Below are 57,671 nucleotides of genomic sequence, written 5' to 3'. Positions count from 1 at the left end.
ACCAGGCCGCCGATCAAGGCATGCGAGGAAGACGATGGAATGCCGTAGTACCAGGTCAGGATGTTCCAGCAGATTGCCCCGACCAGCGCGCCGAAGACGACGTAATGGTCGACCACATTGGGATCGATGGTGCCCTTGCCGACGGTAGCGGCGACATGCAGCTGGAATACCGCAATCGCGATGAAGTTGAACAGCGCAGCCATGGCCACCGCCTGCTGCGGCTTGAGGACGCCGGTGGAAACCACGGTAGCGATCGCATTGGCGGCATCATGGAAGCCGTTCATGAAGTCGAACACCAGCGCCAGTGCAATGAGGAAGACGAGAACGTAAATACTGATTTGAAGAGTGTGCATGAGTAGCCAGAGTGGTTTTTTAGGATTACATCGATGCGGCAGCGGCGTTCGGCCGCTGCCGCCCTACTCTGCATCAGGCATTTTCGACGATGATGCCTTCGATGATGTTGGCCACATCTTCACAGCGGTCGGTGACTGTTTCCAGGAGTTCGTAGATTGCCTTGAGCTTGATCAGCGTGCGTACATCAGGCTCGTCGCGGAACAGCTTCGACATGGCGGCGCGCATCACGTGATCGGCATCCGATTCCAGGCGGTCGATCTCGACGCAGATAGCCAGGATCTCGCGCGAGTTGTCCATATTGTGCAGCAGGCCTACGGCGGCCTTGACCTTCTCGGCGCAGCCCAGGCACAGCTCGGCCAGGCGCTTGGCTTCAGGCGTGATGGCCTTGATGTCGTACAGCGAGATGGTCTGCGCCGCATCTTCCAGCAAATCGAGAATGTCGTCCATGCGGGTGATCAGCTGGTGGATGTCGTCGCGGTCGATAGGCGTAATGAAGGTCTTGTGCAGCATGTCGATGGCATGATGCGTGACCTGGTCGGCCTGCTTTTCAATGCCTTCGATCGCGTGCACGCGGATTTCCAGATCGTCGAAATTAGTCATCAACGCCACCATTTCTTTGGCGCCCTTGACGCATAGCTCCGCATGCTGATTAAAGAGCTCAAAGAATTTGCCCTCGGTGGGCATCAATCGTCCAAACATGTTTTATTCTCTCTGTTGAGGGTTAAGCTAAATCTGAAACTACAACTACGCTTACATTTAAACCAAGGATATTAATTTAAAGCAAACAATGTCACGAAACTGAAATATATCAGGCTCGCTCGACCAGCGCTTAGCAGGTTTTTGTAAATTTTTCGTTAATGCAACAAAATCAGCAACGGCAATCAATCGCCGCCGTAAGGCGCGTCCAGATTGCCGACATAGTTGTCGAATTTCGTGTATTGCCCGAGGAAGCTGAGGCGCACGCTGCCGATCGGGCCGTTACGTTGCTTGCCGATAATGATTTCCGCGGTGCCCTTTTCCTGCGAATCGGGGTTGTACACCTCGTCGCGGTAAATGAACAAGATAACGTCGGCATCCTGCTCGATAGCGCCGGATTCGCGCAAGTCGGACATGACCGGACGTTTGTTGGGGCGTTGTTCCAGCGAACGGTTCAGCTGCGACAGCGCGATCACCGGGCACTGCAGCTCTTTGGCCAGGCCCTTCAGGTTACGCGAGATTTCAGAAATTTCGGTGGCGCGGTTTTCACCGGCGTTATTGGCCGACATCAGCTGCAAATAGTCGATGATGATCAGTCCCAGCGTGCCGCACTGGCGCGACAGGCGGCGCGCGCGGGCGCGCAGTTCGATCGAGCTGAGCGCCGGCGTTTCGTCGATGAATAGCTGGGCGTCATTCATCTTCTGGATCGCATGGGTCAGGCGTGGCCAGTCCTCGTCATTGAGGCGGCCGGTACGCAAACGGTGCTGGTCGAGCTTGCCGACCGAACCCAGCATACGCATGGCGAGCTGGGTGCCGCCCATTTCCATTGAAAAGATCGCCACCGGCAAGCCGCTGTCGATCGCCACGTTCTCGCCGATGTTGACCGAGAACGCGGTCTTACCCATGGACGGCCGTCCCGCCACGATCACCAGGTCGCCCTTTTGCAGGCCGGAAGTCATCTTGTCGAGATCGATGAAGCCGGTCGAAACACCGGTGATATCGCTCTGATTGTCGCGATTGTAGAGCTCGTCGATACGCTCCACCACCTGCGTCAGCAGCGGCTGGATTTCCTGGAAGCCCTGGGCGCCGCGCGCGCCTTCTTCGGCGATCGCGAAAATCTTCGATTCCGCCTCGTCCAGCATCTGCTTGACTTCCTTGCCCTGCGGGCTGAAAGCCTGGCCGGAAATTTCATCGGCCACGGTAATCAGTTTGCGCAAAACGCCGCGATCGCGCACGATCTCGGCGTAGCGCCGGATATTGGCCGCCGATGGCGTGTTTTGCGCCAGCGCATTCAGGTAGCTCAGGCCGCCGACTTCTTCCGCCTTGCCGGTGCCGCTCAGCGATTCAAAGACCGTGATCACGTCAGCCGGCTTGCTGCCGTTGATCAGCTTGACCATATGCTGGAAGATGATCCGGTGATCGTAGCGGTAGAAATCGTCGGCATTGACGAAGTCCGCGATCTTGTCCCACGCCGCATTATCCAGCAGCAATCCGCCTAAAACGGACTGTTCTGCTTCGATCGAATGGGGTGGTACGCGGAGGGAATCTAACTGCGGATCGGACGGTGCTTTAGAAGGTGCTTTCATGGCGCGAATTATACCTGCTTCTTATAAGCGTCTTGCTGCACTGCCAGAAAAAGGACGTAAAAAAAGCCGGGAAAAACCGGCTTTTTTTACTGCAATGATTTTTTTGCCAACAACGTATTAAACGTGTTCGCCGATCACTGCGATGACGATGTCAACAACGACGTCAGTGTGCAGAGCAACTGCAACAGGATGTTCGCCAGTCGTCTTCAGCGGGCCGTTCGGCAGGCGAACTTGTGCTTTTTCAACTGCGAAACCTTGCTTGGTCAGCGCTTCAGCGATGTCGAAGTTGGTCACGGAACCGAACAGACGGCCGTCAACGCCCGATTTTTGCGAGATCTGAACAGTCAGGCCGCTCAGTTTTTCGCCCTGGCCTTGAGCCACAGCCAGCTTGGCTGCTGCCGCTGTTTCCAGGTCAGCGCGCTTCGCTTCGAATTCAGCGATAGCAGTTGTGGTAGCACGACGTGCCATACGTTGCGGGATCAGGAAGTTACGCGCGTAACCGTCCTTGACGCGAACAACTTCGCCCAGATTGCCGAGATTAACGACTTTTTCCAACAGAATAACTTGCATATTTTTCTCCTATTTCAAGTCGTCAATTAAGCGTTGTGCAGATCGGTGTATGGCAGCAGCGCCAGGAAACGTGCGCGCTTGATCGCAGTGTCCACTTGACGTTGATAGATTGCCTTGGTGCCGGTCAGACGTGCTGGCATGATCTTGCCGTTTTCCTGAACAAAATCCTTGAGCGTGTCGACATCCTTGTAATCAACGCTGGCAACGTGTGCAGCGGTGAAACGGCAGAATTTCTTGCGCTTGAACAGCGGGTTTTGTTGTTGACGCTTGTTTTTCAGTTTGCTTTTATCGAACTTTTTACCGAATGCCATTTTTGGCTCCTGTATCTAAAATAATTAATCTGCAATTTCCGCTATGTTCTCTAGGAACCATCTGCTTCCATTGCAGCGAAATCCGTGATGTGAAATACCAGACTCCTGCCGTTGCGACTCTTGCGCGCCATAAAACCGGTAAACCAGAAGGTGCCTCCCAATGGCGCCTGACTGAATCTTCCTGAAATCTCGCCGACGGCTAGCGCGGCGATTTCAAATTCGATCAAACGCTTTATTCCTGCTTCAATCGGCTCCGAACGGTGCTGCAGGTTTGCAGATACGATCGGAATGCCTGCCGGTGTATAACGTATGACTTCACGTTCGGCAATTTCGGCAACCAGCTGAAACACGTTATTGGCTTGGCTCACTCCTGATGGACTCGATGGCTATAAGAATGCTGGCGGGGAAGATAAATCAGGCTGCCGGCGCTTCAGTGCGATGGCTCTTGGCAGCATCTTCCTTCTGCACAGCCTTCATCATTGGCGAAGGACCTGTTTCGGCCTTCTTCAGCTTGACGGTCAGATGACGCAATACCGCATCATTGAACTTGAAGCCGGTTTCGATTTCAGCCAGAGTTTCGCTGTCGCACTCGATGTTCAGGCAGACGTAATGCGCTTTTGCCAGTTTCTGGATCAGGTATGCCAGTTGACGGCGGCCCCAGTCTTCCACGCGATGTACAGTGCCGCCACGTGTAGTGACGATACCTTTGTAGCGTTCGATCATTGCAGGCACTTGCTCGCTTTGATCTGGATGGACGATAAATACGATTTCATAATGACGCATGTAAGCTCCTTTTGGACTGATTGAAGAATCGCCCACCTCGGCGTCAAGACGAGTGTGGGAAGAGGAAAACCAGCAATAGTACGCGCAATTGCAACAAAACTCAATGCTTTCAGGCGCCTGCGGCCACCTAAGCATAAGTAAGTGGCTAAATCGCATCAATTTATCTTGCATTTGCACAAATACTGTACAAAAATACAGACTGTTGATATACACAGCACAAATGCAGCGCAACGCGCTTATGCCCTTCTTGTCGCTTTGTGCTTCTATCTGAATTGGATAGCCTCGGCTGTCAAACCTTGCCTTCAAACACTTATGATTAAACTGACCGCCCGCCAACAGCAAATCCTCGACCTGATCAGGGACGCCATCGAAAACACCGGCTTCCCGCCGACGCGCGCGGAAATCGCGACCGAACTCGGCTTCCGTTCGGCGAATGCGGCAGAAGAACATTTGCAGGCGCTGGCGCGCAAGGGCGCCATCGTGATCGCCCCCGGCACCTCGCGCGGCATCCGCCTGACGGAAACCACGCTGCGCAGCCAGGGCACGCAACTGGCGCTGCCCCACCCGGCCCTGATGCAGCTCAGCCTGCCGCTGGTCGGCCGCGTCGCCGCCGGCTCGCCTATCCTGGCGCAGGAGCACATCCAGGCCAGCTACAACGTCGACCCTGCCCTGTTCAGCGCCAAGCCGGACTATCTGCTGAAGGTTCGCGGCATGTCGATGCGCGACGCCGGCATCCTGGATGGCGACTTGCTGGCGGTAAAGAAAGCCGACAGCGCAAGAAATGGCCAGATCGTCGTGGCCCGGCTCGGCGACGATGTCACCGTCAAGCGCTATCAGAAAACCGGCTCGGTAATCCAGCTGCTTCCCGAAAACCCGGATTTTGAACCTATTGTTGTCAACGCCCAGGAAGACTTCGCCCTGGAAGGCCTTGCGGTCGGCCTGCTGCGTAGCTGGAACTAAGGAGCAACAAAAAAACACGGCCGGACCTGCCGCAGCGGCAGGCCCCAGTCCGGCGTCAGGAGCGGTCGAGCCGGCGCCGCTTGGTCAGTATCTGACTGGCGATGCCGCGTAGGATATTGACCTCTTCGGTTTCCAGCTGAGCCCGTGAAAACAGCCGTTTCAGGCGCGGCATCAATTTTTTCGGGCTGGCGGGATCGAGGAATTCAATTTCGATCAAAGCCTGCTCCAGATGCGCAAACATGCCGTCGATGTCGGTCAGGCTGGCGGCATTGCCCTGGAAACCGATCTCGCCGGCCCCTGCGGGTGACAAATCCTCGCCGGCGGCAACCCGGCATTCATAGGCCAGCACTTGCACCGCTTGCGCCAGATTCAGCGACGAGTATTCTGGATTGGCAGGAATATTCAGCAAGACATTGCACTTCTCCACTACTTCGTTGGGCAAGCCGTAACGCTCGCTGCCAAACAATACCGCGGCATTGAGGCTGACATCGCCTGCAAGCTGCGCCGCCAACGCGCGCGGCGCAGTCAAGGGCGGCGAGAATTCGCGCAAGCGGGCGCTCAGGGCGGCGGCGAAATTGCACCCCTCCAAGGCCTGCTCAACGCTGTCGACGATTCGCGCCGAAGCCAGGATATCCTGTGCGCCGCTGGCGAACGCCACGGCTTCTTCGCGCTGCAGGACGTCAGGAAAACGCGGATTGACCAGGACCAGCTCGGAAAACCCCATGGTTTTGATCGCGCGGGCGGCAGCGCCGACATTGCCGGGACTGCTGGTTTCGACCAGCACGAAGCGCAGCCGCTGAAAAAGAGACGTATCGATTTTCGCCGAATTCATTTGTGCCCTCCACTCAAGCGACGAGCGCTATCAAACGAAAGAAAATCTGTGTTCATCTGGCCTTTCGGGTAAAAGTAAGCGTTCAATTAAGCAATCTAGGTTTAAAATAGCGCCATAACGCAGATTTCTGCGACTAAAAGCTGCTTATTTATCAAAATAAGTATCGGATAGGCGCCGGAAAGTCCGCATCGTTCATTATTATCAATCAATAGGCGGTTCTGTTCCCGGTTGGCACAGTGCCGCCATTTTAACGGAACCCGATCATGCATCCAATGCTCAATACGGCCATCAAGGCCGCACGTCGCGGCGCCGCGGTTATCTCGCGCGCCTCTTTCGACCTCGATTTGCTGAAAGTCACCAAAAAGCAGCACAACGATTTCGTCACCGAAGTCGACCAGGCTGCCGAAGCCGCGATTATTGACGTATTGAAGAATGCCTACCCCGACCACGCCATCCTGGCCGAAGAATCGGGTGCTTCCGCCAACTTGCACGACGACAACGAAAACGTGTGGATCATCGATCCGCTCGACGGCACCACCAACTTCATCCACGGCTTCCCGCAGTATTGCGTCTCTATCGCCTTGCAGCATCGCGGCCAGATCACCCAGGCCGTGGTCTACGATCCAACCCGCAACGACCTGTTCACCGCCACCAAAGGCTCCGGCGCCTACCTGAACGACAAGCGGATCCGCGTCGGCAAGCGCGACAAGATCGCTGACGCCCTGATCGGCACCGGCTTTCCGTTCCGCGTAACCGACGGCCCGGTCATGGACGAGTACATCAAGATGTTCCGCGTGATGACCCAAAGCTGTGCCGGCCTGCGCCGTCCCGGCTCCGCTGCACTCGACCTGGCCTATCTGGCGGCCGGCCGCCTGGACGGCTTCTTTGAAAAAGGCCTGAAACCTTGGGATATCGCTGCCGGCTCCCTGCTGATCAGCGAATCGGGCGGCATCATCGGCGACTTCAGCGGCGAGTCCGATTACCTGTACAAGGGCGACGTGCTGGCCGGCAGCCCTAAGGTGTTCGCACAAATGGTCAGCCTGCTGTCGCCATACGCAACAAAATAAGAACTTGCCGATGACAGCAAGCAACGCCGGTTCTTGCTGTCATTCTGGAAACTGGTACTTTTGTCAGTTCAACTGCGCGGCCGACAGATTACAATGCATGCGCAACAACCTCATTGGACACTCTTAACGACCATCTCTCAACCCGCAGGAGAGCAACATGGCAGTCAAAGCTATCCCCGACGGCTACACCAGCGTCACCCCCTATCTCGCCATCGACGGCGCAGCCGCAGCACTCGAATTCTATAAAAAAGCATTCAATGCAGTAGAAATACTGCGCATGGAAGGCCCCGACAAAAAAATCGGCCACGCGGAAATACAGATCGGCAACGCGCGCATCATGCTGGCGGATGAATGTCCGGAAATGCTGATCCGCAGCCCCAAGTCGCTAGGCGCAGCGGGCATGAGCATCATGCTTTACGTCGACAATGTCGATGTCACCTATCCCCAGGCAATTGCTGCCGGCGGGATAGAAATCAGGGCGCTGCAAGATCAGTTCTATGGCGACCGCTCCGCTACCCTCAGGGACCCGTTCGGCCACGTCTGGACCGTCAGCACCCATATCGCTGACTACTCCGAAGAAGAGTTGCGTGAACGTGCCGCTGCCGCAATGAAGTAAGCTCCTGCCGACTGCCAGGCGCGCCCGGCCTTGCTCTGCAAGCGGCGCGCCGGCGGTCATTTTGCTCCGCCGCCCGCTGAATACAGCGGAAACGCTTGCCTGTAGCGCGCCGTTGTTATACTCTGCGGCGACACAGCAAATTCTCCAGTCAAATACTGCTGTCAAGGATGTTATCGGACCCGGGAGCGTATTCCTCGGTCAGGGTGGCTCCAATCTCCTCTAATCCCGTTTGCCTGCGACTGGCGCCTCACAAAAGGCGACAGGCCGATATTATTCTATTGAGTTGTCATGTCTTTTTCTGAACTCGGCTTGTCCGAAGCCATCGTTCGTGCCGTAACCGAACACGGATACACTACCCCTACCCCGATCCAGACGCAGGCGATTCCTGCCGTGCTGGCAGGAGGCGATTTGCTGGCAGGCGCCCAGACCGGCACCGGCAAGACCGCCGGCTTCACCTTGCCTGTACTGCACCGCCTGTCGACCTCGGCCACCAATCCGACCGGCAGCCAGCGCCCGATCCGCGCGCTGGTGCTGACGCCGACCCGCGAGCTGGCAGCCCAGGTCGAGGAAAGCGTGCGCCTGTACGGCAAATACCTGAAGCTGACCTCGGCCGTGATTTTCGGCGGCGTCGGCATCAATCCGCAAATCAAGCTGCTCAAGCACGGCGTCGATATCCTGGTGTGTACCCCGGGCCGCCTGCTGGACCACATGCAGCAAGGCACCGTCAACCTGAACCACGTTGAAATCCTGATCCTCGACGAAGCCGACCGCATGCTGGACATGGGCTTCATCCGCGACATCAAGAAGATTCTCGCGGTACTGCCGAAGAAGCGCCAGAACCTGCTGTTCTCCGCCACCTTCTCCGACGAAATCAAGATCCTCGCCGACAATCTGCTGAATTCACCGGCCATGATCGAAGTGGCGCGCCGCAATTCGACCGTGGAAGTGATCCAGCAAAAGATCCATCCGGTGGACCGCGACCGCAAGCACCCGTTGCTGGCGCATCTGATCAAGACCCATCAATGGTCGCAGGTGCTGGTGTTTACCCGCACCAAGCACGGCGCCAACAAACTGGTCGAGCAGCTGGAAAAAGACGGCATCAGCGGCATGGCGATCCACGGCAACAAGAGCCAGTCTGCGCGCACCCGCGCGCTGGCAGAGTTCAAGGACGGCAGCCTGCAAGTGCTGGTAGCGACCGACATCGCCGCCCGCGGCATCGATATCGACCAGTTGCCGCACGTGGTCAATTACGACCTGCCTAACGTGCCGGAAGACTACGTGCACCGGATCGGCCGTACCGGCCGTGCCGGCGCTACCGGCGAAGCTGTGTCGCTGGTATGCGTGGACGAACACCAGATGTTGAAAGACATCGAGAAGCTGATCAAGCGCGAACTGCCGAAAGAAGTGATTGCAGGCTTCGAGCCGGATCCTAACGCCCGCGCCCAGCCTATCCAGCTGCGTAGCGGCGGCGGTGGCGGCCAACGTGCCGGTGGCGGTGGTGGACGCGGCCGTTCGCCCGGTGGCGCGCCAGGCGGCGCCAAGCCCGCCCAGGGACCATCGCGTGGCCACGGCGGCGGCAACGGTTCGCAGGCACGCCCGGCGGCGCCACGTCGCTCCGGCGGACGCGGCCGTTAAACCGGGTTAAATCCAGGCAAGCCGGCGGCGCCAGATTCGGCGCCGCCGGAAACACCCAACAAGATGACATGTGACAATCGGGCCCGACCAGCAGTTGCGGCCGGATCAAACCTGCTTCCGGCCAAGCCGGCCATGCAGCGTTACGCTGCCCTGTCTTGAGCGCCATCCGCCACGGATCTGGCACTGTCATAACATCCCCCATTAGTTCAAGCAATTAAACAACCCCTCGTGGATAGTGGTTGTCGTCGCCGGCAGCGTCGCCTGCATCGGCCTTGCAACCGACAACGCACTGTAGAACGTCGCTATCGGGGTTTGCGGCGCCAGCGGCGTACGGCAGGCCCAAGTCCGCGCATCTATCGTCACCTTGCCGGTAGCGTCATCGATCTCCGCATTGCTGCCAGCGAAAGTCCAGATGCATTCGCCGATGAGGCTGTCGGCCTGCCGTACCGAACAGCGGTAGCGCAGAGCCTGCAGGTTGCTGAATTCGCCTTCGCAGAAGGTGTCGCCGCAGACGTCGTCGAAATCCCTCACCAGGCGCTGCTCAAGGCCATGGAATGCATCCCAGCCCTGTTCCGGGCCAGGATAATTGACCGCATCGACATATTCGGACGTTGCCATGGCAGGTGAAGCGCCAAGACTCAGGGCGAAAACGATCACGGGCAAGGCCGCAGGAAAAAAACTGTCGCGCAGGGCGTTCTTATAATCATTCCCGGCACGGCGCAAGGCTTCCGATTTTGTGGCTGTGAACGGATTGGTTAAAGCATGCATGCAATTCTCCTCGATGACAGATGACCATTAAGGCGCCGGGGCGGATATGCGGCGCCGGATATTTGGCAACAGAGAGATGCCAATAACACAATCATAATGTCGGCCAGAAGCGAACCGCTCTAAGCGTGCGCCTAACTTGCTTGAAGATTTACCTGCGTGCGCGTTGACGCGTGGCGCATCGCATCACCTTTCGCTGCTGCATGTGGCAGCCAGCTGATGCGATTTCTTTTTCAGGAGTTTTAATGTCGCTGTTGTCTGCAAACGATCCAGCGCCGTGCCGCGCACGCTCGAACCTGCACGCCAAGAAGGACGGCGCGCAGGACTGGGCCAGCACAGGTCGCGCGATGCCCACGATTGGACTCGAACCAATTTAAGGCGCCGCCTTAATTAGTCTTAAAAAGTGACGGTGGCGACTACAGTATCAGTGTAAGTGGCGGCAATTGCGGCAATCTGGCCTGCCGGAACGCTGGCGTAAATGGTGATTGCCGTGGGGGTGCCGTTTGCAGTGACGGCGGCCGGCGAGGTTCCCGCAGTATTCCCCCAGGTCACGGTATAACCGCTGTCTGAAAATAAGCCGTAATTGATATATATCGGCGTACCTCCGCCGCTGGAGAGTCGCCTCAACGGCACGGCATTAGTGGATCCGGTATTGGCATTAGCGCCTTGTCCAAGCGTAATTACAGGGTTGTCGCCCGTGGTGCAGGTAGTGGTGACGCTGGCGGTGGCGGTCTGGTTGGCCGTGGCATTGGCAACGATCGGGTCATAGCTCGTTGTGAAGCCAAGGGTGGAAATGCTGCAGTTATTGGCAACGGTGACCGTGTTGGTCATGGTAGCGGTGCCAGTACCTGCTGAAGCACCGCTACAGACAATTGCCGATGCGATGATGAAAATACCGTTCCGCACGAATTTTTTCATGGCAAATCTCCCGATTGACACTTTGCTGAGTCCTATCCATTCGCTCTATAAATTATAGGCATGCATGTCGTTTTTCACGGCGACGCCTTGTTGCAGGTACCGCTTGATGGCTTATTGGAAATACACAGCCGTCCGATGCGGCTAGCCATTAGATCCAATACTTATGGGATGGTGAAAATCCCCTGGATGCCAAGGCCACTTACTGCAGGCTGACCGGATCCTGTGACCAGAACAGATAAGCCTTTCACAGCAGATTTATTGGTCTCGCTCCTGACGTTCAGGTTGGACACAATAAATTTCATGTTAAATGTCCCACTGAGACTTTTCAGGCCGGCAAGTACCGCCCCTGACTGTCCACCGAGTTGACTGAGTATGTGCTTCAGTACCGTACCCGTATTGACTGTCAAATTATTGTTGGCGATCTGGAAGAACTGGCTGGCGGAAATTTTGGTAAGTGTAAAATTGGCGCCAGCACTGCTGCCCGTTTTAATAAAAACATACATGCTGGCGCCTGCCGGCACCGAAATAGACAATTGACGATTGCCGTCCAGCGACAGGTCCGCTTGATCCACAAGCAATTGCAGCACCAGCCCGCTGCTGCCAGTGTCAGCCATCTCTGCACCTAGACTCACTCGCGTCGTCACGACGCCGCCGGCATTCTTGGGAATCGGATTGCCCACCACCGTATATGCCAAGCTGAGCGTGTCGGCAGACGTCGGTTTGCCAGGCAGCGTTACACCGCTCAAGAACTGATCCAAGGTGTAGAGATTGCCGTTGATTGCGATGCTGTCTTTTTGAATCGCAAGGTAGTTGGAAGGCTGCGACCAGTCACCGATGCCAACTACCGGGACGGGGATGCCGGCACGCTGCGCTTGCACGGCAATAGCCGACAACACCGCGGCACTTGCCGCCGCATTGTTGTCGCCCAGCTGTGACAGCGCGCGCCCCAGCGCCGTTAAATCCACTCTGCCGGCGACAGCGCTACCCAACAAGCTCGCGACCCCATATGCCGCGTTTGCAATCGTAGGGTTGGATTGAAGCGACTGCGTTTGGCTCAGCAAATTGGCGTCGCTGGCCGTAGTCAATGCCGCTGCCTGGCCGGCGACGGCGCTTGAAATCAGTACCGCCACGCTGCTCGCACTAAAGCCCCCTAAGCCGGCCTTGGCTGCCGCCAGCGATGCGTCATTGGTAGCCGCAATATTTTTTACCGACTGCTGCACCATGCCAGACACCAGCGAAGCATCGACGCTGTTGTCGCTGCCAACCAACGCCGCGGCAGGATTTGCCGTCAGCGTTGTCACGACGGCCTTGGCCACTTGCGAGTAAATTGCCTGGATAGTCGCAGGACTGGAGTCTTGCGCCAGAGCCCCAAGCGTATTAGTGATTTGCTGGACAATTTGCTGCATTGCCAAAGTCTTTTTATGAAGATCGGCATTGGTCGTCGGATCAATCTTACTGACGTCAGTACCAGGCGGCAGGTTCAAGGCGGTGGCAATCTGGGACGCGGTCATGCCGGAATTCGCCATCAGGGTAGTCAGCGGCGTAGCTACCACGCTGCCGGCCGGCGCCTTCAGAGTCCCGGCGAATGGCAAGCCGGTGTCGATGCTGGTGCCGCCGCTCACCACTATCGTGCTCGCGCATGCGGGTGCAAACGCAAAATTTCCTTGGCCGTCAGTAGGGACAACTGCTTCACCTGCGTCGGCTACGACATTGTTATTGGCATCGCAGAGAACCGATGCCCCGCTCAAATAACCGTCTACCGCCTTCCCAGCCGCTGTCGTGGTTGCTATAGGTGTTACTGGCGCCGATCCGTCGCTGCCACCCCCGCAAGCTGTAAAAATCAAAGTAACGACAACCAACAGTGACGTCATTTTTTTTTCAAGCATTTGAGAGCTCCCGTTAAGTTGATTGCCGATCCCGGTGAAGAACAATTGCATATCAATTGAAGCGGTCTTCGCCCCCGTACGAAAAGCGTCACTTCCCAATGATTTTCCAGGCACCAGGGAAGCCATTGCTAGAATTATTCTGGCGCATAACCTGAAGTCACATTCACTGCGCTCTGTGAGGCGGCACAGCTTATTTCCTTAGGGGTATCTGTATGAGAAGTCCAGCTGCCGGTAATGTACGCATACGTCGCTGTCAGATAAACCGCGCCGTCTACCTCGAATTTGATGGTTGCGTTGCTGCTGAGGCTAATGGTCAAGCTCTTGCGAGTTTGCCCCATCTTGTAGGCTTCTCTGATAATTCCTTCCGAGTAGATAGTCCATTCCTGAGCTCTCTTAGTGTCGTTATAAAGATAAAGTGTTTTATTGCGAGCCATTTTGAAATGCCTTCATTCAAAGTCGAAAATTCCTGACACGCCGTAAATGACTAACTCCTTGAGGCGACAACTGAATTGATGTGACATATCCGATGCGGTTATTTGAGGCTATCCCCAAATCTCCGTTTCGACACCTGTCAATATTGACACCTGAAAAATCAATCGCGCAACAAGCAGCGCGCTATCAAGACATGAGCCTGTCAAACGGCAGTAGAGGATCGCGCTGCAATCCAGGCCAATGTTGGCGGCCGTTGATTTCCGCAATACTGATAAGTGAAATTCTTATGCGTTGTAGATACCGACTGGATCAGCTGGACAGGCTCAACTTTGCAGGCAACCGGGTATCTTGGGCATACTGCATGCGCAGCAGCGACACGGCAAATGGCGGGATACCAGGTGCCAGCCGCCGGCATATCGCTGGGAAGCTCGGGCAATGGCGTGGAGGTGTTTTTTAAGGACTATGCAGCGAGGATTAATGGCAAGCAAGCGCTGCAGAACTGGACAAGACCGAGGCTCAAATTCAGGGAAATATCCCTGAACCATCCCCAGCAAGCATGAAACAAGTATAAGTTATTGATTTACAACAACAAACTGGTCCGGCCGGAGGGAATCGAACCCCCAACATTTCGGGTAGAAGCCGAATGCTCTATCCAGTTGAGCTACGGCCGGATTTATACGCTTTGATGCCTGATTCCGATCGTCAGATCGATTCATTGCAGTGCTTGATTTTATCAAGCGGAAACGAAAAAAGGGGCTGTCCGACGACAGCCCCTTTTTTACTTATCGGTCGGAGTACAAGGGTTCGAACCTTGGCTCCCCTGGTCCCAAACCAGGCAATAAAATCGGAACGTCTTATAAATCAAAGGCTTGGCTATTGCCAGTTGCAGGATTATAGCAGAGCCGTGCAGAGAAGAAAATAGGAGACTCGCGCAAAATATCCCACAAATTTATCCATCTAAAGCCCCATCTTTTACTCATCAACCGGAATCTCCTTCGCCCTTGACGCACCACTTGAAGTCCGCAAGAAACGTAAAGTCTCTTGTTAGTAAGGATACCGGCTCAAGTCCGGCCTCGGGCACCAATTACCAACCAGCTTTCAGCGATGAAGGCCTTCTCCATTATTTTCGCGATTCGGGATTTTTTCCGCAAAAATCCTCGCTTACATCGGTTGCCCGTACGTCCAAGGATAGGCCCGTCAGATAACGGTGACCACAATCAATATATCTGCCGGGCAGAAAACTCAAGATCTCGGATGGTCGACACGGTAAATTACTTCATTGGTAAGGGCCTGTTCGAGAGTCGAGGAGCTCTGCCCGTTGAAGACTATCTTGTTCCATGACAAAACGAATGAACTGTTCCGCCGGCATGGGCTTCCCAAAGTAATAACCTTGCATCAAATCACATGAATTGCCTCTCAAGAAATCAAGTTGAGATTCATTTTCCACTCCCTCGGCAACCACTTCGAGACGCAAGCTATGCGCCAGCGCAATAATGCTTTTAACGATGGCGGCGTCGTCCAGATCATGAGGGACGTCGCGCACGAAAGACTGATCTATCTTGATGATATCGACAGGAAAACGTTTGAGGTAAGCAAGTGAGGAATAACCGGTACCGAAATCGTCGATAGTCAGGCGCACTCCGAGAGTATGCAGCCGATGTAATGCCTGCAAATTATCTTCGGCGTTTTCCATGAGAGTGCTCTCAGTGATCTCCAGCTCCAGCAGCTGCGGCGGCAAACCGGTTTCTACCAGGACCTGCTCCACAGCCGCAGTGAAATCGGATCTTAGTTGCCTTACGGAAAAATTCACAGCCATCCTCATTGCCGGCATGCCTGCTTTGATCCAGCTCTGTAATTGAAAACACGCGGTACGCATGACCCAGGCGCCAATGATGTTGATCAGCTCGGTTTCTTCTGCAAGCGGGATGAACTCCTTGGGCGCCAGCATGCCTCGAGTCGGATGGCGCCAACGTACCAGCGCTTCCATGCCAACGATGCGACCTGTGTCGAATTGGACTTGCGGCTGATAAAACACATCCAATTCCTTCCGATGCAATGCTTCGCGCAGGTCGCTTTCCAAGCGCATACGTTCCGATATTGAATGTTCCATGGAAGGTTCGAAAAACATGAAACCGGAACTTGCTTTCTTGGCGCGGTACATTGCGGTATCCGCATGCTGCAGCAAGGTTCCCACATCGGCGCCATCCTGAGGATAGAGGGAAATACCGATACTGGCGCTGACGACGATACCGTGGCCTGCGATCAGAAAAGGCTTGGATAAGGATTGGCAAATTTTCTGGGCTACGATAGTGGCTGTATTCGATGTCGTCACATCCGCCAGCACGACGGTGAATTCATCCCCGCCCAAGCGGGCCACGCAGTCGACGACGCGCACGCTGCGCTGGATTCGACGTGCCACGGCTATCAGCAATTGATCCCCGACATCGTGGCCAAGAGTGTCGTTCACGTACTTGAAGCGATCCAAATCAAGGAACAGCACCGCCGCGCCATTTCCGCTTTGCCGTGCCTGCTCGATGCAGCGCTTTAACTGATCGAAAAACATGGCCCGGTTCGGCAGGCCTGTCAACGAATCGTTGAAGGCCAGGTTGCGCACCCGCATCTCCGCACGATTGGCTTCGACAATCCGGCGCACCCGTTGCGGCAGGACCGCGAAGTGGATAGGCTTGGGGATATAGTCGCTGGCTCCGGCTGCGAACGCACGCTCCACCGACAGGTTGTCTTCCAGGCCGGTGATGATCAGCACGGGGATATGCTGGCGGCCGGGCAGCTCTTGCATGCGAGCGCAGGCGGTAAAGCCGTCCATCACCGGCATCACGGCATCCATCAGTATGACATCCGGCTTGATACGCTTAAGGACACGTAATGCCTGGGCGCCATTTTCCGCCTCCGCCACCCGGAAGCCGTCTCTTAACAAGGTGTAACGCAGGGCGCTGCGGGTGCTGCGGTCATCATCGACCACCAACACCAGGGCGCTGCCTTCCGTCGGCTTGGTGCTGAAATAGTTTTCGCTTGACACCTCGCTGTACAGCAGGGCTGCCACATCATCGAACGCTGAACGCAATTGCGGCAGCAAAGGGGGGATTTCATCGATCTGTCCGGCCTGCTCCAGCTCCTCCACTTTCTTGGCCAACTGGGTCATATTGATTGCCCCCAAGTTGCCGCTGCTACCCTTGATAGTATGGGCCAAAGACCGGACGGCCTCCGCATCCCTCTGTTCGACCGCCTGCTTCAGTTGTTCAAGATTAAGCGGCGTGTCTTCCAGGTAGGGTGTTATTGCATGTTGCAAGCTTGGCCCCAATATCTCCCGCAGCTTGTCGAAAACCAAGCGGTCCAAGGGACGGCCTTCACTCTCGACCAGGTTCGCAGCCCTCAATGCCGCTTCAGGTTCCCCGGCCTTGCTTCCGGCAGCTTGAATCAGCCAGCGCTCCAGCTTGCGCCGCAGCTCGATCAGGGTGATTGGTTTTGCCAGGTAATCATCCATGCCTGCCGCCATGCATTTTTCCACGTCACCGCTCTGGGTATTGGCAGTCATGGCGACGATTGGCGTATGCCGTCCTTCAAGCTCTTCGAGCTTGCGAATTCGCGCGGTGACTTCATAGCCGTCCATCTCAGGCATATTGCAATCCATGAGAATCAGATCAAAGCGGTTGCGCTGAACCGTGTCGATCGCCTCCCAGCCATTGTCGACACATTCACAGAGACAATCGCTCATGACTAGCATGCCGGTAGCCACCACCTGATTGGTGCGATTGTCATCGACCACCAACACGCTGTATTTTTTTGGCTTGGGAGGTAGCGCGTCCGGCAAATGTGCGCTCAAGACGCTGGCGACTTCCGGCTGTCGATCTGCTTGCGGCTGCCGGATCGCCTCCAACAAACGCTGCAGGCGCAACGGTTTGTCCAGATAAGCATCGGCTTCCTTGAACTGCGCGCCTTTCGGCGCGCCATGGTGCTGCAACAGCAGCAGGCGTGTCGCCGACAGCGCCGGCATGGAGCGGATATACCTTTGCAAGTCCGCATCTTCGTCTTCTGCCTGGCTGCCTTCAACGATAACCTGCGTATATGGCGCTTGCGCCGCCCGCGCCAGTTCTTCCCGGACTTCCGCAGCACTGCCGGCTATGCGGCAATGGATTCCGCGACTGGCCAGGCTTTGCTCCAGGAAGCTGCGTACGATCTCGCTTTTGGCTGCAATCAGGACCCGCATCCCATGCAAGTCAGGCTCCGGCGCGAGCATGACTTGCTTCTCGCCTGGCTGGCAGACAATCGTGAACCAGAATGTGGCGCCTTGGCCCGGTGCACTGACCACTCCGATCTCGCCTCCCATGAGTTCCACCAGCTGCTTGCAAATCGCCAGGCCGAGGCCGGTGCCGCCGTATTGGCGCGCGGTGGCGCTGTCAGCCTGGGCAAACGAATCGAATACATGGCGAATCGCTTCCTTGTCCATGCCGATACCGGTATCGCTCACTTCGATCCTCAGGCCGAAGCGTTCGCCGCTATCCGGATTACGGGAAATGCGGACCGCCACCTGGCCGTTCCCGGTGAATTTCAAAGCGTTTCCGACCAGGTTGATCAGAACCTGCCGCAAGCGCATAGAATCGCCTTTGATCCGGTCCGCGACATCGGCTGCCAGCAGATAACCAAGATCCAGCCCTTTTTCCTGGGCCTGCCTGGCCAGCAGCTCGAGGACTTCTTCCACTAGTTTGCGCAAGTTGAAATCGATCTCTTCCAAAACCAGCTTGTTCGCCTCCATCTTGGAAAAATCGAGGACGTCGTTGATCAGATCGATGAGCGTGTGGGCCGAACTCCAGGCCACCTCGACGCATTCCATTTGCGGCTTGCTAAGCCGCATTTCCCTGAGCATGTCCAGCATTCCCACCACGCCGCTCAAGGGTGTGCGCACTTCATGGCTGACAGTGGCCGCAAATTGCGCCTTCATCATTGCCGCATGCAATGCCTGGTCGCGCGACTGCTTCAATTCGAGCTCGCGCTCTTCCAGCACCGCCATCATTTTATTGAATGCCTGGGCCATGTCGATGATGTCGCGCGGCCCCTCGCGCACCGCACGCATGCCGGACTCGCCTGCCTCGGCGCGTCCCATCAGCTCGGACAAGGCATTCAAAGGCCGGAGCAGATTGCGCGCCAAAAGGCGCATGACTCCGAGCAAGATGAGAGCGAAGGAAAGCGTAATGGCCAGATTAACCATCAGTAAGGAGAACACCAGTTGATTCATGGTTCCCTTGCCGAGCACGATATAGACATATCCAAGGAGTTGCGGCTTGTTCTCCTGCAGCTCGAACGGCGATGTTGCTTCGTGTCCTTGGTAAACCGGTGCGCCGAAACGCCATTCCTTATCATTTTCCTGTTCCAGCGTGGCCTTGGTCAGGACAACACCGGGCTGCAGGTTTTCGGTCGGCTTGACTGCCTGCCCCGCCTTGGTTTCCAACAACAAGACTTTGTGCGCAGTGTCAGTAATTTCCACCTGGATCACGTCAGGAAACGCAAGCGTGGTGGCGACCTCTTCACGGACATTGTCCGCGGAATGGTAAAGCAAGGCCAGGGTGCTCTGGCGCGCCAGATTCTCTGCAATATGCAGCCCTTGCTCGATCAGATAGCCCCGCACGCTGCGGTTGGTTTGCCAGGAATTCATCAAGGAGGAAAACAACGCCAGGCCCAAGATCGAGATGGTGACTATCGCCATCAATTGACGGCGAAACCCGGTGCGGCGTAAATAGGCTTGCAACATGATGGACTCGTCAAAATTAGGGGAAAAAGGCAACACATACTGGCTGGCCGCGCGGATTGCATCTGTATTGCATGAACGATTTCGTCAACTAAGGCTCTGGAAAGATAAAATCAAAACTGCGTTGCTGCTGATAATCGAGATTTAATCCGATGTGACTGGCGGTGCGCAGATTGACTGCCGTCAGCACCTCGCGCAACGGCGACACGCCGCGCTTGCGCGACTCTCCCGAAAGCACACCCAAGGCGGAACTGGCCAGGTCGCGCCCTAGTCCCAGGTTATTAGGATATAAGGCGAACATGACACCTTTCTTGACATGCAGGAAGCTGCTGGAAAACACAGGCAAGCCCCTGCTCCAGGATTCCTTCAGGACCAGCGGCAGGATGGTTTCATCATCTACCGTGGTGGCATCCTGAGGCAGCCAGATTGCGTCCTGCCGGCTATCGGCGACGGCGAAGGCAGCGTCGTAGAGGTGCGCCGCCGAAGCCAGGTCATGCGCTTCGCGCGTGACCAGTTCCAACCCCTGAGCCTTGGCTGCCTCACGCGCCAGTTTTATCAGCCAGTCGTTATGCTGCGGGTCGTAGACCACGGTCACCCTTTTTATGCTGGGCAGCAGCCTTTTCAATAGTGCGAACAGCAGGGCCGGATCCGGCGTCAGGCTGATGCCGGTCAGATTGCGGCTTTCGCTTTCCGGCACTGACAGCACACCGCCAACCACTACCGCTATCTCCGGCGTCAGCCCGGATACAGCCTTCAATCCTTGCCGCCCTAGCGCGATCACCACCTTGACACCGCCGCGTACCAATTGCGCGCTGAGATCGCCAGCATTGCTGTTTGGCCCGACGGGGTAAGTGCTTATCTGTACCTTGGCTTGCTCTTGAATGCCTTCGATTATCTTGGAAAAGATGCTGCGATAAGGCTCGCCGATATCCGGATAAATCACAGCGATCGCGCCTTTGCCATCCAATATCTCTTGTCGCCTTGGCGCATCCAGCGTGGCCATGGCGGCTATGATCAGCGGCTGGAGTTCGCGGCGCACCACGCGCACCTCGGCAGTATTTTCACGCCAGTCAGGCAAACGGTTGACGACCGCGCCGGCGCGCCGGCCAGGATCGTGGCCGGCGCTTCCCTGAGCGGCGTAGCCGAACGCACACGCCAGCAAAAGAAGCAGGCCGGCTGCGATCCGCAATACAGCCGCAAAGGATATCCTGCGCGGCTGAATCAGCACGGATGACTCACAGTTTGTGCTGAAACTGTACATAGAAAGTACGGCCTGGCAACGGAAAATCGAAAGGGATGTTGCCCGGGGCGAAGCTAGGTTCCCTGGCATCTCGATTGAACACGTTCAGCACCAATGCGCTGACACTCCAGTTGCCAATCAATTTTTCCTTACGCACATTCAAATCCAGAGTGGTGTAATCGGGAAGCTGGGGACGGGTATCGCCTGGCTGTCGCTTGCGGTCAGTTACGCGATTGATCGTGCTGCCAAATTGCCATAGCGATGCGAAACGCCAGTCGGCGCGACCGAACCAACGCTGACGAGGCGCCAGACCGGCATCCTGACCGGTGGTCTGGTCTGTGGAATGTTGCAACGAATAACTGCCGGATAAGCGCAGATTGCGCGTTGCATCCCAGGTTGCTTCCATTTCCAGGCCGCGGCCGGTTTGATCGCCCGTATTTTGTGCGGTCGAGCCGCTCGAAGGGTCAGGATTCGGCACAAACTGAATGATGTTGTGCATGCGGTAGTAAAACAGGCTCAGATTGGTTTGAAGGGTCTGAGTAGGCTGCCACGAGAACGCCAGTTCGCGCGTGGCAATGGTTTCCGGCTTGAGGTTGGGATTGCCTATGGTGACCGGATTGTTGATGCTGTACTGCTCGGTGAATGACGGTGCGCGGAACGCGCTGCCGTATAAGGCCTTGATTGAAAAATTATAAGCAGCGTCCCAAACCAATGCCAGGCGCGGATTAACGGTGTTGCCGAAATCGGAATAGCGATCCTCTCGTACTCCGGAAGTCAGCGTCCAGTCTTTTGCCAGAGTCCATTCATCCTGCGCGAACACATAGCTGATGGTGCGTTTGTGGGGAGTCAGGTATACGTCGCTGGTGCCGCTTACATCAATGACGCTCGCAAGCGGAACGAATTCGACCCCAACCCCGGGAACCGCCAGGATCTTGAAGTTCTTGCTCTCGCTGGTCTGGTACAAGTTTTCAATCCGATAGCCGGTGCCGAGCCGGATCCGATGCTTGTCAAACCCGGTATAGAAACCAGACAGGCTGAATTGACTGTCGCGTTCAGCATGCCCGGGATTACCGATTACCCCGCTCGGGAATGCTCCCGCGAAAGCTCCTGCCGGGAACAGCACCGTTGGCGGCGACGCCGGCAGTTCGTTGACATCTTTCACCGACGCTTGCGCCGTGACATCCCAGTTGCGGAAAAAATTGGGGTTGGAGTAGGTTAAGTCAGCATTCCAGCGTTGCGCTCTTACCCGCGCATCGGGGTCGAGGCTGTTTGCCAATCCGACACCAGTGCCGGTTTCCTGATCCTGGTAGCCGGCACGCAAACGCCATAGCTCATAGGCGATATCGACCTGCATATCCAGACTGTTGCGCATGAGTTGCTCGCGCCCTGGAGCTAGTGAAGCCCGCGTTCCGAAGATTTTGTCGAGGCCGCTTTGCGCGTCTGCGTCTATCGTTTTATTGGCGCCGCCGGTGTGGCCCGCGCCAAGGTAGAAAGCCACATCCAGCGGCCCCATTTTCCCGCCATGCTGAAACCAGGCCTCATGCGTATCGAACGATCCGACCCTGGCGCCATACCCGGTGCCATTGATATCGGCTGCAGTCTTGGTAATGACATTGATGACCCCGGCGAAAGCATCGGCGCCATACAGCGCCGATCCAGGGCCGCGGATAATCTCGATACGGGCTATATTCTGGACTGGCACGCCGCCCCAGGCAAAGTCGCGGTTGCCGAGAAAAGCGTCGTTGATGGGGATGCCATTCACCAGCATCAATGTCTGCGGGTTGTACTGCGTAGTGATGCCGCGGAAGGAGTAGATCGGATCGTTGTAGAGGCCGGAGTAAGAGACATGCAAGCCCGGCACGCTTTCCAGCGCCTGATTCATATTGGTCGCCCCCATGGCCTGGATATCCTGGGCGGTTATCACCGAAGCGACCGCCGGCGCCCGGGAAATATCCTGCTGACTACCGGTGGCTATGCTGACGAACGCCTTGTTCCCGTAAGAAAGCACCAAATCGTCTTCATCAGCATTTTGCTGTGCCGCAGCCACGGCGGCGCTCAGAAACAGGATGACGGCACATGGAAGTCGAGATTGCCAGCGGTTTTTCATTGTTGCTCCATTTGATGCAACTCAGATATCGTCAGAAGAAGTCGCGCTACCATTCCTCATCCCCTCTTATCGACTACCTTATTCTTGTTGCCAAAGCCGTCGCCCAGGTCCTTCATAACGCAGCTGTGAACAACGTAGCGGGAATGTCGCTCCTGCGGGGCGTTCGCTAGCTTCCAGATAACAAGGAGGCATGCCAGCCATAAATGAGGGAAGCAGGAATAAGTAGCACTCGCGCGGAGAAAAGCCCATATCCAGCGGAATCGCCACGACTATGGCCGCATAGTTAATCGGTAACTGCCGCCCCATCCGCAACAGCTGCCGTTCTATGTCAAAGGCCAGTCGAAGATACGGACCCTGCGTTATTTTCTCGCCGTCCATGCGCGCCAAAATCGCCGGAATGCGTTCGTCCACCTGCAATGTCGCCACCGGCCGGCCGTATCCCAGGATGCGCCGGTGCTGCAGCAACTCTTGCTGCAGAACTGCTTCCAGGGACTCGCCCCCCTTTATGCGGTCATGGGCCCGGACCAGGAAATCTGCCGCGGCGAATTCCGGTTGCCATCCATAAATGGAAGCCTCAGAAACCGCGATGGCCGCAGCGACGCCAAGTGCGCCGGTACTGCGGGCACTCCCCGCCAGGGCGGCAACACGGTTGTTCCACAATCGTGGATCCGGGTAACTGGTATAGGTCCAGAGAGCATGCAGAACGGTTATTTGCTCCTGCGAGTATCGACGGCCGGTAATGCCGAAGGTATATAGTGCGATCCAATCCATGTCTTTCAGATCCGCATGCAGATCGTGTCCGCGGAACACCGCTCGCTCTCCCGGAAAACATGCGCCCATCCTGGTGCGCAATGGACCTTCATAGTCCAGCAAGACGTTGCTCATGCTTGCTCCTCACGGAAAGCGGGACCGGGATCGTTTTCCAGATCCAGTTCAAAGAAAGGAAATTGACGAAAACCCTGCCTGCCTTGTTCCAGGGCGTGGATGGCGGCTCCGGGAAGCCGCAGCAGCAAGGTCAGCATCTCGCCTTCGCTGGCGGAAAAATCCATATCGGCAAGCGCAGCGGCGGCCACGCCGGTCATTGCCAGCGGATGGCCGGCCATCAGTTCCAGCGCCTCTCTTTCTTGCGACAACCAAGCCAGGCGCCCCGTGGGCATCATCGCAACCAGATGCGAGAGGGTCTGGCGTACCGGATTCGCGCAGCGTTTTCCGTAGGGATCGAAACCGGGGGGGTGCTCCGGTTCCGGCCATACTTGCAGGCGGGTCGGCACGGCTGGGCTGGCAAGAGCGGAGCGCCAGTTTGCAAGTTCGGTCCCATGATTCTTCCATGCCTCCAGCGCCAGGAAAATTTCTCTTGCACCGCCGTGTGAGCCAGCGCCGACCGCCAGCGCGGCCATGAGCACGGAGGCAGCGGTTGAGCCGCCGACCCCGGCTGCCATCGCCGCGTGTACAGAAGGATCGCGTGGACCGGGATTGGCCAAGGCTACGGCCAGTATTTCCAGGACTGCGGTCACGGCCGGTTCCGGACGTTCGCCTTTGAACAGGAGGTACAGATATTCGACATAAGCAATCTTGCCGAGCAAATCGCCATAGACATCGTAACCTCGGCAATAGCAGGCTGCGGCGGCAAAAGGATTGTCCTCTTCAGCTTCTTCTTGCCAGACGCTGCTGCGAATGCTGTGCCGGCTTTCTTTATCGCTCATCTGATCCCCTAGTCGAAAGAAACTGCTAAAGCAGGCTCATGCCGCCATCGACGACGATTTCCTCGCCGAGCACATAGGCAGCGTCGTCCGAAGCTAAAAACAAGGCGACCTTGGCTACTTCTGAAGGATGGCCGAAACGTTTGCTCGGGGACTTTTGCGCAATCTCGGCTTTTATGCCGTCGGCAACGTCGGGCGGCAGGCCGAAACGATCGAAGATCGGGGTGGCGATGGGACCAGGGCTGATCGCATTGATCCTGATCCCGCGACTGACAAGTTCCAGTCCCAGTGACTGCACCAGGGAGCGCAAGGCGGCTTTGCTGGCGCCGTAGACGCTGAAATTCGGCGATCCCAGCTGGTTGGCAATCGAGGTGGTGACAATGATGGATGCCGCAGCGCTGAACAGCGGCAACGCTTTCTGGATAGTGAAGAATGCTCCTTTGAAATTGGTCCTCATGATGTCGTCAAACAGGGTTTCCGAGACCAGCTCCATGGGCGCCGCTGCGGCGACGGCGGCATTGACGAACAGCACGTCCAGGCGCGTGAAGTGGCGTTCTACCTGCTGCATCAAGGATTCGATTTCGGCCAGATTCCCGGTATCGCTACGGATCATCAGGACGTCGCCGCCTAACTCATCCCGAGCGCGCGCCAAGCCATCCGGATCGCGCCCGGTAATCGCCAGACGGGCGCCGTGTTCCAGGAAAAGCTTGGCGCTTGCCAAACCGATGCCGCTGGAACCGCCTGTAATCAGGACTGTCTTGCCGTTCAGTTTGCCCATGTCTATTCCTTATAGATTTCCGGCTAAAACCCGCATGCGAAGATTTATTGGCGGCACCTCGTCGCGGTCTATCAGCACGTCCAGCAGCGTCGGCCCCGGCCGCGTACACATTGCAGCGATATCCAACTTGGCCAGGTCTTCAGGCGCGCGAATGGTATGGGCTGCAGCTCCCATGGCGCGCGCCAGGGCAGCGAAATCGGTAGGCGGCAAATCGCAGCCGATCGATTCTGCTTCTGCCAGCCGCTGGCCATGCTTGACCATTCCCAAGGCCTGGTCGTTGAGGACGACGAAAATGACGGACAATTTTTCGGCGACGGCTACCGATATTTCCTGGCCGTTCATCAGGAAACTGCCGTCTCCGGTAATGCATACCACCGGCATTTTTGGATTGCCGATGGCGGTGCCGATGGCGCCGCCGATAGCCCAGCCCATTGGCGCAAAATTCATGATGACGCGCAGCCAGCCGCCATAAGTCTTGCGCCTTCCCGGTGCACGGGTGCTCCCTCCCCCGCCTTGGCGTCTTTCGGATATCCGTCTATCCCGGGGCTGCAAATAATGAATCGCCCAGGCCGCGCTATTTCCAGTATCAGCAAGGAAACGCGTGGTCGGTGGAAACAGCCGGCTTAGCTCGCGCATCAGCCGTTGCGGCAAGATCGGCATGGCGCTGCTCTCGTATTTTTTGGGGGCAATCAGCATCGTCTCAGGCTCCCAATGGTCGCTATGCTGCTTGCGAGCGAAGCGTCTCTGCTCATACTCGAAATTGCCGGATCGACGAACATCCTGCATATGTTTGATCAGCCGATTGAAGATCGACAGGATCCTTCCCCGCATGTGAAAACGCGCCATCGGGCTCTGGCTGAGATGCTCCTCAGTATCGTCGATATGCACCAGCCGTGAATTGAGCAAGCCGTCGCTCCAGCCGCCACTGCTCCACTCCCCCATGCCGGTGCCGATCGCCATGATCAAGTCCACCGATTTGTCGCGCAATGCCGTCTCGGCAGAAGCGTGGCCGGCGAAACCAAATACGCCGCGAAAAAGCGGATGACGCGGATTCACCAAGCCCTTGCCGTCTGGTGTAGTGATCACCGCAGCACCGCTCAGGTCGGCAAATTCCAGTATTGAGCCAATCGCTTCGCAGCAGCCCACACCTATCAGTAAAACGATATTTTCAGCTTTGGAAAGCATCAAAAGCAGCGTTGCCAACGCTTCATCGTCAACCGACGATGATGGCTGCAAAAGCGCCTGCAAATCGTAGGAAGGAGCTAATTGCGTATTCGGACTACGAAACACATCGACAGGTATGCTTAAGTGCACCGGTCCGACAGGCGTACGGATGGACCGCTGCAAAGCAGTCATGAGCTTGTTTTCGAACTGCTGCGGATGGGATACCAGAGAGTTGTAGTGTGTGCAGTGCTGTAGCATGCTCAGCGTATCGACGCCGGTGCAAGTTGACTCTTGCAAAGGATGTTTACCAAACGTAGGCAAGGCTGGTTGCGCTGTGATCACCAGCATGGGGATATTGTTATCGTAGGCACAAGCCACCCCAGTAATCAAATTGGTTGAGCCAGGGCCGGAGGTGGCGCAGCAGACGCCGATTTTGCCGGTTTCACGGGCATAGCCGTCGGCCATGTAGGCAGCCCCGGCTTCGTGCCGCGCCAGGACGTGACGCACTCCGCCCCTGCGGCTGCTCCTGGCAAGGGCATTGAAAAAAGGCTCGATGGCGCCACCAGGAACACCGAAGACGCATTCGATTTCCATCTGATCCAGATAGGCCACCAGCAGATCGGCTACTACCATGGGCGACGCGGAAGGCCGTTCCCAACTCTTACTCGGCATATCGCCATACACCGGAAAATTGTCAGCACCCATATCAAATCCCTCTCTTGATGGCGGGAAGATTGCTGCGGTACGTCGATGCGCATCGGACATTCTCGCGGGCGTTAATGCATGAAAAATATTGCCTCATGGAAATTAAGTGTAGCCCTCTCTTAACAAATCGCAAAGCAAATAATCAACTTGATTCGTTCCGACAACGGTCAAAACCAAGATGACAGGCACTACAGCGCTCGGCCGCCATGCAATTTAAATGCACAAAACGTAGCAGGTCGCCGATGTTGGCAATTCTCGGTGTCCATTGTTGATGCCAAAAGAAAATATTGCCACCTATCACTATTGACAGCTGTTTTTCTGAGGACCAATGCATTAATGTTAATAAGCGGTTAACGATTTCTGAACCGCGCTGTCATCCGACGCAACCCGCCACTCACTTGGGAGAGGGAAAGCCAGCCACGGCTATTGCTATGGCATAGACGTGCACACACGGCACGCCGGTCATGAACTATTTGCCTATCTTCCTGGCCGACTGTAGACATAAGGTAAAGATCGCCATGACTGTACCGACAGCCTTGATGTCAATTTGCTCTTCCAGGTCGACCGAACTAGCGACGAGTTGCGTCCGGTCAGCACGGTCTGCATCCGCCCGACATGGCGGCAATTCATTGCAGTCGGTTCTTCAACACAGGCAATTTGGCGAACGATTTTTCTTAGAGCGCTTTGCGGCCATCTTTCCGCATCGGCTGGGATTCACCTTGATTGAGCTGTTGATCACGATCGTCATTGCCTCCATCCTGATGGCGCTTGCCATGCCATCCTTCAGTTCCATGCTGATGAACAATCGCTTGTCGGCGCAGGCAAATGCCTTTGTGAATGCCTTGAATTACGCCAGATCCAATGCGCTCACCCAGAATGTCAACGCGCAGGTCTGTCCGCTAGGCGCTGTCGGGTCCGTGACGTGCGGAGCCAATTGGGGAGCCGGCTGGATCGTCACCACGCTGCCGGCTACGGGAACGGGCGCTCTTCTGCAAAGTTATCAGATTGGACCACGCGATCCGATACTGGCTGCAGTCCCTTTCAATGGCGTGACGGTGAGCGCGATCGTCTTTGATTCTCGCGGACTGGCTGCTACGCAATCGAATTTCAAGATTTGCGACAGTCGCGGCGCGACCTTCGCGCGTTCATTGCAGGTGATTGCCACAGGATCCATCCAGCAAGGCCCCACCCCGGGTCAAGCAATATGGGGCGGCGCCTTGGCGTGCCCGTAAAGCGAGCCGCGATGAATCTGAAAAGAAAATCTAGCAGGCACTCCGGATTTGCCTTATTGGAAGTTCTGATCGCGGTGGTAGTACTGGCTTTTGGCATGCTGGGCATCGCCGGACTGTTGCTAACCGCGCATAAGGCCAACAGCTCGAGCTACATCAAGCAGCAGGCAGTACAGTCCGCCTATGACGTCATCGATCGTGTCCGCGCCAACAGTCAGACCGCTATCAACGGTGGCTATGCGGTCAACAACATCACGACTGGCGGCACACCGGTCATCCCGGCGGCGGCATCGCCGGATTGCAGTACGACTGCGTGCAGCGCCACCCAGCTGGCCGCATACGACGTCTGGTACTGGCTAGCCAAAGACCTGGCGCAACTGCCGAGCGGCAGCGGTTCGATTGTGACCGGCGCGGCGCCGACCGGCAACAACACCCTGGTGACCATCGTCGTACAGTGGGACGACAGTCCGGCACAAGGCAAGCTCGGCGCCGCCAGCCAGACACAGGCATCCAAATCCAATCTTGCACAATTCACTGTGCAGACATTGCTATGAACAGGGCGAACCATCGTTGCCGCGGCTTCTCATTGGTAGAGCTGATGGTGGCTATGGCTATCGGCTTGTTCGTGAGCGGGGCGGTGATCAGCGTGTATCTGGTACAAGCGCAGATGTACAAGTCGAGCGCATCGCAGGTCGCAATTCAAAATGCGGAAAACGCCATTGCTGCACTTGTAACGCCGGTCATACGCTCAGCCGGCTTTAACGGCTGCTCCTCGGTGACACAGTCTTTATCGAATCTGAACGCAGGAGGCCCGCCGCCATTGGGCACGATCGCCACCAAGGCCAGTCTGCTGTCCGGATATGACGCTGCGGGAACCGCAGGCAGCGGCAGTGCATTGAGCATCGCACAAGACAACAGCGCCAACGATGTCAGTGCCGGCGACTGGTCACCTGCACTGGATTCCACGCTGACCGGTAATGTCGAAACCGGCAGCGACGTGCTTGTCTTACTTGGCGCAGCGCCCGACACCGGCCCCATCGGCGTGACCGCGATCGCCGTCGGCAGCAACACGATGACCTTGCAAAGTGCCGCGGGCCTTGGTGCAGGTCAGATCGGGATAATTTCAGACTGCCTGAAAGCGAGCATCTTTCAAATCACAGCGGTCTCCGCGAACACCATCACGCATGCCACCGGCAGTGGCGCGATGACCAACAGCAGTGCTGCGCTGGCGGTTAATTATGCCGCTGGTTCCCAATTTGTCCCGCTTCAACAAACCGCATTTTATGTTGCCCATGGAGTGGGCGACCAAAGCGCGCTGATGCGGGCAGTCTATAGCAACGGCGCATGGGCCGCACAGCCGCTGGTGCCTGGGGTGGAAACAATGCAAGTACTCTACGGGATTGGCGCGAATGGCATCGTCACTCAATATGTCGCCGCCGGCGCAGTAAGCGACTGGACCAAGGTTTACGCTATCCGCCTCGGCTTCCTGGTCCAGGGGCTGCTGGGGTCGGGCACCACCAGCAATACTGCCTCCAGGCAGTTCTCAGTGCTTGGCACCACCGTCACAGTCCCCGCGGACGGGCGTTTGCGACATGTCTATGAACTGAGCATCAACTTGAGGAATGCGGTATGAGCGCTCGTCCATCGCCACTCCTGCCGGCGCCCGCCCAGCGCGGCGCGGTGCTGCTGATCACGATCATGCTGATGTTGACGCTGACTGTGCTCGGGCTCGGCCTGGTGTCTCTGAACAGCACGCAGACCAGGATTGCTACCAACAGCGGCGATGTGCAGATTGCATTTCAGACCGCGGAAGGCGCTCTCAACCAGGCACAGAGCAATATTCTGGCGGGCAATTATCCGGCCAACAGCTTCCTGGCGAACAACAACGGCCTTTATGTTTTCAATCCTGCGGGTGTGGCTCTATGGAATAGCGTCAACTGGGCCGGCAGCAGTGCGGTCATCCAGAGCTTCCAGGGCGGATCGAAGACGCCGGCTGCCTACATTATCGAGCTGCTGCCGTCAGTCATTCTTCCCGGGCAAAGCTTGAAGAAAGCCACCTGGGTATTCCGCATCACCGCGCGCGCGGTCGGCCCCAGTGGCGGCGCCCCGGTGATGTTGCAAAGCACCGTACAGATTCAACAGTAGCCACAAGGATGCCAGGGGCCGAATGATGACGCGCCAAAGAAGAACCGGAATCGGATTCGCCGGCCTGGCGGCAGTTGCCGCGCTGCTGGCGGCATTGACGCATTTTCTGCTCCCAGCTAACGCCGGCTCGAGCGTGATCCTGCCGATTTCCCAGGTGCCGCTCACCGTTTCGTCGCCGGTACATCCTCAGGTACTGATCGCCATGGGCAACTCGGAATCGATGGACGGCACCCTGAGCGGCGCCATCATGATCGGTTCGGGCAGCCTGGCCAGCGGCCTGACCTCGCTCACCGGTTCCAGTTCCCCCTCGACCTATGCGGTGCCTGCGGGATTTACGCCGCCGCTGCAGGCTGCCGACGTCCTGGGAAACGCGCCTTATACCGTGACGCAAAGCGGCAATCTTGCCGACAACGGCGCAAGCCGCCTGAACATCGCCAAAGCAGGCATCCAGGCGATCATTCAAGCCTACATGCAAAATACCGATTTTGCACTTGCCACCTACAGCACCAGCGGCACCAGTCTCTATACGACCTGGGTCTACTACATGTCTCCCGCCGCAAGCGGCTTTGCATTCACGAGTACGCAGAGCAGCGGCAATCGATATGTCGCCAATCCATGCCTGGGCTACCTGACAGCGTCATCCACCGTCAACAGCAATTGCAATGCGATTGCCAAATCCGGTTTGTATACGGCGACCGCGGTGTCGACCTCGCTGTATATGCAGATAGGCGCATCGAGCGACGATGCCAACATCAACGACGTCCTGTATTCCGGTTCCCAGGCAAGCATTTATATCAACTACGGCAAGGTAACGCCAAGTACGCCCTACCCGCCTAATTATTCACTGGCAAACTACAATAGCGGCACCATCAATATCTCGTATGCCAGCAGCGTACCGTCCGCCAACCAGTCGACCGGACCGACCAACGCCGGATTCGTGCCGTACTCGCCGCAGGTGATGTATGCGCAGCGGGGGTTCGGCTACGGCGGCAGCCAGTCGGCTACCAATGGCAATGTCCTGGTGACGATGACGACTGCCGGCACGGTGCCGACTACCAGTTCCATCAGCACCGCCGTCAATAAATTCGTACCCTACCTGGCGCCGGAAACCAACAGTCTGCAAACCAGCGAAATCAAGGCCGTGGCTGGGCAGGCGCCGACCGCAGGGCTGCTGGCCAAGGCGCAGAGTTATCTGGCGTCGGTGGCAAGCTCCGGCAGCGGCTGTACGCCAAAACAATATGTAGTCCTGATTTCCGACGGCCTTCCTACCCAGGACTTGAACGGCGCCTCCTGGCCACCGCTAGGCAGCGCCGCGGCCCTGGGCTATGGCTTGACCGCCACCTTCAACGCCGACGGCTCTTTAGGTACGACCAACGACCAGGCCTTGACGGATACGATCGCCAATCTCGCCAAACTAAAGAGCGCCGGCATCAATACCTACGTCATCGGCCTCGGCGCGGGCGTCGATCCGACCGTCAATCCGCAGGCCGCGGCTACCTTGCAGGCAATGGCAATTGCCGGCGGCACCGGCAGCTATTACCCGGCCAGCAGCCCAAGTGCGCTGGTCAGCGACCTCAACAATATTCTTATTTCAGTGCAGAGCGGCTCGTTGTCGACGACCGCGGCGGCCGTGAATTCGACCACTTTACAGAATGGCAGCGTTGAATATCAATCAAATTTCACGTCGAGTGACACACCATACCAGGACTGGACCGGCAATCTGATCGAAAAAGCGCTTAACCCGGCGACCGGCGTGCCCACCGGCGCGGCGCTGTGGTCGGCACAATCGCTCCTGGATACCAAGGCATCCGCCGGCGGCTGGTCAAGCAGCCGTCTCATCGCCACCTGGAATCCGACACTCAATAATGGCAGCGGGGGCGGAGCGCCGTTTCAATGGGCCAGCTTGAGCACGGCGCAGCAAGGCTTGCTGCAGCCTGCCGACACACAGGGCCAGAACCGGCTCGCCTATTTGCGCGGCAATAGCGCGTTGGAACAGCACAACGGCGGCAGCTTCCGCAACCGTTCCCATATTCTCGGCGATATCGTCGATAGCCAACCGGCCTATGTCGGCGCACCCTCGGCTCCTTATTTTTCGGCGAGTTATCTCACTTTCAAGCAAGCCCAGGTCAGCCGCCAGCCCATGCTGTATGGCGGCGCCAACGACGGCATGCTGCACGCCTTCAATGCAGCGACCGGGGCCGAGCAGTTTGCTTTCGTGCCGAACGGTGTCTTCGCCAACCTGCAAGCACTGAGCAACCCGCTATACAACCAGAACCATCTTTTCTTTGTAGACGGATCGCCGCAAATCGGCGACGTTCAATTTGCCGACGGCACATGGCACACGCTGCTGGTCGGTGGCGAAGCCGCCGGCGGGAAAACCGTCTACGCCATGGATGTAAGCAATCCCCAATCTCTCACGTCCGAATCGGCGCTGGCCAGCGCAACCCTGTGGGAATTTAGCGAGGCTGACATGGGCCTGGGTTACAGCGAGCCGCAGATTGCCCCCGTCACCACCGGAACCGGCTTTGCGGTCTTCTTCGGCAACGGCTACAACAGCCCCAATAACAAGGCCGTGCTGTACGCACTCAATCCGAAAACCGGGCAGACCGTCAGCAAAATCGACCTGTGCGCGACGGTCAGCAACACCACCTCGGCCAACGCCTGCAACAGTAGCCTGCCGCAAGGCTTATCAACTGTGGCGATAGGCAACTCGGACGGCCTCCAGGGACAGGCTATCACGCAGATCTATGCCGGCGACCTGCAAGGAAATCTCTGGGCGGTCGACGTCGGCAACGCCGATACGACCAAGTGGGTAGTGCGTCTTCTGTTCCAGGCACGCGACGCCAGCGGCAATGTCCAGGCTATCACCACAGCGCCGCTGGTCACGCTGCATCCAAACTATCCGCGCCTGCAAGGGCAGATCGTCATGTTCGGCACCGGCCAGCTGTTGACCTCGACCGATCTGAGCAGCCAGCAAAAACAGACTGTATACGGCATTTGGGATAAACCGGGGAATACCAGTGTGCCGGCGCGCGGCAATTTGCAATCGCAAACGCTCGCCTTGGTTACCGCCGCATCCTCCGGCTTGCCGCAGGACGTGCTGACCGATACCAGCAATGCAATCGACTGGAGCAAGCAGTTCGGCTGGTACGATGATCTTCTTGTCGCAGGACAGCGCATCGTCACTGCGCCGCAGCTGCTCAACGGTGCATTCCTGGCGACCTTGAATACGCCGCCGGCTGCCAACTCTTGCAACGCCGGCTTCACCTCAATGCTTCTTGAATTGAATTTCCAGACCGGCGGCGCGTTCATCCAGCCTCAACTCGACGTCAACGGCAATGGCGTCATCAATGCCAAGGACGTTGTGAACGGTAGCAATCCTGTCGGCGTTGGACTGGGAACCGGCTTCTCCAGCGCGCCGACGCCCATCGGCCCCAACAAGCAAAATCAGATTGTAAAACTGATTACCCAGTCGGGCGGGCAGCAAGTGTCCATTATCGATCCTAACAGCACGCCACGGCGCCTGACCTGGTGGCAACTTCAATAAGGCCGATACCATGCAAACATTTCGCTTTACTACGCGTCCTGCTGGCGGTTTCACGCTGATTGAACTGATGATAGTCGTAGCGATCGTAGGCATCCTTGCCGCCGTCGCCTATCCGTCGTTCCAGTCTTACGTCCTGCACTCTCGCCGAGCAGATGCCTTGACGGCATTGTCGCAAGACCAGGTGATCGTCGAGCGTTGCTACGCCCAGAATTTTTCCTATAGCCAGGCTTGCGCAGCACTCCCGACGTTTCCTCTAGCCTCTCCGCAGGGCTTTTATTCCGTTGCCCTATCCAACCTGACGGCAACGACCTATACGCTCAGCGCTACCTCCATTGGATCACAAACTAAAGATACCAAATGTGCCTCCCTGACCGTCGACCAGGCGAACCAGAAATCCGCACAAGATAGCAGTGGCAATGCACAGACCGTCTGCTGGAACCCCTAGGAGGCAATCCATGGTGAGGCAATCGCTTATCTCTTTCGTATTTAGCACGATGCTTACCGGCCAGCTGTATGCCGCGGATCCAGGAATTTCCGACACTGAAATACGCCTGGGCATGGTTAACGCGCAATCCGGGGCGGCCGCCGGGCTGGGCCAAGGCATGCGGGTTGGCGCCATGGCGGTTTTCAACGATGTCAACAGCAACGGCGGGATTCACGGGCGGCAGATAAATTTGCTGGTGGATGACGACGCCTACGATCCCAACAAGGCAATCGATGCAACATTGAAAATGACCGAGGAAATGAATGTCTTTGCCTTGTTCGGGTATGTAGGAACGCCAACCGCGAACGCCGTCCTGCCTATTATCAAGGACACGAAAATACCTCTCGTGGGGATATTCAGCGGAGCGATGCTTTTACGAAAGCCAGTCATTCCGGAAGTGTTCAATCTGCGCGCCAGCTACGGAGACGAAACGGAAATTCTGGTCGATCATTTCATCAAGGATAAAGGCGCCAAACGCTTTGCAGTCTTTTATCAGGACGACGGATTCGGCCTGGCGGTGCTGGCCGGAACAGAACAGGCATTAAAACGGCGCAACATCGAAGTTGTCGCCAAAGCGACTTTCCAGCGCGGTACGATCGCAATCCAGGCCGGGCTCGCCACCTTAATCGATAGCAAGCCTGACGTCGTGATCATGGCTGGTCCTTATACGCCGCTGTCGGCATTTATCAAAGATGCGAAGAGAGAGGGATTGAATGCCAATCTGGCGACCGTGTCTTTCGTCGGAACAGACAATCTGGTGAAGCTATTGGGAGTCGACGGCGACGGCGTCGTCATATCGCAAGTAGTCCCGTTTCCAGAAAATCGCGGCTTGCCGCTCGCTAGAGAATGCGCAACCTTGATCGAAAAATATACCCCAGGGGAAAAGCTCGGATTTGTTAATTTCGAAGGATGCATTGCCGCCAGGGCCATGGCAATCGCCCTGGAAAGAACCGGCTCTGGATTGACGCGCTTGGGACTGATCCACGCTCTCGAATCGATCAAGGGGCTGGATATCGGCGGCATGCAACTTAATCTCGGGCCGGACAATCATCAAGCCTCGAACTCGGTTTTCTTGACCAGAATATCGCAAGGAAAAATAACCTCGGTTGAGACCATTCCGAAATAACACATGCGATGTCCAACCTGACAGAGAAGTTACGCGTTAAAAAAACGAGGTTTTCGTGAAAATCAAAACGAAACTGATGGCGAGCACCGGATTGCTGTTATTGGGAGTGATGGCGATCTCCGTGACAAGTCTCGTCGCTTTAACCGGTGTTTCTTCAAGCGTGTACAGGCTGACCGATGAATCAATACCATTGCAATTGAAGACAAGCGAGCTGCAGCGCACAATCGAAAAAACGTCAGCCAATTTTTTTAAGCTCGGCATGTCGACAGATCGTCAGCAACAAGCGCAATCTTCTGCAGAAATCAACGGCAATATCAAATCGATCGAGGCCATCACGCGCGACATCCAGAAACTGGATAGGCAAGGCATGGAGATCAATCCTGTCTTGTATAAGGACATGCAGAACAAGATGAATTTTGCGGTCAGCGACCGTTTAAGGGATACCGAAATATTCAGAGACGAGGCGCGCAACGTTAAAGGCACGTTAATAAATATAGAGCAATCGATAAGCACCGTTAAGACCAGCATTGACTCGCTGAATATCCAGGCAGAAAAAGTGGTCGCCGCGGCACAGCAGGAAAATCTTTCCTCGAACCAGATTATCAAAGAATTTAGCGGTATCAGGCTGCAGGTGAAAGACTTGATCATCATCGTGGGCGAGCTTGAAACCGTAAAGAACCGCTATCGGCTCACTCCCCTGGTGGAGCGCATGAAAGCTGCGGAAAATGCGATCAAGAATATTTCTTACGCCCAGGATGAGACGACAAAAATCAAGGAAATAGGCAATTCCGTTTCTGCATTGGTTGAGCGCGTTCTCAACAACAAAAGCGGATTGATTGCCTTGCGCGCCAAAGTATTCACGAACATCGGCGCGGAGACCGATTATTTTTCAGAAAAGAAAAACATCATCCAGGAATTGGAGTCCGTTGACGCAAAGATATCCGAGGCCATCGACCCGATTGAAATGCAGCTCGTCCGTGACCGCCACGAACTTGAAGCCGCCAATGCATTCTTGCAGCAAGCGACACGTGTGAAAGACACTGGAAACGCGATCACCATCGATGTCAACGAGCTCAATAGCGCAATTGGGGGAGTGATCCTGAGTGAATCGGAGAGCGAATTCAAAGCGAGCGTAGCCATTGCAAGAACCGAAGCCAAAGAGTTGCAGGAGAGTGATTCTTTGTTCAGAAAGGGGCTGCTGGACACGCAGAAAAAAAAATATATTACCGATGCAAATGCCGTCAGCCGGCTTATCCGGATACTCAATGAGGGATCTGAAAGAATCATCACCGCAAAGGCGCGCGTGCTTGCAAGCGACGTTGCGCTACGCGAAATCGTCGAGCAGGTAAATGTCGTTTCGCGGGAAAAAGTGGCTTACAGCGACTTGCAAGTGGAAAAAATCGGCAAGCAGCAGCAAGGCGTGGTGTCGAATGTTCAAGGTTCGGTAAATGCGTCGTTTATCGTCATCATGGTAGCGACGTTATTGCTGGGTTTCGGCGGCATCGCTATCAATACGAAAATCGGAGCCTCGATCGTTCGTCCGCTTTCCCGTTTATCCACCACTATCGAACGCATAAGAGGCGGCAAGGATCTCTCTTTGCGGGTGCTCGAACACGGTTCGGACGAAATCGGAATACTGATCAACGGCTTTAACAGCATGCTTGAGAATATCCACCAGCGTGATACCCAGCTCAAGCTCGCGACTGCGGAAGCACAGGCCGGCAGTCGCGCGAAGTCGGAATTTCTTGCCAAGATGAGCCACGAAATCCGCACCCCCATGAACGGCGTGCTAGGCATGACCGAATTATTGTTGCGCACCGAGTTAAGCGCCAAGCAACAACGTTTCGTCAACTCGGTGTACCGCTCCGGCGAATCTCTTCTGACGGTGATTGACGACATCCTGGATTTTTCAAAGATCGAAGCCGGCAAGCTGACATTGGAACAAAACGAATTCAATTTGCGGCAGACGATTGACGATGTCATTGTCTTGCTTGCTCACAGCGCTCATCGCAAGGACCTCGATCTCATTTGCCATATGGCAGAGAATCTACCGCGGAATGTCCGAGGCGACTCGGTGCGCTTGCGACAAGTCGTTACGAATCTGATAAACAATGCGATCAAGTTCACCGACCAGGGAAAAGTAGTGCTGGACGTGCGCTGCGACGGCCAGGATCTGGTTTGTTTTACGATATCTGATACGGGCATAGGCATAGCGCCGGAGGTCGCAGCGAATCTGTTTCAACCTTTCCAGCAAGCGGACAGTTCAATTTCACGTAAATATGGCGGTACCGGGCTAGGCCTGGTCATCACCAAGCAGCTCGTCGAAATGATGGGCGGGACAATCGAATTGAAGAGTTCGCCAGGTCAAGGGGCGATTTTTTCGTTCACCTTGCATTTTGAGCGACTAGCCGAGACGGCCGCCACCCATGCTTCTGCCATACGGACATCTCTGGCCGGAGTGAAAATACTGATCGTCGACGACAATCCGACCGACCGCAGCATTCTTCTGGAGCATGCGGGCGAATGGAAGATGGACGCCGTAAGCGCCTCGAGTGGTGCAGAGGCGTTGCAACAGTTGCGCGCCGCCGTAGCCCATGACGCGCACTTTGATGTCGCCATCATCGACGTCTGCATGCCGGTCATGGACGGCGCTGCTCTCGTACAAACGGTCAAAGCCGATACTTCCCTCGCCCAGCTGAAAATCATCATGCTGACTTCGTTCGACACTGTCGACGACATCAATCTTGCCCGCAAGTTGGGAGTCGAATATTGCTTCAATAAACCTGTGCGCGGAACCGATCTTTACGACGGCATCGTCACAGCGATGGCAGGAAATGCGCCAAATGCCGTGCGCCACACGCTGGCGGTGATCACTCCGTCATGCGCTCCTGCCGACAGTTCAGCTTCCCATCCCCCTATGGCGGTTAAAATTTTACTGGCGGAGGACAACACGATCAATCAGGAAATCGCCGCAGCAATGCTTGAGGATACCGAGTACCACGTCGCCATCGCTGAAAACGGTCATGCGGTGCTGTCCATGCTTGCTACCGGCGATTTCGATGTTATTTTGATGGATTGCCAAATGCCGGAAATGGACGGCTTCCAGGCCACGCGAGTGCTGCGACGCCAGGAGCAGCTCACCGGCTGTCCGCGCATACCCGTCATCGCGCTTACCGCGAATGCAATTGGCGGCGACAGAGAACGCTGCCTGGAAGCCGGCATGGACGACTATATCTCGAAACCGTTTCGTCGCGACATATTGTTAAAGACGCTCGCACGCTGGACCCAAGCCGCAACAATCACGCCAAGCCCTGTGTCAATTGCAGACGAGACGCCGACCACGCCGACCACGATAGAAACCGCCAGCATCGACCCGAAAGCGCTGCAGGCCTTGCGTTCCTTGCAAAGACCTGGACGTCCTGATGTGCTAACCCGGGTTGTCGATCTGTTTATTCTGGATGCGCCGCGCTTGCTTGCCGCAATGCGCAAGGCGGTCGCGGAAAATGATGCCGAGGCTTTGCGGCATGCGGCCCATACGCTGAAATCAACAAGTGCAAATGTCGGCGCCGTGGTGCTCGCCGCGAGCTGCCGTGAAATCGAACAACTGGCGCGCTCCGCGAATGTCGCGGCAACCGTCACACCATTAAATGACGCAGTGGAAGAACTTGATCGCGTCCTTGTAGCGCTTGCTCTGGAAAGGGTTGCCGCATGAACCAAGAAACCAAAGAGCTTACCCTGGTGCTCGTCGTCGACGACGACGCGATGACCCGTATGCTTGTCGTGGAGGCGCTCGAACCGGAGGGTTTCAGGGTGGCGGAAGCGGCCAGCGGCATCGAAGGCATCGAGATGTTCCGGCGACTCCAGCCTGACATCATGCTGTTAGACGTCAGCATGCCTGAAATGGACGGATTCGAATGCTGCAAGCGCATCCGTGAATTACCCGAGGGCAGGCGCATACCGATTGTCGTCCTCACCGGAAACGACGATGACGAGTCGATTACCCAAGCATTTGAAGCCGGCGCTACTGACTTTCTTTCCAAGCCTATGCGCTGGAAGCTGCTGCCACATCGGGTGCGCTACTTGTTGCGGGCAAGCGAGGCGTTGCAGGATCTGGCTCGCAGCGAGGCCAGTCTCACGTATGCTCAGGGATTAGCCCATGTGGGGAACTGGGAATATAACCCGGAAAGCGCTGACGGTTACTGGTCTCCGGAAGTCTATCGAATTCTGGGACTCGACGAGAATAACACTCCGCCCCGTTTCGAATCGCTGCTGCAAGCGGCGCCCAACGATGAGCAACCCAAGTTGATTTATTGCTTCATGAATCTACGCACTGAGGGCATCAGCTATAGCCTTGAGCACCGTATCACGCGCCCCGACGGGGACGAGCGAATTGTTCTCCAGCAGGCGGAAACGTTGCGCGAGCAAGGCCGGATCCTGGTGCTACGAGGCACTTTGCAAGACATCACCGAACGCAAGATGCACGAGGCAAGGATCGAATACCTGGCCAACCACGACGCGCTTACCGACCTGCCCAACCGCAACTTGTTGAGCGACCGCATTACGCAGTCAATCGCTCATGCCAACCGTAGCGGCCAGCATATGGCCGTGATGTTTCTCGACCTGGATAGATTCAAATTCATCAATGATAATTTCGGCCACCCCGCGGGAGACAGTTTGCTGAATGCTGTTGCGACCAGGCTTAAAGCGGCGACGCGCGAAGAGGACACCGTAGCACGGCTGGGAGGAGATGAGTTCGTCATCATGCTGCCGGCTTTCAGCTCTCCCGACAATACAGAGACTGCGGTGCGCAGAGTGCTAGAGGCATTTTCCGCTCCCTTCTCTGTCGGCGATCACGAACTGCATATCACGACCAGTATTGGGGTGAGCATTTATCCGGAAGATGGCGGCAATAGCGAGACCTTGCTCAAAACGGCCGATGCCGCCCTATACAGTGCGAAAGAAAAGGGCAGGAATTGCTCCCAGCTCTATACCCGTGAGATGGGCGTCCAGGTGGAGGAACAGGCAGAGCTCGAAAATGCACTGCGCCAGGCGGTCCTGCAGCATGAATTCGAGCTCCACTATCAACCCAAGGTCGATCTCAAAAGCCGCCGGGTCAACGGTGTCGAAGCGCTGCTGCGCTGGCGTCGTCCGGGAGTTGGCTTGATCCCTCCGGATAGCTTCATTCCCTTGGCGGAAGAAACCGGATTGATCGTACCGATAGGCGAGTGGGTATTGAGAACGGCTTGCGTCCAGGCCAAAGCCTGGCAAGCCGCGGGGCATCTTGAGCTCAGCATGGCAGTCAACGTATCGGCGCGCCAGTTCCGGCAGCAAAATGTTGTCGAGCTGGTGCGCAGCGCGCTGCTTGAGAGCGGCCTCGCCGCCGAATACCTGGAACTGGAGCTGACGGAAAGCGTGCTCATGCGAGATCGGGAAACCGCAGTGAAAACCCTGCGCAGTCTCAAAGAGATAGGTGTAATTTTAACGCTGGACGATTTCGGCACCGGATATTCGAGTCTCTCCTATCTCAAGGAATTTCCCTTCGACGTAGTGAAGATCGATAAGTCCTTCATCTCCGATGTGACGAATAGCGTCGATGGCGCGTCGCTCACCAAATCCATCATTGCCATGGCCGAGTCTCTTCATATGACGACAGTTGCCGAAGGAGTCGAGACGGAAGGTCAATTGGGATTTTTAAGCAATAACCGCTGCGACACCATGCAAGGCTACTATTTCAGCCGGCCATTGCCGATAGACGAAATGGATGCGCTGCTTGGCGCAGGAACGCATTTGCCGGGTGACAACCGCCCCGGCGATCCGTTCAAGCGCACTCTGCTGCTGGTCTGCAACGATGAAGAAACGCTGGCCTCCCTCAATCGTCTTTTACTACCGGACGGCTATCAGATCTTCAGTAGCAGCAGTCCGCTTGAAGCCTTGGAACTGCTGGCGATCCATCCTGTCGGCGTCATCGTATCTGACCTGGGCAAGCCGGAAATACCGGTAATCGATCCCTTAAGCCGCGTCAAGGGACTGTATCCGCATATAGTCCGCATCATGCTTTCCGGCTATTCCGAAATACAGCTGGCGACTGGCGAAATCAATGAAGCAACCGTTTATAAATTCCTGACAAAGCCGTGGGATGACCGGCTGCTGCGGCAGCATGTGGGAGAGTCGTTTCGTCGCTTCGAAGCACGCACAAGAGGTAAAAATCCGGCGCAGGAAATCAAGCCTGTCAATGCGCCTGTTTTGAAATAGGAAATCGCAAGCCACTTGGCGATACGCCAAACAAAAATTTTCTTGAAATGCGATGGTTTTTGAATCAACACGGAGAAGTTCATGGATACCGATTTCGACTGGCCACTGCCACCACACTTCGAATCAATCTCTGCATCCCCTGCAACCAACGATGGCAGGGTGCCATGCATCGTCGCCATGCCCGACGGCAGCCGCAAAGTCGGCAATCTGCTGGAGTTTGACCTGGAAACCTCATCGATAGAGTTTCATCAGGAACGCGCCAGCGGCAACTTGCGTATCGGCTTTGCCAATCTCAAAAGCATCCGCTTAACGTCGCCGATAGAGTTGAAGAAAATGGAATTGCCTTTAACGGTCGAAACACAAGGAAATTTATCCATCTCAATTCGGCAAAAATGCATGATTTCGTTCAAGGACGGCGAACATTTGCTCTCCGAAACGGTGGGTTACGTTCCGCGTGACATCGGGATTTTTCTGTTTCTTGTCGGCGGCGGCAACAAGGTAGTGCGCTGGTTTATTCCGACAGAAGCAATTGCCAGCTATCAAATTGGCGACAAACTCGGCAAAATGCTGATAGACACCAGAATGGCGTCGGCCGACGCTGTCGACGCCGGCTTAAAGAAGCAAAGCGAGCTGAGGGAATCCAAGCTGGGAGCGTATCTGCAGCTAGAGAGCCTGGTCACGGAAGTGCAAGTAGAAATGGCCTTGCAAAAGCAGCGATCGTTGCCCCACCTTAAGCTGGGAGAAGCATTAATTCAGGAGCAGCTGATCACCATTGAACAGCTGGCGCAAGCGCTGAAGAAGCAAAATGAGGACAGAAAACTGCACCTGGGTGAAATTCTTGTCGGCATGGGTTTCGTCACCAAGGAAAGCATTAAAAGAATATTGGCGCAAAAGCTTGGCATTCCCTTCGTTACCCTGCCCCAGTTCCATTTTGACTTGAATTTGACCAAGATCGTACCTGCCGACCTGGCGCGAAAATACATTGTGATGCCGCTATACCGAACCCAGTCGCGCATGGTGGTGGCGATGGAAGATCCGCTGTCGTCAGAAGCGTTGAAGGAATTATCGTTTTGCGCCAAGCTCACGATTGATCCCGTCATGGCGTCGGAGACTGACCTGGTGGAGGTCATTTCAAGATTCTATGGCCGGCAGGGAGAGCGTCAGGACATCGCTGAATTCGTTTCTAAAATGGACGATGGCATCGGCGCCGAACTGAGCCTGGTTAGCAATGAGGTGATTACTGAATCCGACAACACCATGGTTCGCCTGGTCAACAAGATCATCCTCGACGCCTTCGAACAAGGCGCCTCCGACATCCATATCGAAGTCATGAAAGGAAATGAACCCACCCGGGTCCGCTTTCGCAAGGACGGCATCATGGTCGATTATTCGAACATTCCGGCAAACTACCGCAATGCCCTGGTGTCCCGCCTTAAGATCATGAGCCGCCTGGATATTTCCGAGAAGCGCCGCTCCCAGGATGGGAAGCTGAATTTCGAGCAGTTCGGTCCTGTCAAAATTGAGCTTCGCGTGGTCACCATGCCGACCACGGAAGGCATGGAAGATATCGTGATGCGCATACTCGCAGCGCCAAAGGCCCTATCCCTGGACGCACTAGGCCTGTCTGCCGCTGTGCTGGAGGGACTCAAAAAGCTCGCCCTGAAACCGCATGGGCTGTTATTTGTTTGCGGTCCAACCGGGTCGGGAAAAACCACAACTTTGCATTCCCTGCTCAGTTATATCAATACCAGTGAACGAAAAATATGGACGGTCGAAGATCCTATAGAAATTACCCAGAAGGGTCTGCGGCAAGTGCAGGTACACGCAAAAATCGACCTGACCTTCGCCGCTGTATTGCGCAGCTTCTTGCGGGCAGATCCGGATGTCATCATGGTGGGAGAAACGAGGGATCCGGAAACGGCCCGGACCGTCATTGAAGCTTCACTCACCGGGCACCTGGTATTTTCCACCTTGCATACCAACAGCGCAGTCGAAAGCGTCGTCCGCTTATTGGATCTCGGCCTAGACCCGTTTAATTTTGCCGATGCGCTGTTAGGCGTAGTCGGTCAACGGCTCACACGCAAATTGTGCACGGCCTGCCGCCAACGTTATTCCGCCACTGCCGAGCAAGTCAAGATGCTTGCTTACGAATATTGCCTGGAAACCGGACTGCAGGAAGACGACGTGGTAGCGCAATGGCAAAAACAATATGGCCACGGCAGCACTGCGCTCACCTTATACAAGGCCGTAGGCTGCGAAAAATGCGACAAGAGCGGCTACAAAGGCAGGCTAGGCGTGCACGAATTACTGTTCAACACTCCCGCCATCAGGAAACAAATTCATGCGAAAGCGAATGTGCCGGAAATACTGAAAACCGCTGTTGGAGAAGGTATGCGGACCTTAAAACAAGATGGAATCGATAAGATATTTCAAGGCTTGACCGACTGGGAGCAAGTAAGAATGCTCTAAGACGAATAATGGCAGAGCGAATAGATAAATCCACCTCCCGTTCAAGAGGTGGATGGAATTCTACCCAACATGATCAAGAGCTATTTGCCTTCTCCAACTGTATCGGCTGCTTGGCAACCGAGGCTGCTCCGGTGTCGAAATAGAGCTTCAAAGCCATGATCTCGCGCGAGACATCCGCAGGAAAACCTTTGCGGGTTCCTCGTTGATCCAGCAAGAGTTCGGCAAACAGTTTTTCACCTGCAGCTCGCCGCGGCCAAACTTCGGCAAATTGGTTGGCGATACGCGGATAATGTTTGATGAGCCACAAAGGCCAAATTTCTGTAGGTAGCGACAGCAGCCAATTATATGTCTGCTCCTGCAACTTCAGATCGGCGGGCCCATGCAGGCGGCGCAATTGCTCCCAGTTCTTTTCTTGCCTGCTCCGCAGCTCTGCATCAAGTACAGCTTTTGCTTCCGAAACCGAGACTTTTTCGAATGGAATTGAGTCCATAAATCCTCCTAAAAGAGGGAATGCAGAGTCGTAGTTGCCACTCTCCTGGTAACAATGGCAGGTGGTTGGCGTCAATTGATATATCTGACAACGACCAACTAAAATGTTGCCACTTGGAATTTATTCTACACCTTTTCAATCGCTGAAAACGATTGCTCCCTCTCGCTTATGTTGAAAATTTTCTGGCATGCAAGGCGTTAGGTGCCGGAACCCGCCATCGAAATTGCAGATTGTTTCAATGAAATTAATAAATAACTATTGTATTGATCTGTGGAGGTCTATGATTAATAATAGTTTCCAAAAGAAAACATTTTCCATATTTCCAGATGCCCTTTTACGATAGAAAAGAGACACGTCGACTTTTAATTTTGTAATCACTTCCCACAATAAAAACCATGAACGGTCTCCGAGACAGATTGGCACGGCAAGCAAGATTAGCCACCAAACGTATATCAATCACGTCGCTGGCCATGATTTTCGTGATTCTTGTATGTTTGTCTTTGGTATTCATCGATGGCTGGCGAAGTTGGACAGCCCGTAATATTCAGCTGCAGGAAATGGGAGTTTCCACCTCCAATATGACGCGCGCCATAGCGCAACATGCGGACGATACTATTAAAGCAGCCGACACCACCCTCGTCGGTCTCGTCGAGCGGGTACAAGCTGATGGCACCGGCCCTGGAGCTTTGCAGCGACTGCATCAGCTACTGGTCCAACGGGTTCGCGAACTGCGCCAACTCCAAGGTTTGTTCATCTATGACGAAAAAGGGAATTGGCTCGCTAATGCGTTGCCGGCGACGCCATCCAACGTCAATAATTCAGACCGGGATTATTTCATCTATCACAGTACCCACTTCGATCCCAAGCCTTACATCGGACTGCCGATACGCAGCCGATCAACAGGCAAATGGATCATCACTGTCTCGCGCAGAATTAGCCATGCCGATGGCAGCTTCGCCGGCGTTGCGCTAGCCACCATCGATATGGATTACTTCAATAAATTTTACGAAAGCTTCGATATCGGCCACCACGGCGCGATCGTGCTTGGACTGAATAATGGCGTCATGCTGACCCGTCGGCCGCTGTTGGCGGATACCAATGGAAAAAGCATAGCAAATACCCCTCTGTTTCGTGACCACGTTGCGAAGAGAGCCATGGGCACGATTTTTATCGTTTCAGCACTGGACGGAGTTAGGCGCCTGAATAGCTTCCGGCACTTGGAGCAATATCCCTTATTCGTCGCCACAGCGCTGTCGGAAGATGAAATCCTTGCAGATTGGCTTACAGATACTTATTTACATTCCGCCGGCGTGGGGATACTGCTCATCGTATTGAGCATGCTGGGATTTCATCTCGTCGGTCAAATCAAGCTGCGCCTGAATGCCGAAGCGGAACTGGTTCGAGCACGGGATGCATTAGAAACACTCAACCAGACGCTCGAAAGGCTGGCATTGCAGGACGGTCTCACCGGACTCGCGAATCGTCGTCATTTTGACCTTGCTCTGGACAAGGAATTTAGCCGTGCGGTGCGAGAGGCAAGTTCACTGGCGCTGGTCATGATCGATGTCGACTGCTTCAAACAATATAACGATATATACGGTCACGCAGCAGGCGATGAATGCTTGCGAAAAATCAGCGAGGTGATTAAAACCAATCAGAATCGGCCTGGCGACGTCGCGGCCCGTTACGGCGGGGAAGAGCTTGGCGTGCTTCTCCCCGGTACTGACGTACGCGGCGCAATGGTCATTGCCGAAAAAATCCGTTTGGAGATCCACAACCTGGGTATCGAGCATGCGGGTAATTCCGCCGGCGTGGTCACAGTCAGCGCCGGCGTTGATGCGTTTGTCCCCATTCTGGATCTGGATAATCCGTTAGAGCTGATACAAGCAGCCGATAAGGCCCTTTACGCAGCAAAATCTGGCGGGCGTGATCGTGTCTGCGAAAATAACAGCGTCATTCACTCTCATCAAGCTACTACTCAGCAGGAATCGTCTGCCATCCTGTAAAGTGGCCAGTCACTCTTTGCAAGTCCGCATAATATCCTCTCTACCCTAGGGCTAGTTCTCGCTACACGCGATAACTGGCAGCGTTTCCTGCGTTGACCGCAGCGACCTGAGCAAGCGAAATTCCGGCGGGTCCGCCTATATCTTGCCGCGCTTGACCTGGACGACGCGAAATACGCACCCCTCATTGGCCACGCTGATACTGGCGCCTTGCTTGAGCCCGGCTATCGTTGCATCGGTCGCTCTGATGACGACCGCTTCTAGCGTCATCGGCATCGGCTCCAGACCGGAATGCAGGCAGGCGTCCAGCAGCAGGTCGCCGCAGAACTCTGTGCCCGATGACAAAATCAGTTGCATGCGCTATACCGTCACAATCGGCATGCAAAACATCAAGTGCGGCACGTCCATCTCCTATTTAACGATTACACGTTGCATCTTGTTGTTCGCCCTCAGCGGCAAATATCGTGCCACATCTTCGAAGGCAAGGCCGTAACCGTGCAACATACTTTTCAGCGTGGAACTTCTCGGGTCAAGAATTTGGCCCGCTTCCAATTTGGAAAGTATGGGTATCGGTAACCCACAACGATTGTGAATAGCAGTTAACGTTAACGGCTTACCATTTCCTCCCTTTTGCTGCTTGCGTACCGCCCTTAAAAAATCTGCAAGTGTTGTAGGGTCGCCTTCGAGGAGTTCCCTCTTATTTTTCATGCGATTTCCTTGTGGTAAAAGGACGAATCTCCCTAGTTATTATTTCGCAAAACCCCATCTACTCCGCTAACGAGACTATTGCTTTCGCTCACGAACCGCAAATGCCTCAGGTGGCAGCATGCAGGGCATACGCCGCCAAGCGATGAGCAATTTTGTTTGACCGGCCAAACGTCCGAACTGAGGAAGTCGCCCGAATCCATCCAAAATGTTTCCCTGTTGCAATATAATGCATACTAACCTATTCCCATCCATTCAACACCTCATCGCATGATCGAGAGAGCCACATTGGCAGCAAAGCTATCTAATCTTTAAGCCCCCTCTGACATCCCGCCCGTAACTACATGGGCAGTTTTTCTGTCACGCAAATCTTGGCCAACGTCAAACTTCGGCGCCACGACCATCATCGACGTACTCGACGCTCTGGCATTGAACTGTGTGGCCGGCAAGATTGATGCGATCTCGGGAATATCCGGTATCTGCGCAACAGCAGGAGCAGTCGGCATATTCGGGACGGCAGAGATATTCGGCACCGCCGCCAGCGATGGAATGACACTCTGCGCTTGCGTCGCCCTCGCATCCTGCGCAAAGAACTCGCCCGTGCGCATCTTATTCCCATATTTTTATAGGCGGCACCTACTGAGATCGCCCCGTCACCATACAAGCTTTTATTGTTTTTGATCACGGGTTCAATTCGCAAGCGCTAGCTATCACTGACTTGCCGGTCATCTACCAGCGCGTCGCGCACCGACGTTTCAGGATTATTTTTCATGATGCCGTCGCCGAATTTCTTCTTTTGATCGGCCGTCATGCCGTCGCCATTGAATCCCAGCACACGCTCATCAATGGCATCCGCAAAACGCTGTCCAATCAAGCCAGGCAACGAAGCGTACAGGTGGTCGTGCCTCTTCCGTCTAGTGCAAAAAGGAGCCGCCTGCCATCGACGGCAGGATCGGCAGTTCATCCAAGTCATTTTCCGACAACAGCATATTGATGGCCTTGTCCTGCACCGCGAACTGCGGCACCCACAGGCGTATAAGGCGATTTGCCACCTCGCGGACATTCAGATGGACACCGCGCTCAGTGGCAACAACAATCGTCACATCCTTCTTATTGAGCATCCACTTCCACGAAACGAGATCGTCCCTTGGCGTGATTTTTTGAGATGTCACGTCCGGATTGAGAAAGAAGATACTGAGCGTCTGGGGCAATAGCGTGCTGGTGGCAAGAGGCACGGAAACGAGCTGGCCTTGAGCAAGTGCGTGTCCATGATTTAAGGCATACATTTGGGCGGCGCCTGCGTGATGCTGGCGTCCTTTCCGAGGACCGGGCCGTATTGATGGATCATGCGGCAAACAATACGTCGGAGCAGTACGCAACACCGACTATTGCACAGCTTATCGAGATGGCAAATCTTGGGTAGAAACGCGGAATACCTCCACCTTGCTTAGAATAAGCAACGGATAGTCGCGCAAAAAGTTGCGCACAAAGAAAAAGGACCTAGAAGATTTCTCTTCTAAGTCCTTGATCTTACAGCTTAAATATGGTCGGAGTACAAGGATTCGAACCTTGGACCCCCTGGTCCCAAACCAGGTGCGCTACCGGGCTGCGCTACACTCCGAGAAGCAAGATAATAAACAGTATTCCGATTTTTGTCAAATTTTTATACAGGAAAATTTTTAAATTTTGCTGCAAAAACCAACCCAATAACGGTACCGCCAACAACTTATCTGCTGAAAAACTTGAGAGACGGATTAGACCAGATTTCAGAAAAATATGCGACAAAAAAAACGTCTTTTTCGACAAATATTCAAACTTTTTTCAGTTCTGCTTAATACGTCAGCAGATTTGTAAAAAAGCTGCCGATGTTTTAAGCAAATCGATAGCGCAAAATCATTTACAGATTTATCCGACAGGATTTTAATCCTGTCGCAAGGCCAATTGCGCACGCTGAAAAATAACTTTGAAACGACTGCCCTTGCCATATTCGGAAGAAATTTCCAGGCGGCCGCGGTGTCGCAATAAAACATGTTTCACGATGGCCAGCCCGAGACCCGTTCCCTGCGTCGCGCGCGAGCGGGTTTTATCGACGCGATAGAAACGCTCGGTGAGCCGGTTCAAATGTTCTGCCGCGATGCCGATGCCATCGTCGGCCACGATCAAAGCCGCACTATCGTCTTCGATGGCCCAGCTGACATCGATGTGGCCACCGTCGGGTGTATAGCGCACCGCATTCGACAGCAGATTCACAAATGCGCTTTCCAGTTCATCGTGATTGCCTTTCAGGTCGACCTCCTGCACCTGCCGCAATGTAATGCTGTGCTTGCCGCCCGACAGCGCCCTCGCCTCTTCCACGATACGGGTGAGCAGGGGTTTGATGCGCACAGTGTCGCCGGAGGGCGGCTGCACCAGCGATTCCAGCCGGGTCAGCGTCAGCATGTCGGCCACCAGCCGCTGCATGCGCTGCCCCTGCTCCGCCATCAGATGTAGCTGGCGCTGGCGGGTTTCTTCGCTCATCTCGCTGCTCAGCGCATGCTCCAGAAAACCGTTGATGACCGTCAGCGGCGTGCGCAGCTCATGCGATGCGTTGGCGATAAAATCGCGCCGCATGGTATCCATTTTTTCGTTTTGCGTGACGTCGTGCGTCACCAGGATCTGGCGCCGGCTTTCGAAAGAAATCAGCTGCACCAGGATTTTTCGGTCGTGGTGCATGAAGGGCAAAGGCTGCTCGAACCGGCCCGACAGCATGTAGTCGACGAAATCCGGAGAGCGGATCAGGTTGGTCAGCAAGCGTCCTTCATCGCGCTTCAGGTCGAGCCCCAGATGGCTCTGCGCCGCCGGATTGCACCACTCCAGATGCATGACGCCGTCGACAATCACGACGCCATCCGGCAGCAGGCTCATGGCTTGGCGGAAGCGCGCCAGCCACTCCGCCATTTCGGCGCGCGAGCGTTCGTCTTCGTGGCGGATGTCTTCCAGCGCCGCGAATGCATGCGCCCACAAGCCCCAGGTTTTCGGCCGCGGCCTACCGACCGGAGCGTCCAGCCATTGTTCGATCTGATAGAGCGAGCGCATCTGCAAAAACAACAGGCTCGCCAACGACAAGCTGTAGAACAGCAGGCCGACGACTGTGCCGAAGGCAGCCCCTACCGCCACCGCAATCAAGGACAAGAGGCCAAACCAGAGCAGCGCCGGCACCCAGAATTTGCGTGCGCTGCGCGTGCTGGCTACCGGCATGGTCACGCCGCCGGCTCAGCGTTGAGCTTATAGCCGACGCCGCGCACCGTCTTGACATAGTCGGCGGCCAGGCCGAGCGATTTGCGCAGGCGCATGATGTGAACGTCGACCGTGCGTTCCTCGATAAAAGTATGGTCGCCCCAGACTTTATCGAGCAATTGCGCGCGCGAGAAAATCCGGTCAGGATGCGCCACCAGGAAACGCAACAGCTTGAATTCTGCCTGGTCCAGCTCCACTTCCCGCTCATCGACAGTGACCTGGTAGCGGTCGGTATCGATGCGGATCAAGCCGTGCGTCAGCAGGCTTTGTCCGAGTTCCGGCACTTTGCGCCGCAACAGTGCCTGGATGCGCGCGATCAGCTCCTTCGGTGAAAACGGTTTGGTGACATAGTCATCGGCGCCCGCGTTGAGCCCTCTGACCTTGTCCTCGTCCATGCCTTTGGCGGTCAGCATGATGACCGGCAGCGTGGCGCTGCGCGTCTGGCCGCGCCATTCCTGCAGCAGCGCCAGGCCGGAAGTGTCCGGCAGCATCCAGTCCAGCAATACCGCCTTGGGCAAGACACCGACGATAGCCTGACGCGCCTCGGCGGCGCTATACGCAATCTCACAGGAAAAGCCGGCATCGTCGAGCGTAAAGCGCAGCAGCTCGGCGATGCCTGGCTCATCTTCGACAATCAGAATGTGGGTTTGATATTTCGACATCAGGCATTAACTCTATTCAATCCAGCAATTCAGCAATAGTTCAGCAACAATTCAGGCGCCCACTTTATCCGCAATCCGGCGCGCCATCGCCTGCGCCAGGTCGGCGCCCTTGGCTTCCACCATGACCCGGATCAGCGGCTCGGTGCCGGAGGCGCGGATCAGCACGCGGCCGTTGTCGCCCAGTTCGCGCTCCACTGCTTCTTTCTCCGCCACCATCGCCGGATTCTTCTTCCAGTCGAAACCTGCAGCGACTTTGACGTTGATCAGCGTCTGCGGATAGAGTGCAATATCAGCCGTCAGCTGCGCCAGGGTTTCACCGGTGCGCTTCAGCGCCGACAGTACCTGCAGGGCAGAGACGATGCCGTCGCCAGTGGTGTGCTTGTCCAGGCACAGCAGATGGCCGGAGCCCTCGCCGCCAAGGTTCCAGCCGCGCTCCTTCATCACTTCCAGCACGTAGCGGTCGCCGACACTGGCGCGCGCAAACTCGACGCCCATGTTGCGGAACGCCACTTCCAGCGCCATATTCGTCATCAGGGTGCCGACCGCGCCTTTCACCGGCCCGATCTTCATGCGGTCCTTGACCATCACGTAGAGCAGCTCGTCGCCGTTGTAGATACGGCCCGTCGCATCGACCATCAGCAGGCGGTCGGCGTCGCCGTCCAGCGCGATGCCAATATCGGCGCGATTGGCGCGCACCGCCAGCGCCAGCGCGTCCGGCGCCGTGGCGCCAAAGCCGGCATTGATGTTGAAGCCGTTGGGCTGGTTGCCGATTGCAATCACTTCCGCGCCCAGTTCGTGGAACACGTGCGGCGCAATATGATAGGCGGCGCCATGGGCGCTATCGACCACGATCGTCAGGCCGCGCAAATCCAGCTCGTTAGGAAAGGTGCTTTTGCAGAATTCGATATAGCGTCCGGCGGCGTCGTCCAATCGCCTGGCCTTGCCTAGCTTGTCGGAGGCGACGCAGTCCATCGGCAGTTCCAGTGCCGCCTCAATCGCGGCCTCCACCGCATCCGGCAGCTTGTTGCCTTGTGCGGAAAAGAACTTGATGCCGTTGTCTTCATATGGATTGTGCGAAGCCGAAATCACCACTCCGGCCGCCAGGCGCAGGGCCCGCGTCAGGTAGGCAATCGCCGGCGTCGGCATCGGGCCCGCCAGCATGACGTCGACCCCGGCGGCGGCAAAGCCGGCTTCCAGCGCCGCTTCCAGCATGTAGCCGGAAACCCGGGTGTCCTTGCCGATCAGAACGGTTGGCCTGCTGCCCGCTTTCCCCTGCGCCAGCACCTTGCCGGCGGCGTAACCCAGCTTCATGACGAAATCAGGGGTAATCGGCGCCACGCCTACTCGGCCTCGCACGCCGTCGGTGCCAAAATATTTTCTTGTCATTTCAACCTTCAGTCAGTTTTTGTGTGAATCACAATCACATTGCTTTTGATATATTCGCTGCGCGCCAAACCTTGAGCGCATCAACCGTTTCCGCCACATCGTGTACCCGCACGATCCGGGCGCCCTGGACTACCGCCGCCAAGGCAGCTGCCAGACTACCCGCCAGGCGCCGCTCGACCGGCTTCCCGGTGAGTTCGCCCAGCATCGATTTGCGTGAAATTCCCGCCAGCAGCGGCAAATCCAGGCTACGCTGGATATCGCCTATGCTTTGCAACAATGCAACATTATGCGCCAAGGTCTTGCCAAAGCCAAAGCCTGGATCGATGCTGATGCGATTTCTTGCAACACCAGCCAGCTCCAGGACAGTAACGCGCTCACTCAAAAAGGCGCTGACTTCGGCTACCACATCCTGATATTCGGGCCTTGATTGCATGGTTTGCGGATCCGCCTGCATATGCATGACGCACAAGCCGCAATCGCTGTCGCTCACCGCCTCCAGCGCACCGGCGCCGCGAAAGCCGTTGATATCGTTGATCAGGTCGGCGCCGGCGGCGATCGCCTCGCGCATGACTGCCGGCTTGTAGGTATCGATGGAAAGAGGCTTGCCGCAATCACGCAAGGCGTAGATCGCCGGCATGACGCGATCCAGCTCCTCTTCCAGCGACACTGCTGGACTGCCGGGGCGGCTCGATTCGCCGCCGATGTCGATGATATCGACGCCGTCGGCAATCATCTGCTCCGCATGCGACAAGGCAAAATCCAGCGCATGGAATTTGCCGCCGTCGGAAAACGAATCGGGCGTGATATTGAGGATGCCCATCACCAGCGGCCGCGCCTCGGGCGTATTGACCGGCAGCCGGTAGCGGCCGCATTGGAAAAATTGTTGCATAGTGATTTATATTGGTTTTGGAAAAAGCTTGCTTAAGGCAGACTGATTTGTCATGGACGATATAATTTCAAGCATCGTCACAAAGCCGGCGCTCAAATAAAAAGGGTGAGGATCGCTCCTCACCCTTGCTGCTCAATCTTGTTGGCATATCGCGCGTTCACAAGCTACGCCGGCCAGGCGCGGTTAAGCGGATCAGGCCGGGGCAGTGGCGCTCGGCGACACACCGCCGGATGAATTGTCGCTAGGCGCCTTGCGCACCGAGCTGCCGGCCTTCGGCAAACGCGGCTCCAGGCCTTCCATGATGTCGTTGATCTGGTCGGCATCAATGGTTTCCCAGTCCAGCAGGGCCTTGGTCATGGCTTCGACCTTTTCCTTGTTTTCTTCCAGCAGGCGGCGCGACAAGGCATACTGCTGATCGAGGATGCTGCGGATTTCCGCATCGACCTTTTGCTGGGTGGCTTCCGACACGGTCTTGGACGACATGCGGCCGAAGTAAGCGTCTTGCTCAGTATCTTCGTAGACCATGGTGCCCAGGCTTTCCGACATGCCGTAACGAGTCACCATCGCGCGCGCCAGCTTGGTGGCACGCTCAAAGTCGTTGGAAGCGCCAGTCGACATCTGGTGCATGAAAATCTCTTCGGAAATACGGCCGCCGAACAGGATGGCGATCTCTTCCAGCATCTTGTCCTTGTACATGTTGACGCGGTCATGCTCAGGCAGCTGCCAGGTCAGGCCGAGCGCAAAGCCGCGCGGCATGATGGTGACCTTGTGCACAGGATCAGCCTTGGGCAAGAGCTTGGCGACCACGGCATGGCCGGATTCGTGATAAGCGGTGTTGCGGCGTTCTTCTTCACGCATGACGGCCGATTTGCGCTCAGGGCCCATGACGATCTTGTCCTTGGCATCCTCGAAATCCTGCATCTCCACCAGGCGCTTGGCGCGGCGGGCTGCAAACAGGGCTGCTTCATTGACCAGGTTGGCCAGGTCGGCGCCCGAGAAACCAGGAGTGCCGCGCGCCAGGATATCAGCCTTGACGTCAGTTGAAATAGGCACTTTGCGCATGTGCACGTTCAGAATCTGCTCACGGCCACGGATGTCCGGCAAGCCGACCACCACCTGGCGGTCGAAACGGCCCGGACGCAGCAAGGCTTTGTCCAGCACATCGGAACGGTTGGTGGCAGCGATCACGATCACGCCGGAATTGGCTTCAAAGCCATCCATCTCGACCAGCATCTGGTTCAACGTCTGTTCGCGCTCATCATTGCCGCCGCCCATGCCGGCGCCGCGATGACGACCGACCGCATCGATTTCATCGATGAAGATAATGCAGGGAGCGTGCTTCTTGGCGTTTTCAAACATGTCGCGCACACGGGAGGCGCCGACACCGACGAACATTTCGACGAAATCAGAACCGGAAATGGTGAAGAACGGTACTTTCGCTTCGCCGGCGATGGCGCGCGCCAGCAAGGTCTTACCGGTACCCGGAGGACCAACCATCAGCACGCCGTGCGGAATGCGGCCGCCCAGTTTCTGGAACTTGGTCGGATCGCGCAGGAAATCGACCAGCTCGGATACTTCTTCCTTGGCTTCATCGCAACCGGCGACATCGGCAAAGGTCACGGAATTGCTGTTCTCATCCAGCATGCGCGCTTTCGACTTGCCGAACGAGAAAGCGCCGCCCTTGCCACCGCCCTGCATCTGGCGCATGAAGAAAATCCAGACGCCCAGCAACAGGATCATCGGGAACCAAGAGATGAAGATCTGCTGCAGGAACGAAGGCTCTTCCGGCTGCTTGACTTCAAATTTAACGTTGTTGTTGACCAAGTCGCCGATCAGGCCGCGATCCAGCACGGTAATGGCGGTTTTCACTTTCTTGCCGTCCGAAGTGCTGGCGACAATGCTGCTGCCTTCGATCGTCGCATCAGTGATGTGCCCTGCCCTGATTTCAGTGATCAGATCGGAATAGGCAATCGGCCCCGCGCCGCTGGCCGCCAGCCCGCGCCCGTCGAACTGCTTGAATACGGTGAAAAGCACCAGGGCGATGACCACCCAGATGGCGGCTTTGGAAAACATGTTGTTCACTAGAACTCCTTGGACGCGCTGCGCGCCTGACATAGGTACAGCATCGAGATATTCCTTTGATTTTACTCGGAATAGGTACAGCTTGCTAGGAGGCTGGCCTGAGTTAGGGGCCGCGGCTGAAAAAATAGCTAAACAAATATTTTTTCAGCCGGTTCTGCCGATTTCCAGACTAGCCCCTTTAGGGGGATATGCGGCCGTATCTATGGGAATTCAAGGAAAAAATGCTGATTAACGCGGATTTTTCAGTGTCTTTCCAAGGAGGAAGATTTCCGACGACTTATCGCGGCTGGCCTTGGGCTTCCTCGACGCCACGGTTTTGAACTCCTGGCGAAATTTCATCAGTACTTCGTTGTAGCCGGTGCCGTTGAAGCATTTCGCCAGCAAGGCGCCGGTCGGTTTCATGTGCATCTGCGCGAATTCAATTGCCAAATCGATAATTTCCTCGACCCGCGCGGCGTCGGATATGGCGATGCCGGACAGATTGGGCGCCATGTCGGACAGCACCAGATCCACCTTGCGCCCCTCCAGCAGGCGCTCCAGCTTGCGCAGGCTGTCCGCTTCGCGGAAGTCGCCCTGGATGAAATGGACGTCGGCGATAGGATCCATCGGCAGGATGTCGAGGCCGATGATCATGCCGTGGATGCCGCCGCCATCCTGGCCGGCCAGCTTGTTGCGGGCATACTGTGACCAGCTGCCGGGAGTGGAGCCAAGGTCGACAATGATCTGGCCGGGCTTGATCAGCTTGTCCAGTTCGTCGATTTCTTTCAGCTTGTAAGCAGCCCGCGCACGGTAGCCTTCTTTCTGCGCCAGCTTCACATAAGGGTCGTTAATGTGGTCGTGCAGCCAGTTTTTGTTTAATTTCTTCTTTGCCATTCGCGTAGAATACCGTTTTTAAGGAATTTTTATGTTGAAACTTACATCTGCCGAGCGTAGCGAGCTCCGTTCCCAGGCCCACGGTCTGGATCCTGTGGTCCTGATCAGCGAAGATGGCTTGAAGCCAACCCTGATGAAAGAGATCGATTTAAGCCTGAATGCGCATGGCCTGATTAAAGTGCGTGTATTCGGTGATGATCGCGAGGCACGGATCGCCATCTACGAAACTATTTGTGAAAAACTTGGCGCAGCGCCGGTGCAACACATCGGCAAGCTGCTGGTCTTGTACCGGCCACAGAAAGATGCTGCCAAAGAACGCAGCGAAACCCGCGGACGCGGTATGCGCGAAGTCACCATCGTCAAGCCTAGCCCGAGCGGCACCAAGCGGCCGTCGGTGACCAAGGTCATGGTCAAGGGCAATGAGCGCGTGACCCAGGGCGGCAACATCAAACGCGCCAAACCGCGCCAGAAGAGCAGCAAGAAATCGGCATTGGGCCGTTAATGACCGGCCGCTTCGGCAGCCATCACATCTCAATACCGAGGGGGCCGTATTCCGCTACGGCGGCGCAAGCATTCTGCTAGCGCCCTCCCCATACCCTGCGAGGCCTTGCCTCTAGCGCAAGCTGCGCAATTTCAAGATCAATCCGACCCCAAGCAAGCCCTGGATCAGGTAAATCCCGCTGGAAACCCCGTGCAGGATGCCGAACTGCGTCCTGGCGCCGTCACTCATGACGCCGCCTGTCAGAGCCGCTGCTTCGCGCAGGCTAGCCATGAAAGGCTGCAGGCAGAAATAACCGGCCACGGTGCAAGCCAGCATCAGCAAAGTAAAACGCAGCAAGGTCTTGCGCAGCGGCGCCGAATCGTCATGGGTGCGATAACTGAACAGCAAGATCAGCAGGACGCCGCAAACCACGGTCAGCCAAGCTTCGATGCGGAACAGGTTGCCGGCAATGGTGCCAGCCAGCACACGGTCCGCCAAGGTGGTGAACAAGACCGGCGCAACCAAGCCGCCTATCGTCCACAAACTACCGACCCACAAGGTCGCGACTAACAATCTGCATCGCACTACAAACATCGCTGCTCCTGGATTTTCTGATCGAATGCTGCGCTAGCGCCACCGGGCGCCGTCATGGCCACGCTTTAGACGTAGCGGACTTCCAGGATTTCATACTCGCGGATGCCGGACG

At 56.0% G+C, this 57,671-nt stretch carries 52 protein-coding genes and 2 tRNA genes (2 of these 54 cut by a window edge); 19 read left to right on the top strand and 35 right to left on the bottom strand.

Annotation, left to right across the window (positions count from 1 at the left end; all coding sequences use genetic code 11):
* The 3 genes from BCF11_RS22355 to BCF11_RS22345 form a co-directional block, all read right to left on the bottom strand.
* A protein-coding gene (locus tag BCF11_RS22355; RefSeq protein ID WP_098496684.1) for an inorganic phosphate transporter crosses the window boundary here: on the bottom strand, positions 1-353 show its start. The gene continues 658 nt to the left of window position 1, outside the view; 353 of the gene's 1,011 nt are visible here — the first part of the coding sequence; the start codon lies at positions 351-353; its stop codon lies off the left edge, out of view.
* Between the two features lie 73 nt (positions 354-426).
* Positions 427-1,053, bottom strand: a complete 627-nt coding sequence (locus BCF11_RS22350; protein ID WP_014006461.1) for a DUF47 domain-containing protein — start codon at positions 1,051-1,053, stop codon at positions 427-429.
* Between the two features lie 182 nt (positions 1,054-1,235).
* On the bottom strand, positions 1,236-2,636 hold the full coding sequence (locus BCF11_RS22345; RefSeq protein ID WP_098496683.1) for a replicative DNA helicase: 1,401 nt from the start codon (positions 2,634-2,636) through the stop codon (positions 1,236-1,238).
* Here BCF11_RS22345 and BCF11_RS28530 point away from each other — a divergent pair.
* Complete coding sequence (locus BCF11_RS28530; protein WP_255407835.1) at positions 2,635-2,757, top strand: hypothetical protein; 123 nt, start codon at positions 2,635-2,637, stop codon at positions 2,755-2,757. The genes BCF11_RS22345 and BCF11_RS28530 overlap by 2 nt on opposite strands.
* On the opposite strand, the gene rplI is transcribed toward BCF11_RS28530, so the two are convergent.
* Genes rplI through rpsF form a run of 4 tightly spaced genes read right to left on the bottom strand, consistent with a single transcriptional unit; the run spans position 2,754 to position 4,300 of the window.
* A complete protein-coding gene (rplI, locus tag BCF11_RS22340) occupies positions 2,754-3,206 on the bottom strand; it encodes a 50S ribosomal protein L9 (protein ID WP_014006463.1) in 453 nt (150 codons plus the stop codon). The two genes, BCF11_RS28530 and rplI, sit on opposite strands and share 4 nt — an antisense overlap.
* 26 nt (positions 3,207-3,232) lie before the next feature.
* Positions 3,233-3,517 carry a 30S ribosomal protein S18 gene (gene rpsR / locus BCF11_RS22335; RefSeq protein ID WP_038488337.1) on the bottom strand — a complete coding sequence of 95 codons (285 nt, stop codon included), beginning with the start codon at positions 3,515-3,517 and terminating at the stop codon, positions 3,233-3,235.
* A 50-nt stretch (positions 3,518-3,567) separates the two neighbouring features.
* Positions 3,568-3,885, bottom strand: a complete 318-nt coding sequence (gene priB, locus BCF11_RS22330) for a primosomal replication protein N (RefSeq protein ID WP_199111001.1) — start codon at positions 3,883-3,885, stop codon at positions 3,568-3,570.
* Positions 3,886-3,931: 46 nt separating this feature from the next.
* Positions 3,932-4,300, bottom strand: coding sequence for a 30S ribosomal protein S6 (gene rpsF, locus BCF11_RS22325; RefSeq protein WP_038488331.1), 369 nt, complete (start codon positions 4,298-4,300; stop codon positions 3,932-3,934).
* Between the two features lie 312 nt (positions 4,301-4,612).
* Between rpsF and lexA the strand changes: the two genes are divergently transcribed.
* Complete coding sequence (gene lexA, locus BCF11_RS22320; RefSeq protein ID WP_098496682.1) at positions 4,613-5,260, top strand: transcriptional repressor LexA; 648 nt, start codon at positions 4,613-4,615, stop codon at positions 5,258-5,260.
* Between the two features lie 55 nt (positions 5,261-5,315).
* Here lexA and BCF11_RS22315 read toward each other — a convergent pair whose 3' ends face one another.
* On the bottom strand, positions 5,316-6,092 hold the full coding sequence (locus BCF11_RS22315; protein ID WP_098496681.1) for an RNA methyltransferase: 777 nt from the start codon (positions 6,090-6,092) through the stop codon (positions 5,316-5,318).
* Between the two features lie 263 nt (positions 6,093-6,355).
* On the opposite strand from BCF11_RS22315, the gene BCF11_RS22310 reads away from it, so the two are divergent.
* From BCF11_RS22310 to BCF11_RS22300, 3 genes are all read left to right on the top strand, one after another.
* A complete protein-coding gene (locus BCF11_RS22310; protein ID WP_098496680.1) occupies positions 6,356-7,159 on the top strand; it encodes an inositol monophosphatase family protein in 804 nt (267 codons plus the stop codon).
* Positions 7,160-7,316: 157 nt separating this feature from the next.
* Positions 7,317-7,775 (top strand): VOC family protein, encoded by a 459-nt coding sequence (locus tag BCF11_RS22305; protein WP_098496679.1) that lies wholly within the window; start codon positions 7,317-7,319, stop codon positions 7,773-7,775.
* Positions 7,776-8,063: 288 nt separating this feature from the next.
* Complete coding sequence (locus tag BCF11_RS22300; RefSeq protein WP_098496678.1) at positions 8,064-9,410, top strand: DEAD/DEAH box helicase; 1,347 nt, start codon at positions 8,064-8,066, stop codon at positions 9,408-9,410.
* A gap of 201 nt (positions 9,411-9,611) precedes the next feature.
* Here BCF11_RS22300 and BCF11_RS22295 read toward each other — a convergent pair whose 3' ends face one another.
* Complete coding sequence (locus tag BCF11_RS22295) at positions 9,612-10,178, bottom strand: hypothetical protein (protein ID WP_199110998.1); 567 nt, start codon at positions 10,176-10,178, stop codon at positions 9,612-9,614.
* Between the two features lie 242 nt (positions 10,179-10,420).
* On the opposite strand from BCF11_RS22295, the gene BCF11_RS28525 reads away from it, so the two are divergent.
* On the top strand, positions 10,421-10,552 hold the full coding sequence (locus tag BCF11_RS28525; RefSeq protein ID WP_255407834.1) for a hypothetical protein: 132 nt from the start codon (positions 10,421-10,423) through the stop codon (positions 10,550-10,552).
* 19 nt (positions 10,553-10,571) lie between these two features.
* Here the strand turns inward: BCF11_RS28525 and BCF11_RS22290 are convergent, their stop codons facing one another.
* The 11 genes from BCF11_RS22290 to BCF11_RS22240 form a co-directional block, all read right to left on the bottom strand.
* On the bottom strand, positions 10,572-11,093 hold the full coding sequence (locus BCF11_RS22290; RefSeq protein ID WP_098496677.1) for a spore coat protein U domain-containing protein: 522 nt from the start codon (positions 11,091-11,093) through the stop codon (positions 10,572-10,574).
* Between the two features lie 161 nt (positions 11,094-11,254).
* Positions 11,255-13,105 carry a hypothetical protein gene (locus tag BCF11_RS22285; protein ID WP_143751411.1) on the bottom strand — a complete coding sequence of 617 codons (1,851 nt, stop codon included), beginning with the start codon at positions 13,103-13,105 and terminating at the stop codon, positions 11,255-11,257.
* A gap of 8 nt (positions 13,106-13,113) precedes the next feature.
* The gene (locus tag BCF11_RS22280) at positions 13,114-13,413 is read right to left on the bottom strand and encodes a hypothetical protein (RefSeq protein ID WP_098496675.1); all 300 of its coding nucleotides are present in this window, start codon (positions 13,411-13,413) and stop codon (positions 13,114-13,116) included.
* Between the two features lie 592 nt (positions 13,414-14,005).
* Positions 14,006-14,082 (bottom strand) — tRNA-Arg (locus BCF11_RS22275).
* 605 nt (positions 14,083-14,687) lie between these two features.
* Positions 14,688-19,175 carry an EAL domain-containing protein gene (locus tag BCF11_RS22270; RefSeq protein WP_098497649.1) on the bottom strand — a complete coding sequence of 1,496 codons (4,488 nt, stop codon included), beginning with the start codon at positions 19,173-19,175 and terminating at the stop codon, positions 14,688-14,690.
* An 88-nt stretch (positions 19,176-19,263) separates the two neighbouring features.
* Positions 19,264-20,400 carry an ABC transporter substrate binding protein gene (locus BCF11_RS22265; RefSeq protein WP_233212596.1) on the bottom strand — a complete coding sequence of 379 codons (1,137 nt, stop codon included), beginning with the start codon at positions 20,398-20,400 and terminating at the stop codon, positions 19,264-19,266.
* A 7-nt stretch (positions 20,401-20,407) separates the two neighbouring features.
* Positions 20,408-22,519, bottom strand: a complete 2,112-nt coding sequence (locus BCF11_RS22260; RefSeq protein ID WP_098496674.1) for a TonB-dependent siderophore receptor — start codon at positions 22,517-22,519, stop codon at positions 20,408-20,410.
* Positions 22,520-22,597: 78 nt separating this feature from the next.
* Positions 22,598-23,404 carry a citryl-CoA lyase gene (locus BCF11_RS22255; RefSeq protein WP_098496673.1) on the bottom strand — a complete coding sequence of 269 codons (807 nt, stop codon included), beginning with the start codon at positions 23,402-23,404 and terminating at the stop codon, positions 22,598-22,600.
* Positions 23,401-24,222 carry a citryl-CoA lyase gene (locus BCF11_RS22250; protein ID WP_098496672.1) on the bottom strand — a complete coding sequence of 274 codons (822 nt, stop codon included), beginning with the start codon at positions 24,220-24,222 and terminating at the stop codon, positions 23,401-23,403. Before BCF11_RS22250 ends, BCF11_RS22255 begins: the two co-directional genes overlap by 4 nt.
* A 25-nt stretch (positions 24,223-24,247) precedes the next feature.
* Complete coding sequence (locus BCF11_RS22245; protein ID WP_098496671.1) at positions 24,248-24,997, bottom strand: SDR family oxidoreductase; 750 nt, start codon at positions 24,995-24,997, stop codon at positions 24,248-24,250.
* A gap of 9 nt (positions 24,998-25,006) precedes the next feature.
* On the bottom strand, positions 25,007-26,866 hold the full coding sequence (locus tag BCF11_RS22240; protein ID WP_233212595.1) for a thiamine pyrophosphate-binding protein: 1,860 nt from the start codon (positions 26,864-26,866) through the stop codon (positions 25,007-25,009).
* A gap of 629 nt (positions 26,867-27,495) precedes the next feature.
* Here BCF11_RS22240 and BCF11_RS22235 point away from each other — a divergent pair.
* The 10 genes from BCF11_RS22235 to BCF11_RS22190 all read left to right on the top strand — a co-directional run bounded on the left by BCF11_RS22235 (position 27,496) and on the right by BCF11_RS22190 (position 44,118).
* Positions 27,496-28,098: a GspH/FimT family pseudopilin gene (locus tag BCF11_RS22235; protein ID WP_199110995.1), complete on the top strand. Its 603-nt coding sequence runs from the start codon at positions 27,496-27,498 to the stop codon at positions 28,096-28,098.
* A gap of 11 nt (positions 28,099-28,109) precedes the next feature.
* A complete protein-coding gene (gene pilV / locus BCF11_RS22230; RefSeq protein ID WP_098496670.1) occupies positions 28,110-28,649 on the top strand; it encodes a type IV pilus modification protein PilV in 540 nt (179 codons plus the stop codon).
* Complete coding sequence (locus BCF11_RS22225; RefSeq protein WP_098496669.1) at positions 28,646-29,728, top strand: PilW family protein; 1,083 nt, start codon at positions 28,646-28,648, stop codon at positions 29,726-29,728. The genes pilV and BCF11_RS22225 overlap by 4 nt, the downstream gene beginning before the upstream one ends.
* On the top strand, positions 29,725-30,240 hold the full coding sequence (locus tag BCF11_RS22220) for a PilX N-terminal domain-containing pilus assembly protein (RefSeq protein ID WP_098496668.1): 516 nt from the start codon (positions 29,725-29,727) through the stop codon (positions 30,238-30,240). Before BCF11_RS22225 ends, BCF11_RS22220 begins: the two co-directional genes overlap by 4 nt.
* A 22-nt stretch (positions 30,241-30,262) precedes the next feature.
* Complete coding sequence (locus BCF11_RS22215; protein WP_233212593.1) at positions 30,263-33,787, top strand: pilus assembly protein; 3,525 nt, start codon at positions 30,263-30,265, stop codon at positions 33,785-33,787.
* Between the two features lie 10 nt (positions 33,788-33,797).
* Entirely contained in the window at positions 33,798-34,232 is a 435-nt protein-coding gene (locus BCF11_RS22210) for a type IV pilin protein (RefSeq protein WP_098496667.1), read from the top strand.
* A 10-nt stretch (positions 34,233-34,242) separates the two neighbouring features.
* On the top strand, positions 34,243-35,397 hold the full coding sequence (locus BCF11_RS22205; protein ID WP_233212592.1) for an ABC transporter substrate-binding protein: 1,155 nt from the start codon (positions 34,243-34,245) through the stop codon (positions 35,395-35,397).
* 55 nt (positions 35,398-35,452) lie between these two features.
* On the top strand, positions 35,453-39,109 hold the full coding sequence (locus tag BCF11_RS22200) for a response regulator (RefSeq protein ID WP_143751410.1): 3,657 nt from the start codon (positions 35,453-35,455) through the stop codon (positions 39,107-39,109).
* A complete protein-coding gene (locus BCF11_RS28545; RefSeq protein ID WP_098496664.1) occupies positions 39,106-41,649 on the top strand; it encodes an EAL domain-containing protein in 2,544 nt (847 codons plus the stop codon). Before BCF11_RS22200 ends, BCF11_RS28545 begins: the two co-directional genes overlap by 4 nt.
* Before the next feature lie 81 nt (positions 41,650-41,730).
* Positions 41,731-44,118, top strand: coding sequence for a GspE/PulE family protein (locus BCF11_RS22190; RefSeq protein WP_098496663.1), 2,388 nt, complete (start codon positions 41,731-41,733; stop codon positions 44,116-44,118).
* A gap of 73 nt (positions 44,119-44,191) precedes the next feature.
* Here the strand turns inward: BCF11_RS22190 and BCF11_RS22185 are convergent, their stop codons facing one another.
* Entirely contained in the window at positions 44,192-44,608 is a 417-nt protein-coding gene (locus BCF11_RS22185) for a hypothetical protein (RefSeq protein ID WP_098496662.1), read from the bottom strand.
* A 395-nt stretch (positions 44,609-45,003) separates the two neighbouring features.
* Between BCF11_RS22185 and BCF11_RS22180 the strand changes: the two genes are divergently transcribed.
* The gene (locus tag BCF11_RS22180; RefSeq protein WP_098496661.1) at positions 45,004-46,614 is read left to right on the top strand and encodes a diguanylate cyclase; all 1,611 of its coding nucleotides are present in this window, start codon (positions 45,004-45,006) and stop codon (positions 46,612-46,614) included.
* A 135-nt stretch (positions 46,615-46,749) separates the two neighbouring features.
* Here BCF11_RS22180 and BCF11_RS22175 read toward each other — a convergent pair whose 3' ends face one another.
* The 5 genes from BCF11_RS22175 to BCF11_RS22160 all read right to left on the bottom strand — a co-directional run bounded on the left by BCF11_RS22175 (position 46,750) and on the right by BCF11_RS22160 (position 48,602).
* Positions 46,750-46,968, bottom strand: a complete 219-nt coding sequence (locus BCF11_RS22175) for a hypothetical protein (protein WP_098496660.1) — start codon at positions 46,966-46,968, stop codon at positions 46,750-46,752.
* 54 nt (positions 46,969-47,022) lie between these two features.
* A complete protein-coding gene (locus BCF11_RS22170; protein WP_098496659.1) occupies positions 47,023-47,319 on the bottom strand; it encodes a helix-turn-helix transcriptional regulator in 297 nt (98 codons plus the stop codon).
* Between the two features lie 308 nt (positions 47,320-47,627).
* Complete coding sequence (locus tag BCF11_RS22165; RefSeq protein ID WP_098496658.1) at positions 47,628-47,924, bottom strand: hypothetical protein; 297 nt, start codon at positions 47,922-47,924, stop codon at positions 47,628-47,630.
* 95 nt (positions 47,925-48,019) lie between these two features.
* The gene (locus BCF11_RS28075; protein ID WP_158229257.1) at positions 48,020-48,190 is read right to left on the bottom strand and encodes a hypothetical protein; all 171 of its coding nucleotides are present in this window, start codon (positions 48,188-48,190) and stop codon (positions 48,020-48,022) included.
* A gap of 40 nt (positions 48,191-48,230) precedes the next feature.
* The gene (locus tag BCF11_RS22160) at positions 48,231-48,602 is read right to left on the bottom strand and encodes a hypothetical protein (protein ID WP_143751409.1); all 372 of its coding nucleotides are present in this window, start codon (positions 48,600-48,602) and stop codon (positions 48,231-48,233) included.
* Here BCF11_RS22160 and BCF11_RS28710 point away from each other — a divergent pair.
* Positions 48,575-48,739 (top strand): hypothetical protein, encoded by a 165-nt coding sequence (locus BCF11_RS28710; protein ID WP_369827811.1) that lies wholly within the window; start codon positions 48,575-48,577, stop codon positions 48,737-48,739. The genes BCF11_RS22160 and BCF11_RS28710 overlap by 28 nt on opposite strands.
* Positions 48,740-48,860: 121 nt before the next feature.
* On the opposite strand, the gene BCF11_RS22150 is transcribed toward BCF11_RS28710, so the two are convergent.
* The 7 genes from BCF11_RS22150 to BCF11_RS22120 form a co-directional block, all read right to left on the bottom strand.
* Positions 48,861-48,937, bottom strand: a tRNA-Pro gene (locus BCF11_RS22150).
* Positions 48,938-49,236: 299 nt separating this feature from the next.
* Entirely contained in the window at positions 49,237-50,553 is a 1,317-nt protein-coding gene (gene phoR / locus BCF11_RS22145; RefSeq protein ID WP_098496655.1) for a phosphate regulon sensor histidine kinase PhoR, read from the bottom strand.
* 2 nt (positions 50,554-50,555) lie between these two features.
* Entirely contained in the window at positions 50,556-51,254 is a 699-nt protein-coding gene (locus BCF11_RS22140; RefSeq protein ID WP_098496654.1) for a winged helix-turn-helix domain-containing protein, read from the bottom strand.
* Positions 51,255-51,305: 51 nt separating this feature from the next.
* A complete protein-coding gene (gene glmM, locus BCF11_RS22135; RefSeq protein WP_098496653.1) occupies positions 51,306-52,640 on the bottom strand; it encodes a phosphoglucosamine mutase in 1,335 nt (444 codons plus the stop codon).
* Positions 52,641-52,674: 34 nt separating this feature from the next.
* Positions 52,675-53,529, bottom strand: a complete 855-nt coding sequence (gene folP / locus BCF11_RS22130) for a dihydropteroate synthase (RefSeq protein ID WP_098496652.1) — start codon at positions 53,527-53,529, stop codon at positions 52,675-52,677.
* 192 nt (positions 53,530-53,721) lie between these two features.
* The gene (gene ftsH / locus BCF11_RS22125) at positions 53,722-55,611 is read right to left on the bottom strand and encodes an ATP-dependent zinc metalloprotease FtsH (RefSeq protein WP_098496651.1); all 1,890 of its coding nucleotides are present in this window, start codon (positions 55,609-55,611) and stop codon (positions 53,722-53,724) included.
* Between the two features lie 228 nt (positions 55,612-55,839).
* Positions 55,840-56,484 carry an RlmE family RNA methyltransferase gene (locus tag BCF11_RS22120; protein WP_098496650.1) on the bottom strand — a complete coding sequence of 215 codons (645 nt, stop codon included), beginning with the start codon at positions 56,482-56,484 and terminating at the stop codon, positions 55,840-55,842.
* 31 nt (positions 56,485-56,515) lie between these two features.
* On the opposite strand from BCF11_RS22120, the gene BCF11_RS22115 reads away from it, so the two are divergent.
* Positions 56,516-56,986, top strand: coding sequence for a YhbY family RNA-binding protein (locus tag BCF11_RS22115; protein ID WP_061941611.1), 471 nt, complete (start codon positions 56,516-56,518; stop codon positions 56,984-56,986).
* A gap of 111 nt (positions 56,987-57,097) precedes the next feature.
* Here the strand turns inward: BCF11_RS22115 and BCF11_RS22110 are convergent, their stop codons facing one another.
* Positions 57,098-57,559 carry a DUF4149 domain-containing protein gene (locus BCF11_RS22110; protein WP_098496649.1) on the bottom strand — a complete coding sequence of 154 codons (462 nt, stop codon included), beginning with the start codon at positions 57,557-57,559 and terminating at the stop codon, positions 57,098-57,100.
* A 65-nt stretch (positions 57,560-57,624) separates the two neighbouring features.
* A protein-coding gene (greA, locus tag BCF11_RS22105) for a transcription elongation factor GreA (RefSeq protein ID WP_098496648.1) crosses the window boundary here: on the bottom strand, positions 57,625-57,671 show its 3' end. 430 nt of this gene lie beyond the right edge of the window; only the last 47 of its 477 coding nucleotides appear in the window; its start codon lies off the right edge, out of view; the stop codon is at positions 57,625-57,627.

The sequence above is a fragment of the Collimonas sp. PA-H2 genome, from assembly GCF_002564105.1.
Taxonomy (GTDB): Bacteria; Pseudomonadota; Gammaproteobacteria; order Burkholderiales; family Burkholderiaceae_D; genus Collimonas.
This window is presented reverse-complemented; position numbering and strand designations above follow the sequence as displayed.

Bases quoted from the DNA above. Each gene is read 5' to 3' on its own strand.
- BCF11_RS22140 (WP_098496654.1), bottom strand. From the start codon at position 51,254: ATGTCGAAATATCAAACCCACATTCTGATTGTCGAAGATGAGCCAGGC.
- BCF11_RS22250 (WP_098496672.1), bottom strand. From the start codon at position 24,222: ATGAGCGATAAAGAAAGCCGGCACAGCATTCGCAGCAGCGTCTGGCAA.
- BCF11_RS22170 (WP_098496659.1), bottom strand. From the start codon at position 47,319: ATGAAAAATAAGAGGGAACTCCTCGAAGGCGACCCTACAACACTTGCA.
- BCF11_RS22165 (WP_098496658.1), bottom strand. From the start codon at position 47,924: ATGCGCACGGGCGAGTTCTTTGCGCAGGATGCGAGGGCGACGCAAGCG.
- BCF11_RS22310 (WP_098496680.1), top strand. From the start codon at position 6,356: ATGCATCCAATGCTCAATACGGCCATCAAGGCCGCACGTCGCGGCGCC.
- glmM (WP_098496653.1), bottom strand. From the start codon at position 52,640: ATGACAAGAAAATATTTTGGCACCGACGGCGTGCGAGGCCGAGTAGGC.
- phoR (WP_098496655.1), bottom strand. From the start codon at position 50,553: ATGCCGGTAGCCAGCACGCGCAGCGCACGCAAATTCTGGGTGCCGGCG.
- BCF11_RS22190 (WP_098496663.1), top strand. From the start codon at position 41,731: ATGGATACCGATTTCGACTGGCCACTGCCACCACACTTCGAATCAATC.
- folP (WP_098496652.1), bottom strand. From the start codon at position 53,529: ATGCAACAATTTTTCCAATGCGGCCGCTACCGGCTGCCGGTCAATACG.
- BCF11_RS22300 (WP_098496678.1), top strand. From the start codon at position 8,064: ATGTCTTTTTCTGAACTCGGCTTGTCCGAAGCCATCGTTCGTGCCGTA.
- BCF11_RS22305 (WP_098496679.1), top strand. From the start codon at position 7,317: ATGGCAGTCAAAGCTATCCCCGACGGCTACACCAGCGTCACCCCCTAT.
- BCF11_RS22210 (WP_098496667.1), top strand. From the start codon at position 33,798: ATGCAAACATTTCGCTTTACTACGCGTCCTGCTGGCGGTTTCACGCTG.
- BCF11_RS22110 (WP_098496649.1), bottom strand. From the start codon at position 57,559: ATGTTTGTAGTGCGATGCAGATTGTTAGTCGCGACCTTGTGGGTCGGT.
- rplI (WP_014006463.1), bottom strand. From the start codon at position 3,206: ATGCAAGTTATTCTGTTGGAAAAAGTCGTTAATCTCGGCAATCTGGGC.
- BCF11_RS22205 (WP_233212592.1), top strand. From the start codon at position 34,243: ATGGTGAGGCAATCGCTTATCTCTTTCGTATTTAGCACGATGCTTACC.
- rpsR (WP_038488337.1), bottom strand. From the start codon at position 3,517: ATGGCATTCGGTAAAAAGTTCGATAAAAGCAAACTGAAAAACAAGCGT.
- BCF11_RS22120 (WP_098496650.1), bottom strand. From the start codon at position 56,484: ATGGCAAAGAAGAAATTAAACAAAAACTGGCTGCACGACCACATTAAC.
- BCF11_RS22350 (WP_014006461.1), bottom strand. From the start codon at position 1,053: ATGTTTGGACGATTGATGCCCACCGAGGGCAAATTCTTTGAGCTCTTT.
- BCF11_RS22225 (WP_098496669.1), top strand. From the start codon at position 28,646: ATGAACAGGGCGAACCATCGTTGCCGCGGCTTCTCATTGGTAGAGCTG.
- BCF11_RS22285 (WP_143751411.1), bottom strand. From the start codon at position 13,105: ATGGCTTCCCTGGTGCCTGGAAAATCATTGGGAAGTGACGCTTTTCGT.
- BCF11_RS22255 (WP_098496673.1), bottom strand. From the start codon at position 23,404: ATGAGCAACGTCTTGCTGGACTATGAAGGTCCATTGCGCACCAGGATG.
- pilV (WP_098496670.1), top strand. From the start codon at position 28,110: ATGAATCTGAAAAGAAAATCTAGCAGGCACTCCGGATTTGCCTTATTG.
- BCF11_RS22345 (WP_098496683.1), bottom strand. From the start codon at position 2,636: ATGAAAGCACCTTCTAAAGCACCGTCCGATCCGCAGTTAGATTCCCTC.
- BCF11_RS22315 (WP_098496681.1), bottom strand. From the start codon at position 6,092: ATGAATTCGGCGAAAATCGATACGTCTCTTTTTCAGCGGCTGCGCTTC.
- BCF11_RS22220 (WP_098496668.1), top strand. From the start codon at position 29,725: ATGAGCGCTCGTCCATCGCCACTCCTGCCGGCGCCCGCCCAGCGCGGC.
- BCF11_RS22290 (WP_098496677.1), bottom strand. From the start codon at position 11,093: ATGAAAAAATTCGTGCGGAACGGTATTTTCATCATCGCATCGGCAATT.
- lexA (WP_098496682.1), top strand. From the start codon at position 4,613: ATGATTAAACTGACCGCCCGCCAACAGCAAATCCTCGACCTGATCAGG.
- BCF11_RS28545 (WP_098496664.1), top strand. From the start codon at position 39,106: ATGAACCAAGAAACCAAAGAGCTTACCCTGGTGCTCGTCGTCGACGAC.
- BCF11_RS22115 (WP_061941611.1), top strand. From the start codon at position 56,516: ATGTTGAAACTTACATCTGCCGAGCGTAGCGAGCTCCGTTCCCAGGCC.
- BCF11_RS22215 (WP_233212593.1), top strand. From the start codon at position 30,263: ATGATGACGCGCCAAAGAAGAACCGGAATCGGATTCGCCGGCCTGGCG.
- BCF11_RS28530 (WP_255407835.1), top strand. From the start codon at position 2,635: ATGGCGCGAATTATACCTGCTTCTTATAAGCGTCTTGCTGCACTGCCA.
- BCF11_RS22185 (WP_098496662.1), bottom strand. From the start codon at position 44,608: ATGGACTCAATTCCATTCGAAAAAGTCTCGGTTTCGGAAGCAAAAGCT.
- BCF11_RS22180 (WP_098496661.1), top strand. From the start codon at position 45,004: ATGAACGGTCTCCGAGACAGATTGGCACGGCAAGCAAGATTAGCCACC.
- rpsF (WP_038488331.1), bottom strand. From the start codon at position 4,300: ATGCGTCATTATGAAATCGTATTTATCGTCCATCCAGATCAAAGCGAG.
- BCF11_RS22295 (WP_199110998.1), bottom strand. From the start codon at position 10,178: ATGCATGCTTTAACCAATCCGTTCACAGCCACAAAATCGGAAGCCTTG.
- BCF11_RS22280 (WP_098496675.1), bottom strand. From the start codon at position 13,413: ATGGCTCGCAATAAAACACTTTATCTTTATAACGACACTAAGAGAGCT.
- BCF11_RS28525 (WP_255407834.1), top strand. From the start codon at position 10,421: ATGTCGCTGTTGTCTGCAAACGATCCAGCGCCGTGCCGCGCACGCTCG.
- BCF11_RS22175 (WP_098496660.1), bottom strand. From the start codon at position 46,968: ATGCAACTGATTTTGTCATCGGGCACAGAGTTCTGCGGCGACCTGCTG.
- BCF11_RS22270 (WP_098497649.1), bottom strand. From the start codon at position 19,175: ATGTTGCAAGCCTATTTACGCCGCACCGGGTTTCGCCGTCAATTGATG.
- BCF11_RS22245 (WP_098496671.1), bottom strand. From the start codon at position 24,997: ATGGGCAAACTGAACGGCAAGACAGTCCTGATTACAGGCGGTTCCAGC.
- BCF11_RS22260 (WP_098496674.1), bottom strand. From the start codon at position 22,519: ATGAAAAACCGCTGGCAATCTCGACTTCCATGTGCCGTCATCCTGTTT.
- BCF11_RS22240 (WP_233212595.1), bottom strand. From the start codon at position 26,866: ATGGGTGCTGACAATTTTCCGGTGTATGGCGATATGCCGAGTAAGAGT.
- BCF11_RS22160 (WP_143751409.1), bottom strand. From the start codon at position 48,602: ATGTATGCCTTAAATCATGGACACGCACTTGCTCAAGGCCAGCTCGTT.